The sequence below is a fragment of the Rouxiella silvae genome (genome assembly GCF_002093625.1).
Taxonomy (GTDB): domain Bacteria; phylum Pseudomonadota; class Gammaproteobacteria; order Enterobacterales; family Enterobacteriaceae; genus Rouxiella; species Rouxiella silvae.
On the sequence record NZ_MRWD01000009.1, the window covers coordinates 57,672 to 104,971 of the forward strand.

The following is a 47,300-nucleotide window of genomic DNA, read 5'->3' on the forward strand; positions in this document are numbered from 1 at the left end:
ACTTGCTGAACTGCGCGCGTTGCCACTGTGTCATTTACCGGTCAGCTTCGACAACAAACGCTATATCAATTCACGCCAATATATTTCGCCACTGGGTCTGCAAATTACCAGCGGGCTGCTTTGGCTAGAGCGTTTGACCGGGCGTGGAGCAGGTGCAGAACTTGAACTGGAATCTCTGATAAATCGGGCAGTTAAAGAAGATATCGTTGTGCCACTAAACCAGCCACTTTCTTCGCCTTGTTACCAGAGTTTGTTGAAAACTGTCTTAGAAAACGGGATCGAAATCGAATCCCTACAGGTAGTGAAAAATCAGGACAGATATCAGCTAGAAGATTGTGAGAGCGGCAAAGTTCGCAGCAACGGCTGGACCCGCGACCGCTTTGGTCGTTGGGTGCTCGGCGCCGTTACCCAGCCGGTTATGCGGGCAGGAAAACATCTGCGCATTGGGCTGCTGGGCGATTTTAATGAACATCGCGACAGCTATCCCGCCATGCTGGCTGCACTGGGAGACGCCGCTGATGCACTGGCATTGAACATCGAGATAATTTACATCACTCCAAATTTGGTCGGCAGTCAGCTTGACAGCACCCTTTTAGACCTTGACGGTCTTATCCTGCCTGGCCTTGCTGCGCATGGCTCGGAGCACGCCAATGCCAGTAATAGCTGCCAGCTTTCGGTGGCCAAATGGGCACTCGAAAACCAAACGCCGGTGCTGGGCATCAACAGCGGCATGCATATGATGGTGGCCGCGCTGGGGCAGAAAACGCTCGGCGATGACGCGATTGCAATGCCGGGACCGTCAACACTCAGTGCGTTACAGTCAAGTTTGCCACTTGAGAATGACCCCGTAAGGCTGGGCAATCACAAAGTGGTATTCCAGTCTGGCAGTAAAATGGCGCAGATGATGGGAAGAGAGGCACCGCTGCGCTATAACCAACGTTGGCGACTCAGCCCACAGTTGCTCGACAAACTTTCATCCGCCGGTTTAGAGGTAACAGGCACGGATGAAACGGGGCTTTCGGCGGAGTCTATAGAATTGAAAGATCATCCGTTCTTTGTCGGCGTGCAGGCTAATCCAGAGCTTCAATCGCGCCGCGAGCGTCCTCACCCGCTGCTAATGGCGTTTTTACAACAGGTTCGTCAAAGCAACAGGGTGCGCGACGTCAGTCACGATGCACTGACAAAGAGTGTGCGCTTAAAGCATCCGTGCTTTTTAATGGGCTGAACACGGTGTTCAGCCGGTGAAAACCTCGACGCAATCGTCGGTTAACTCCCGCGATAAGTTGAGTAGGAATAAGGGCTAAGCAGGATCGGTAAATGATAATGCGCCTGTGAGGCTGAAATAATCACGTCGATAATGGCCAGGTTGTACAGCGTTTCGCGCCCGGTCGCGGCAAAGTAGTGGCCCACATCGGCATAAAGGCGGTAATTACCCGGCGCGACGCCGTCTGGCGTCAATGCGGTTGCACGGCCATCATCGTCGGTGTGCGCCTCATTGATGCGGATCCCTTGCTGGCCATCTATTTTCTCTAACCACACACGCACCTGTGCCGCCGGTTTGCCGAGAGATGTATCCAGAATATGGGTGGTGATTTTAGTCATCAGTGAAATAACTCCTTAAAACGCAGCAGGGTAATTTGCTGTAACTGTTCGGCAGTTTCCTCTCGCTCCTGCGAGTCGCTATTTTGCAGTCGGCGATGCAGATGAGAGAGAATTTCGGCCGGCGTTCGGCCTTTGGCACGGATCAGAAACACCCGATTAAAACGTTGTTCATACAGTTGGTTGCCTTGCAGTAGAGCCTGTGCGGTTTGCAGCTCGCCAAGCCCAAGCGTGGCCTGTTCGGCACGCGACAGGGCAGCTTCTTTGCTGTCACCCTGTACGCGTTCACCAATACGCGGATGCTGAGACAGTGCGAATGTGATGGCCTCATTCTGCCAATCGGCGCTGGCCCGCGTTGCGTATTCTACTGCCTGTTCCACAGTGCTAAATGGACGCGCTGCACTCACCTCATTAACCCACTGCGCGATACTCACACACGGTGTTAATACTTCTCGCGCCTCGGCGGCTGAAAGCGAATTAAATTCCTCTAACGTCATGCCCGCCCCCTTCCTGATTATTTACTGATTATTTACTGATTGTTTACTGATTAGTTGCTGAATTTTAAACTCATCTATGACTGATTAAAGCCTAATACCGTGTCGATATATGCCTGCGTTGCAAAGGCAACGTCCTCAACGGTAACGGACTCATCAGGATGATGGCTGATGCCGTCTTTACAGCGTACAAACAGCATACCGACCGGCCAGCATTCGGCAATGGCAATCGCATCGTGCCCTGCTCCACTGGGCAAAAGCATTGACTCCCCCTGAAGGGCTTCAACACTTTGCGCCAAACGCTTCTGCAGCTGTGGGTCACAGGCGGTGGCTTTAATGCCATAAAACTGCTCGGCATCAAAGGTCAGGCCTCGGCGAGTGGCTATCTCACTGGCCTTGTCGAGCAGGTTGCCCATCAGGATTTCTAGCACCCCATCTTCAGGCCCCCTTACGTCGAGCGTCAGTTTTACCTCACCAGGGATCACATTAACCGCGCCAGGAAAGCTTTCAATACGCCCCACGGTGGCGACCAGATTGTTTCCGCGTTCGGTGGTCATCGTTTCTATAGCAACCATCCACTCGGCGGCGGCGGCAAGCCCGTCTTGTCTATGCCCCATAGGTACGGTTCCCGCGTGACCGGCATGGCCGACAAAGCGACAATTCAGCCGACGTGCGCCGTTAATCGCCGTCACCACGCCCAGCGGCAACTCGGCAGCCTGCAGGCAAGGACCCTGCTCGATGTGCAGTTCGAGGTAGGCACAGAAATCAGTGATATTACGTTGGGAAGATAAAATATCGATAGGATTCAGGCCGAGGCTCAGCATGGCATCAGCTACCGTAATGCCCTGCGCATCGGTGCGCTGTAGCCACTCTTGAGGCCAGGTACCGGTCAAACCACGACTGCCCAGCAGCGTGATGCCGAAACGGGTGCCTTCTTCATCGGCAAAGCCGATAATCTCCACCGCCATCGGCAGGCGAATACCTTGCTCGTGTAAATGGGTCACCACCTCAATGGCGGTCAGCACGCCGAGGGGGCCGTCATAACGACCGGCGTTGCGCACGCTGTCGAGATGCGAACCGAGTAACAGTGCGGGGGCCTGCGGATTGAGGCCCTCATAGCGTCCGCAAATATTGCCCACACTGTCTTGCCAGGTGGTCATACCCGCCGCCGCCATCCATTCCCCCACCAAACGGTTGGCCTGAATATGCTGTGCAGAGAGATAAACGCGGGTCAACTGCCCCGGCGTTTCACTCAGCTCGGCGAGTCTGTCGCAGCGCGCCATGACTCTACGCGCTGCCTGCTCAGCCTCTGTACTCAAGGGCACGGCTGCAATCATTATTACTGGCCTCCTGCCACGCCATCGGTCGAAAGGGAGTAGTGATCCCACGCGGCCTGCGAACCGGCACCGTATTTCGAGGCAAAACCCTGGCGATTAAGTACAGCTTCAAGCGCGACCAGCGTTTGCATCACACAGTCTTTACGCGCGTTATAACCCATGGTGCCGATGCGCCAAATTTTACCGCTCAGCGGACCAAAGGAGGTGCCAATCTCAATGCCAAAATCGTTTAACATTGTTGAACGAACCTGTTCGCCGTGCACACCCTGCGGAATGACTACGCCCAACACGTTATTCATTCGATGATTCACGTCACCAAACACTTCCAGCCCCATACCCTGAATACCGGCCAGCAGTGCGCCGCCGTGCAGTTTATGGCGTGCGATGGTGTTATCCAGCCCCTCTTCGAGAATGACGCGAGCGCATTCGCGCGCGGCAAACAGCATGCTGGTCGCCTCAGTGTGGTGATTCAAACGCTCCGGCCCCCAATAGTCCATGATCATGCCGAGATCGAAATAGTTGGAGTAGATCATCTCTTCGTCACCGTCGGCGTGATCCGCTGTGCGGATCCCTTCTTCAATGCATTTGCGACGGCGAATTTGTTCTTCAAATTTTGGGCTGATGGTCACCGGTGAACTGCCGGACGGGCCGCCGAGGCATTTTTGCAAACCGGCGGAAACCGCATCCAGTCCCCAGGCATCGGTCTCCAGTGGATTACCGGCAAAAGAGGCGGTGGCATCACTGTAGAAAAGCACGCCGTGACGACGGCAGATTTCACCCAGCTGTTCCAGCGGCTGTAGCATAGTGGTCGAGGTGTCGCCCTGAACGGTAAGCAGCCAGCGCGGTTTCACCGATTTAATCGCATCTTCAATCTGCTGCGGATCAAACACCTCGCCCCACGGCGCTTCAATAGTATGAACTTCGGCGCGGCAGCGGCGGGCAATTTCACACAGCAGATGACCAAAACGGCCAAACACCGGCACCAAGACTTTGTCGCCGGGGCGAATGCCCGAGAGCAACACGGCTTCAATACCGGCGCGCGAAGTACCATCAATTAGGAAGGTCCACTGATTTTCTGTTTTGTAGAGCGCGCGATACAGCTGCATCACTTCATTCATGTAACCGGTCATCGCCGGATCGTACTGGCCGATCAGCTGGCTCGACATTGCTCGCAGCACGCGGGGATCGGCGTTAATCGGTCCCGGCCCCATCAGCAGGCGGTTAGGCGGATTGATTTGACCTAATTGTGAGATGTCCAACATGGTTATCCTTTTTTAATCGATGGCTATGAGTTTGCGGCTTCGTTTAAGCCACGCACTGACGCGATAAACTGTTTGAACTCAGGCGTTTGCGGATTAGCAAACAGCGCACGGCTTTCACCCTGCTCCCAGACGGTGCCCTGATGCATAAACACCACCCGGTCACCCACTTCACGGGCAAAGTTCATTTCATGTGTGACCAGCACCAGCGTCATTCCTTCTGCAGCCAGCTGCTCCAACACTTTTAAGACTTCCCCAACCAGCTCAGGGTCGAGCGCCGAGGTAATTTCGTCACACAGCAATACTTTTGGATTCATTGCTAACGCGCGGGCAATCGCTACACGCTGCTGCTGGCCGCCGGAAAGATTGGCTGGATAATAATCAACCCTGTCGGCAAGGCCGACTTTGGTCAACATCTGAATCGCCAGCTCGCGGCACTCGGCGGCGTTTTTACCCAACACGCGGCGCGGCGCCAACATCACGTTTTCCAGCGCGGTCATGTGCGGGAACAGGTTAAAGTTTTGGAAAACCATGCCCACGGAACGGCTGATATCGCGCGCCTGGGAATCGCGGCTGGTAATGGTCATGCCGCCCAGTTTGATGCTGCCGTCCTGATACGCTTCAAGGCCGTTCATACAGCGCAGCAGCGTACTTTTCCCCGATCCGCTGCGACCGATGATGCAAATCACCTCTCCGCCTTCGATATCCAGATCCACGCCTTTCAGTACATGGTTCTGACCATAAAATTTTTGAACCTGATTAATTGTGATCAGCGGCATTACTTTTTATCTCCAAGCAATGTTCTTTCCAGATAATGACTGTAAAGAGAGAGTGGATAACACATCAGGAAGTAGCCACAGGCGACTAGCCCAAAGACTTTAAAGGGTTCGTAGGTCACGTTATTGAGCATTGTTCCGGCCTTGGTCAGCTCAACAAAGCCGATAATTGAGGCCAGTGCGGTGCCTTTGATGACCTGCACCAGAAAACCAACGGTAGGCGCGATAGCAATACGCAGCGCCTGCGGGGTGATCACCCGCCACAGCGTTTGGCCAAAAGTCAGGCCGAGGCAGCGGCAGGCTTCCCACTGACCTTTCGGCAGCGCGTCAATACTGCCGGACCAGATGTCCACCAGATAGGCGCTGGAATAGAAGGTCAACGCAAAGGCGGCGGCGGTCCACGGGCTGACGTTAATACCAAACAGTCCCAGGCCAAAGAACGCCAAAAACAGCTGCATCAGCAGCGGCGTGCCTTGGAAAACCTCAACGTAGACGCGCACCACATTCACCAGCCAGCGGCGACGAGTTAAACGCATCAAAACAAGTGGGATAGTGACCAGCGTGCCGCCAATAAAAGCCACCAGCGACAGCATAATCGTCCAGCGCGCGGCGAGTAACAGATTGCGCAAGATGTCCCAGTCGGTAAACGTCATCATCAGCTGTAACTCCCAAAGAAGCGGCGTCCGGCAATCAACAACAGCTGACGCATGACAATCGACAGTGCCAGATAGAACAGCGTACACACAAAATAGGTCTCAAAACTCAGGAAGGTCCGGGACTGGATCAGGCTGGCAACAAAGGTCAGCTCCTGGTATGAAACCTGTGAAACGACGGAGGATCCGAGCATCACGATGATGCACTGGCTAACCAGTGCCGGATAAATACGTTTTAAAGACGGTGGTAAAATTACTCTAAAAAAAGTCTGGCTGCGGGTCAGGCCTAGCACGCGACCAGCCTCCCACTGCCCTTTGGGCGTTGACTGAATTCCGGCGCGAATAATCTCGGTGCTGTAAGCCCCGAGATTAATCAGCATCGCCAGCAGCGCGGCTTCCCCTGCGGTCATTTTCAACCCGAGGCTGGGTAAACCAAACACGATGAAGAACAGTTGCACTACAAACGGCGTATTGCGGATCACTTCAACATACACGCCCCAAACGCGGCGCAGTGTTGCATTGTTGCCGCAGCGGATGGCCGCGCCGCAAATGCCGATGGCGATACCGCCGATAGTGGCCATGAAAGTCAGCTCAATGGTGGTCCATAAACCGCCCAACAGCTGCGGCAAATAGGGCCATAGTGCACTGAAATTAAGCTGATACGTCATGATGGTTCTCCGTTGCACACGCTGATTTTACTCATTGTTTCTTACTCACTACTTTTTGCTCGTCGCTTTTAACTCACCGCTTTAACTCAAAGGGGCTCAGGCGCCCAAATTGGCTGGCAGAGGTGCTTTCATCCATTTTTCAGACAGGCTATTCAGCGTTTTGTCTTTTAAGGCTTCGTCAATCAGACCATCGACTTTCGCCTTCAGTGCAGGCTCATCTTTACGCATGCCGATAAAGCACGGAGAGTCTTTCAGCAATACTTTTGATTCCGGCGCTTTTTGTGGATTCTGACGAGCAATGGCGGCAACGACCAGATTTCCGGTCGCAATAAACTCAACCTGACCAGACAGGTATGCCGACAGCGTGGTGTTGTTGTCTTCATAGCGTTCGATTTTTGCATCTTTCGGTGCAATGTCTGTCAGAACCAAGTCTTCAACTGCGCCGCGAGTCACGCCAATAGACTTGCCGGAAAGCTGTTTAACGTCGCTCAACGCGTCGCCTTTGGCACCGAAAACGCCGAGGAAGAACGGCGCATAAGCTTTGCTAAAGTCGATCACTTTTTCGCGCTCAGGGTTTTTGCCCAAGCTGGAAATAACCAGATCAACCTTATCGGTCTGTAAGTAAGGAACGCGGTTGGCACTGGAAACCGGCACCAGCTGCAACTTAAGTTTCATTTTATCCGCCAGGTAATGCGCCATATCAATGTCGTAACCCTGCGGCTGCATGTCGGTGCCAATCGATCCGAAAGGCGGGAAGTCCTGCGGAATAGCGACACGCAGAACGCCGCGCTGCTGGATTTCCTGCAGTTGATCGGCCAATACCAGCGGTGCCTGAACCATCAGCAACGCTGCACCTACCCACGCCAATAACCGTTTGTTCATTTTCATTTTTGATTCCCCGGACTCATAGTTTATGAAACGATAGATTCTTATGCCACACATTCTGCAACTAATGTGCCAAAAAATAAAAATGCGCCAGACTACTTAGCAATACCGCGATACTTAAGGGATTAAGGGCAATAAGCGGTGAGTGTGATGAGGCCTAATCGCCCCAGAACGGAGCAAGAGAGGCAAACCCCAATCGGTGAGATGCACCAAAAAAGCGCAAAGGCACCAACTTAGGGCTTTGATTTGTTCAGATCAACGCTGTTCTAGCTCGTCAAGATCGTTATAGAGGTCGGTAATTTGGTGAATACGTTGACGCCCAGAAGCCAGCATTTCATGCAGCAGGGCATTGCTTAGCAGATTGGCCATGCTCATCGCCGCCGAATAGGAGTCAAAGGCAGAAACACTGTCGAGCGACGCAGAAAGGTGCCAGCGGGCCAGCGGAATAAGCGACTGGGCTTGAGGTTCACAGATAAGCAGCACCGGAACGTTCATCTGCTGAAGCTGAGTCAAAATAGCGCGTGCGGTGCGTGGGCGGCGGCGAAACGCGATAAATATCACCACGTCCTGAGAAGTCAAATCGACCAGTTCTTCGGCCAACGTCTGCCCGGGTTGCGGCATAATCATCACCTGATCTCGCACTTGCAACAGCTGCTGACGCAGGTGAAGCGCAACCGGATAACTGTTGCGCAGCCCCAGCAGGCGTACCTGCCGCGCCAGACTCAGCGCGGTGATCACTGCCGTAAACTGATTGCCGTCGATCTGGTTAATCCACTGGGTCAGGTTGGCCATTTCCTGTTTGTAGTGCCGCGACAACAGCGTGTTGCCCTGCACCGCATCGCGGCTGTCGGTTAATGGCATGCCGCTCTGGCGCAGAGTGCGCACCTCATCTCGCATATCGCGATAGCTTGGATATCCCAGACGTTTGAACAGGCGGCTGACTGTGGCTTTTGACACGCCGCTGAGGCGCGCCAGCTCGGCGCTGTTATAGCTCATCAAGTCATCAATATGATCGAATATAAAATCCGCAACCCGCTGTTCCTGCGGCGTAAGCTCGGCGTAATAGCCGCGCAGGCGTTCATCGATCTGTTTCATGTGCAATTCCCTGTAACCAACGTTTCAGCCGAAGATATCATGACCTACAATTGCTGTAGCAAATAAATTTTTTCAATTTCGACCGCCGCTTATGTTCACAGTTTTAGAAAAGATTAACCCTGAGCAGCCGATCTGGAACACCTCTTGCTTATAGTTAAGAGTAGTTAAGGTAAGAAGTAGAGTAGTTAAGGTAAGAAGTTAGGCGAAGCAGTGACAGACATGGGTTATCGAAATTGAAAAAAAGCAGCCAGATGAAAAGACTCAACCGTGAAATAAGGATGACGGCATGATAAACAGCAATAGCGCACCGCTTGGTATGGCGGTTACTCCTCATCATCTCGCCAGCCAGAGCGCGTTGGCGGTTTTACGGGAGGGAGGCAATGCCATTGAAGCAATGGTTGCCGCCGCCGCCACCATCGCCGTAGTTTATCCGCACATGAACGGTTTGGGTGGTGATGGTTTCTGGCTGATTGTACCGCCGCAGGGCAATCCCGTGGCCATCGATGCCAGCGGTGCCGCAGGTTCTCTTGCCTCTCTCGATTTTTATGCCGGCGAAAGCCATATTCCTCATCGCGGGCCAAAAGCGGCGCTGACCGTGGCCGGCACCGTGGGCGGCTGGCAGGAAGCGCTGAACGTATCCGTTGAGTTAGGCGGTGAGCAAAAACCGGTTTCACGCCTGCTGCGCGATGCGGTTCGCTACGCCGCCGACGGCTTTCCAGTTACGGCTTCTCAGGAGGCAGCGACTCACAGCAAGCGACACGAGCTGGGATCTATGGCTGCCTTTTGTGAGGTTTTTCTGCCTCACGGCCAGGTACCGCAGTGCGGGCAGCGCTTTACTCAGCCACAGTTAGCCTCGACGCTGATGCAGCTTTGCGAAGAGGGTCTCGACAGTTTTTATCGTGGCAGTTTGGCCGACAGCATGGCCGCAGACATGCAAAAACTCGGCATGCCACTGACCCGCGATGACCTGGCAGCCTATCGCCCACAGCGTCGTGTTCCCCTTAAGCTCAAGCACAGCAAGGGAGAAATTTATAACCTGACGCCTCCCACGCAAGGTCTGGTTTCACTGGCAATCCTTGGTCTTACCGACCGCCTAAACCTTGAGGCGATGGATGAAGGTGCCACCATTCACAGCATCGTCGAAGCCACCAAGCTGGCATTTGGCCTGCGCGACCGTTTTATCACCGACCCGCGCATCATGACCCAGGATGCTCAGGGGCTGTTGGATCCCGCCTATCTCGATGCGCTGGCGACGCGCATTAATCCTCATCGCGCCGCAGATTGGGGTAAAGGCAAAGGCCCAGGCGATACGGTTTGGATGGGCGTGATGGACAGCAGTGGTTTGGCGGTATCGTTTATCCAAAGTATTTATCATGAATTTGGCAGCGGCGTGGTGTTACCCAACAGTGGCATCATGTGGCAAAACCGCGGCGCTTCTTTCAGCCTCGACGCCGACCATCTGCTGGCACTGGCACCGGGCAAACAGCCGTTCCATACGCTAAATCCTGCGGCTGCGCGCCTGTATGACGGGCGCACGATGGTGTATGGCGCGATGGGCGGAGACGGTCAGCCGCAAACCCAGGCGGCGGTGTTTATTCGCCACGTGGTACAGGGAAAACCGTTGCAGGAGGCCATAACGGGACCGCGCTGGCTGCTTGGCCGCACCTGGGGGCAAAGCTCCGATTCACTTAAGCTTGAGAGCCGATTCAGTCACGCCACGCTGGCAGGACTTCGCCAGCGGGGTCATGAGGTCGAGATGCTGCCTGAATTTAGCGAAGCCGTTGGGCACGCCGGAGCCATTGTGCGCCACACCAACGGTATGTTCGAGGGTGCTTCGGATCCGCGCAGCAACGGCAGTGCGGCGGGTTTCTAAGCGTGAGTGGGCGTTTGTTTCCCCCACCCTCCCCCAAGAGGCGAGGGGGATCAGATTTAAGACATTTCCCCGTAATTAATTTGGGGATTAACAGACAGGAAAAAACGATGAAAACCACACCTTCTGCGCCTCCCGCTGATTGGGCGGCGTATATCAGCCAGATGGAAGCCGTATTAGCCTTGGAGCTTGACGATGCACGTCGTCAGGAGTTACTTGTCCAGTTCACCCGTATTGCCCAGATGGCACAACCGTTGATGGACCTGCCGCTTGACCCGCGCCTCGAGATTGCCGGGGTTTATCACGCATGAAACCTTTACACGAAAGCAGTATTAGCGATATCCAGCAGGCGCTCAAAAACGGGGATGTTTCTGCCAGCGAAATTGCCCGACAAACGCTCGATAATATAGAAAAAGCCGACCCAACGCTGAATGCCTACACCCACGTTACCGGCGAACGTATGCTGTGCGAAGCGGCCAAAATCGATAAACTACGCGCCAGTGGCAGCACCCTACCTCCGCTTGCGGCGGTGCCTTACGCGGTTAAAAATCTGCTTGATGTCACCGGGCAAGTCACTCTGGCCGGTGCTAGCCTTAACAGCAGCAATCCGGTGGCAAAAGAAGATGCCTGGACCGTCGCCCGCCTGGCCGAAAAGGGGGCGCTGATCTCTGGCATGCTGAATATGGACGCGTACGCCTACGGTTTCACCACCGAAAATAGCCACTATGGCGCCACGCGAAATCCGCGGGATACCGCCCGCATTGCCGGCGGCTCTTCGGGCGGTTCCGCCGCCGCCGTTGCCGCAGGACTGGTGCACTTTACCTTGGGCAGTGACACCAACGGCTCAATTCGCGTCCCTTCTTCATTAAGCGGTATTTTAGGGCTAAAGCCGACCTTTGGCAGAATCTCGCGCCGCGGCAGCCAGCCTTTTGTCGCCAGCCTCGACCACCTTGGCCCGATGGCACGCAGCAGCAGTGACCTTGCGCAGGTATACGATGCAATGCAGGGAATCGACGTTGCGGATGCGTTTCAGGCAAAAAAACCGACCACCGAGACCTTTTCTCAACTCGTGCGCGGACAGCAAGGTCTCCGCACCGCAGTACTCGGCGGATATTTCAATGCCTGGTGTGATGACAACGCCAAGGAAGCAGTAAAACGTGTGGCTCAGGCGCTTGAGGCGCAGGAAGAAATTGAAATGCCACAGGCCGAACTGGCCCGCTCAGCGGCATTTATTCTTACCGCATCAGAAGGTGGAAACCAATATTTACCTCTTCTGCGCTCGATTCCCGAGCAGTTTGAACCGCTTTCGCGTGAGCGCCTTTTAGCCGGTGCAATGATACCCGCAGCATGGTACGTTCAAGCGCAGCGCTTTCGTCACCAGTTCCAGCAGCAAGTACTGCCGATGTTCGAACACTGGGACATTTTAATCGCGCCTTCAACCCCTTGCCCGGCAACGTTAATCGGCCAAGAGAGCATTGAAATTAATGGTGTCTCTCTGCCAACCCACGCCAGCATGGGCATGCTTACCCAACCGATTTCGTTCCTTGGATTACCGGTGGTTTCCGTGCCGCTGACCACCGCCGGTGGCCTGCCTATCGGCCTGCAGCTGATTGCTCCACCGTGGCGCGAAGACCTTTGCCTGCGCGCTGCCTGGGCATTAGAACAACAGGGGATCGTCAGTGTCAGCAGCTCCATCATTAGCTGATTGCCTGATTTACACTATTTTTTGCGGAATATAGAGATCATAATGAAAACTGAAAATGTCGATCGTCCGGCGATTTTGGCTGAGGTTAATGCGGCTTTTTATCGCTATGAACAGGCGCTGATTACTAACGACACCGTGGTTTTGGATGAGTTATTTTGGCATGACCCGCGCACCGTGCGTTTTGGGGCCGGAGAGAATTTATACGGCATTGATGCTATTCGCGAATTCCGCGCCTCACGTCCGGCGCAGGGTCTGGAACGCGATTTGCAAAACACCGTGATCACCACTTACGGCGACGACATGGCAATTGCCAGCACTGAGTTTCGCCGCGAAGGCAGTGAGAAAACCGGTCGACAGATGCAAACCTGGATTAAGATGCCCAGCGGCTGGAAGATAGTCGCCGCACACGTGAGCCTGATGGTTTAACCCCTTCCCCCACTTATAAGCTGTGTCCAACCTCGGGGATTCAGTTCACTTGTCAATGCAGGAGAGTTAACCTTTTCCCCCGCTCGCTTGAGCGGGGAATGTAGGGAGGGGGAGTCGCGATACCCAGACCAAAACAATTAGAGCTGTGCCAGCAGCAGATCTATGGCCAGCAGCATCCCCTGCGAACTAAACGTGTGTGTCTGACCCGTCTGCAAAGACAAAAGCGACGTAGCCTGTGCCGCCAGCGGTGAATCCGCCAAGGCAATGGCGACCACCCCCGCACCGCAGTTCAGAGCATGCTCGGCAATCTCAGGCAAAAGCCCGTTTTCATCACTTAACGACAGTGCTAAAACCGCATGCTGCGACGTCAAGCCTGAGGCACTGATGCGCATTAACTCAGGGTCGTTAAAGGCATAGGCAGGATAACCCGCGCGTAACAGGCTATTTTGCAATTCGCTGGCAAACAGCGTGCAGCGACTTTCGGTGCTAAAGATATAAACGCCTTTAGCGGCCGATGATATTAGCGACGCAGCCCTGATAAAAGCTTGCTCATCGAACTGCTGCAGCTGCTGGTGAACGCTGTGCTCACGCTCACCGATTTTACCAATCCAATCTGCCGAGCCTTTGCTGGCCGATTTTTCTGGCTGCTGAGCCATGTAGCGAGAGCCCACCGCGCTGGCCTGCGCCAGTTTCATGCGCAGGTCGCGGATATCGTCACAGCCCATAGATTTAGCAAAACGCGTGATAGTTGCCGGACTCACCCCCGCCTGCGAAGCCAGCTGTTCAATGGTCGCCGAAGAAGCAAAAGCCACATCATCGAGAATCGCCTGTGCGACTTTGCTTTCCTGTTGGCTGAGCTGGTTTTGCTGCGCGCGAATCTGATAAATGATGTCGCCAATGTCTTCATAGCCGATTGATTTAGCAAACCGGCGAAGTATTTCCTGACTGACCCCAGGCATTTTACCGATTGAGGCCGCAGAGGCGAAAGCAATGTCCGTTCCCCCCAAAACGGGCTTTGAAACAGGGGTATCGGTAATATGAGTCACTTTCTGTGCCCGCATGTGGGTCATAAAGTCGTTAATATCCTGACAGCCAAGCGAGGTGGCAAAATGTGCCACCGTGTCGGTGCTAACGCCTGCCCGCGATGCCAACTGTTCTAGCGTGGCAATCGATGCAAACGCCGGATTTTCCAGGATAACTTTGACGACTTTGTTTTCTTGTCGACTGAATTGCCCCTGCAAGAATTGAATTTGATAAACAATATCCACAGCTGAGTTGCCCTTTTCTTTCGTCGGCCATGCACACAGGCCATCGACTGCTCACGTTGTTCATAACTCAGCCTACCAAATCGGCATGATTTTCACACAGCATAATTCCCTATGAGCCAGACTACCAAAGTGAAAATAATTTTCAAAGACCTTTAAAGCCAGGGTAAAAACTTTGTGATCTACATCACCACGAAATAACACAAACGATTGATATTAATGGTTTTTTTGATAAATACTTTTTTCTTATAAAAATAAAACTAATCTCAGATCACATTCATGAAAAAAAATTTCACGACAAAAAAAGGCTCATCACATTGTTTTAATTGAGATTTCATCGTTATCATAATTAAAACCTATGATTTAGCCTATTTACTTCATCTCTAGGCTAGCGTTTTATATTTCCACAGCCGATGAGGTTCAATTAAAGGGAATTCATTTTATGCAAAAGATTTTTCTATGCTGTGCGGCCGGTATGTCTACCAGCATGCTGGTTCAAAAAATGAAAACAGAAGCCACCAAGCGACAATTATCTATCGATATTGAAGCCGTACCGGTGGCTGAATTCGAAAGAATTATTCTGTTGGCCGATGTCGTGATGTTAGGTCCGCAGGTTAAATATGAACATGCTCGCCTGTCTGACATTGCTGCCCGTCACGGTAAACAGGTTGAAGTTATTAATATGATGGATTACGGCACGATGAGAGGGGATAAAGTATTAGACCAGGCCTTAAGCCTTATTTCTTAGTTCTCTTCACGCGTAAATAGAAAATCTTTTCTCAAGGGCAGGACAATATTTATCTGACCTTCGAACAAGGGGACTGTGTGACTCTAGAAAATAGCGTTCTTGATAATGTTAAACTCGACGTTACTCATTTCGATTCTTTTGATCTCGAAAATAAAGTAATGGAGTTATTAGTTCAGGCAGGAAGTGCTCGGAGTGTGCTCCTTTCGGCGCTCAGAGAAGCAAGAAGTGGCAATATTACTCAGGCACACAGTCTCGTCGAGGAAGCAAAGTTATTTATTTCTGCCGCGCATAAAATTCAGACCGAATTAATTGGTATGGATGAAGGCTCCGGGAAAATTCCCGTGAGTTTAATTTTGGTCCATGCGCAAGACCATTTGATGAACGCCATGCTTATTCAGGAATTAGCCAGCGATATGATTGAACTCTATCGCCGTAACCCGCAAGGAGATTAATATGACCAAAATTACTGTTATCGGCGGTGGCAGCAGCTATACGCCAGAACTCGTTGATGGACTGATTCAGCATCACGGCGAGATTGGCATCACCGAACTGGCACTGGTAGACGTAGAGGCTGGTCGTGAAAAAGTACAGGTCATTGCCGAGCTTACCCGCCGCATGTTTATCCGCAACGGCCTTGAGCAAATCAAAGTAACGGTTCACTTTTCTCTTGAAGAAGCCATTCGTGGCTCAAGCTTCGTGCTGACACAGCTGCGAGTAGGCCAACTTGCGGCGCGTGCGGCAGACGAGCGTTTAGGTCTTAAGTTCAACATGCTGGGTCAGGAAACCACCGGCGTTGGCGGCTTCGCCAAGGCGCTGCGGACTATTCCTGTGATGCTCGAGGTCGCTAAAGCGGTTGAAGAATTGGCCCCTGACGCCTGGATAATCAACTTTACCAATCCGGCAGGCATCGTTACCGAAGCCGTCAGCCGCTACAGCAAAGCCAAAATTATTGGCCTGTGCAACGTGCCGGTCCATATGCATCATATGGTCGCCAACATGCTCCAGGCACCCTACGACGACGTCGAGCTGCGTTTTGCCGGTTTGAATCATATGGTTTGGGTTCATCAGGTTACGCTTAAGGGACAGGACGTGACCGAGTCTGTTATCGAACGGTTGTGCAACGGCGAAACGTTGACGATGAACAACATTAAAGATACCCCTTGGCCACCGGCTTTCCTGCGGGCACTGGGTGCCATTCCCTGCCCTTACCATCGTTACTTCTATCAGACTGATGCGATGCTGGCTGAAGAGTTTGAAGCCGCTGCCGAGCGTGGAACACGCGCAGAGCAGGTCATGAAGGTCGAAGCCGAACTCTTCGCCCTCTACGCCGACCCAAATCTGGCAGAGAAACCTGAGCAGCTTAATTTTCGCGGTGGCGCATTTTATTCCGAAGTGGCGGTGGAACTGATCCGTGCGATCCACAGTAATTCGGGTAAAGTGCTGGTGGTAAATACGCAAAATAAAGGGGCCATCATTGGACTGCCTTATGATGCGGTAATAGAGACTAACTGTGTAATCGACGCACAGGGCGCACATCCACTTTCATTTGGCCCTCTGCCTTCAGCCATGAATGGTTTAACGCAGCAGGTAAAAGATTTCGAACGCCTGACCATCGAAGCCGCCGTAAAAGGCTGCAAAAAAAGCGCAATACTGGCATTGGTAACCAATCCATTAATTGGCAATGCCAATATTGCCGAAGAAATCCTGGAAGAAGTACTCACTATAAATCGTCGTTACTTACCGCAGTTTAATTAATCACATTTACCTTATAAATTTCAGAGTGAAATACAAAGGGTAAAGAACAGGGGGGACTATGGCTAATATAAATATGTTGATAGAGCGTTACGTATTACCGGCAGCATTAAAAATCGCCGGGCAAAAGCATATATTATCAGTTCGTGACGGCATTATTTTAAACATGCCCTTCATGCTGATTGGATCGTTCTTTCTTATTTTTGCCTATTTACCGTTCCCCAGCTATGCCAATTTCATGGGAGAAGTATTCGGTGCGGCCTGGCGAGACAAACTGCTTTATCCGGTAAAAGCAACCTACGACATTATGGCGATTATCTCCAGCTTCGGTATTGCTTACCGTCTGGCAGAAAAATATCGTGGATTGGATCCCCTCAGCACCGGTGCTGTTTCTTTGGTGGCTTTTCTACTCACTATTCCCCAGCATACTTTATTTACGCCGGTGGTCGGTGCTGAAGCCATGATGGTGAAAGGCGTATTACCGATGAATTTCATCGGCAGTCAGGGGCTGTTTGTTGCCATTATTATTGCCCTGCTTTCAACTGAGATTTATCGCTTTGTTCACAGCCGGGATCTGGTTATTACCATGCCTGAGGGCGTTCCTCCGGCGGTAGCAAAATCGTTTCTGAGTCTGGTGCCAGGATTTTGCGTATTGGCGGTGGTGTTAGCACTGCGCCTTATCGTCGAGGCAACGCCTTTTGGCGATATTAATACCATGATCTCCACCATTATCGGCATTCCGATGCATCATATTGGCGGCACCCTGCCGGGCATGATTTTCTCGGTGATTCTAATCGGTTTGCTGTGGACGCTGGGCCTGCACGGTGATGCAATAGTGTTGGTATTCATTCAGCCAATTTGGCTGTCTAATATGTCCGAGAACCTGACGGCGTTTCAAACCAATCAGCCACTCCCTCACATCATCACGCAGCAATTTTACGATTTGTGGATAGCCCCTGGAGGAACCGGCGCGCTGTTAGGGCTAGTGATCTTTATGTTAATCCGCAGCCGTAGCGCACAGATGAAACAGCTGGGTCGCATCGCGGCACCGGGATGCTTGTTCAACATTAGTGAACCAATGGTATTTGGTATCCCGCTGGTAATGAACCCGTATTTCTTCCTGCCGTTTATCCTGACGCCGGTGGTGCTGGTGATTGTCACCTACACCGCGATGGCAACGGGGTTAGTCACGCCGCCGGTCGGTATTGCTCTGCCGTTTACTACGCCTATATTCATCAGCGGCTATTTGGCCACGGGTGGGCATATTTCGGGCACGGTTATTCAGGTGGTGAATCTGGCAATCTCGATGGTGATTTACTATCCGTTCTTCCGCGTGTGGGACAGACAGAAGTATCGCGAAGAACAACATCACATTTCAACGCAGGCAGAGCAGGCCGGTGCTGAAGCCCTGGCTAAGTAATCGTCTTTTAAAACAATACGGCAGGTCGAATCGGAAAACGGTTCGACCTGCTTTGTTAATAAAGTCAGCCCTCTCGCCCATCGCGGGCAGAGGACTCATCGGGCGCTATCGGAGATTTATTCAGCCGGGTGATGCTTCACCCAATGATCAGCAATTTCCTGTCGTTTACACACCCAAACGCGGTCGTGAGACGCTACATAGTCGAGGAAACGCTGTAGGGCGCGGAATCGACCGGGGCGGCCCAAAATACGGCAGTGCATGCCGATAGACATCATTTTGGGTGAGCTTTCACCTTCAGCATACAGCACGTCGAAGCTGTCTTTCAGGTAAGTATAAAACTGTTCACCGGTGTTAAAACCCTGTGGTGAGGCAAAGCGCATGTCATTGGTTTCAAGAGTATAAGGGATTACCAAATGCTGTTTTACTTCGCCGGAATCGAGTTTAACCGGTGTCCAGAACGGCAGATCATCACCATAATAGTCGCTGTCGTACTGAAATCCGCCCCGCTCGGCCACCAGCCTGCGAGTGTTCGGGCTGTCGCGTCCGGTGTACCAACCCAGCGGTTTTTTACCGAATAAGTCTTCAAGGATCGCCACGGCTTTGCGCATATGTTCAGCTTCCTGCTGTTCACTCATGTCTTGATAGTGGACCCAGCGCCAGCCGTGGCTTACTACATCATAGTTTGCCTGCTTGATAGCCTCGACGACCTCGGGATTACGCGCCAGCGCCATGGCTACGCCAAATATAGTTAACGGCAGGCCGCGTTTCACAAACTCCTGATGGATACGCCAGAAACCTGCGCGTGAACCGTATTCATACAGTGAATCCATCGACATGTGGCGGTCGGGGAAGCTGGCAGCGCCGATAATATCGGAAAGAAACTGCTCGGAGCCGGCATCGCCGTGAAGAACGTTATTCTCGCCACCCTCTTCATAATTAAGCACAAACTGCACGGCAATGCGGGCGTTGTCCGGCCAATTGGCGTGTGGAGGTTTACCCGCATAGCCAATCAGGTCACGAGGATAATCGCGGGTAAAACTATAATCGATATCAGACATTGTTTTCTCTGCTAGTCGCTAGTTATTGAGGTCTGCAAAACGGCCGGAGAGCGGCTTGGGCAGTGGGTAATCGAGGTCGCCAAATTTGCTGGTGGTCAGGCGCAGGGCGTGCAGTGATTCAATCAGGCGCACCGCGGCGCTCACGCCGTCAATCACCGGAATGCCCAGTTCGAGGGTCAGTTCCTGTGCTAAATCGGCCATACCGCCACAGCCGAGAACAATAGCGCCGCTGCCGTCGTTTTGCTTGGCCTTGATACACTGTTCACGCACTTTTTGTTGCGCCATACCGCTGCCGTCGTCAAGTGAAAGCACCGGCAAATCGATGGCGTGCAGCGCGGCGCAGTGGCGCTCAAATCCATACTGATGCAGTAAATGACGGGCAATCACCAAGGTGCGCGGCAGCGTGGTGACTATCGAGAATCGGGTCGCCACCAATGTGGCCATGTGCATGGCCGCTTCGGCAATACCTACTACTGGCGCACGAGCAAGCTCACGCGCCGCCAATAGTCCTGGGTCACCAAAACAGGCGATAATATGGCCGTCAACGCTGGCCTCTCGCCCGGCTTTTACCTGCTGCAAAACGCCGAGCGTGGCAATCGCCTCATCAAAATGTCCTTCAATTGACGGTGCTCCCTCCTCGGGACAAACGGCCAGAATTTCGGTTCCGGGCGAGGCCACCTTACGGGCAGTGGCGGCCATCACTTCGGTCATGCCAAGACTGGTATTAGGATTGATTAACTGTATACACAGAGATGAACCCGTCATCAGTGCGCCTCCTTGACATTGACCTGCGGCACCGTGACGCCGGAAAATATTTGCGCAAAATCGGGCGTTGGCGTTTCGCTGTTTTCAAAACGCAGACTGGCCACAATATCGTCAAAATGTTGCGCCATTTTTTCGGCCAACGCCACGGCGTCACGCTTTTTCAACAATGCCAGTAGGTCGTCGTGATCATGACAACGACACCCCTGCTGCCACGGTGCTCCCCACGCGGCTATCGCCAGCGAGGAACGTAGCGTCAGTTGAGAAACGGTTTCAGTCAGCACTTTATTACCGGAGATAGCCTGCAACTGAACGTGAAAAGCCGCAGAAAGGCGGATTGCCGCCGGACCGTCGCGATCCTCATGGGCTTTTTTCTCTTCATTCACCAGTTTCTTCATCGCTGCAAGATGAGGCGACTGAGAGTGCGCCACCACGTGGGTCATATTGGCGCACTCGAGAATTTTTCGGGTGGTAAAGACGCTGCGCGACTCTTCGGCATCTGGCGTAGTGACGTGCGCACCACGTTTGGGCAACAGTGTCACAAGTTGCACTGCGGCAAGGCGTTGAAGAACGCGACGGATACCCGTGCGGCTTACGGAAAATGCGTCGGCCAGCGCTTCTTCAGGCAATTTATTACCGGGTAACAGCGTGTGCTCGACTATCGATCGCACCAGTGCGTTGTAAATGTGGTCGTCCTTATCCTCAGTAAAATAAGCCGTATTCAGGCCGTTCCAGCTGGTCATTATCACTACTCCGTATACGGAACACATAACTTATCGTATACATGAAAATATATTTTTGTATACAAAAAATGAGATTTGGCCTAATTCCTGCACTGCACATTTGAATGATTAATTTTTTGGACTGCCGGACATCGGCTTCCCCCTATTTCAAATGTTGTTTATGACAGGAGCACGATTTATGCCAAACCAGGAAAACACCTCTGCTGCTGACCCTCAACTGAGTGCCGGAATTATCAAACCGCACTACAGCCCCAGGTTATGCAATGATGATTTGGCACCAACCCGCGATCAGAACTGGAGTTGGTACAACATCTTTTCCTTCTGGATGTCAGACGTACACAGCATGGGAGGTTACGTTGTTGCCGCCAGCTTCTTCACTCTAGGACTGGCCAGCTGGCAGGTGCTGATTTGCCTGCTGTGCGGCATTTGCATCGTACAGCTCTGCGCTAATCTGGTGGCGAAACCTAGCCAGCAGGCAGGTGTCCCTTATGCGGTTATTTGCCGTCAGGCCTTTGGCGTGTTTGGCGCAAATATCCCGGCGGTCATCCGTGGCCTGATTGCCTTTGCCTGGTACGGCATTCAAACCTACTTGGCCGCCAGCGCGCTGATGCTGGTGATGCTTAAGTTCTTCCCCGCGCTTAATCCGCTGACAGTGCCACACTGGCTGGGTCTTTCTGCATTGGGCTGGATTTGTTTTGGCGTGATGTGGGTGCTGCAGGCGATGGTGTTCTGGCACGGTATGAGCGCGATTAAACGCTTTATCGACGTGGCTGGCCCGGCGGTGTATGTGGTGATGCTGATGTTGGCTGGATGGATTGTATACAAAACCGGTCTGAGCAATATTTCGTTTACTCTGGCAAGCAAGTCACTGTCTGCGGGCCAACAAACCTGGGAGATGATTACCGCAACAGCGCTGGTGGTGTCTTACTTCTCGGGTCCGCTGCTTAACTTTGGGGATTTCTCTCGCTACGGCAAAAGCATGGGCGAAATTCGCCGCGGCAACCGTTGGGGCCTGCCGTTTAACTTCCTGCTGTTCTCGATTGTTACTGTGGTGATTGTCTCAGGCACGCAGTCGCTGTTCGGCACCATGATTACCGACCCGATTGAAACCGTAAGCCGCGTGGGTAACAGCGTTGCCGTTGCGCTTGGGCTGCTGACGATGATTATTGCCACTATCGGCATCAATATTGTCGCCAACTTCGTTTCACCCGCCTTCGACTTCTCCAACTGTTCACCGCAGAAAATCAGCTTTCGTACCGGCGGGATGATTGCGGCGGTAGGTTCTGTTTTGCTGACGCCGTGGAACCTGTTCCAGTCTCCTGAGCTCATTCACTATACGCTCGACGTATTGGGTGCGTTTATTGGGCCACTGTTCGGTATTTTACTGGTGGATTATTATCTGATTAAGCGCGGACATCTTGATGTAGATGCGCTGTTCAACGATACGCCTTCAGGCCGTTATTGGTATCGCAACGGTTTCAACCCTAAAGCCATTGGCTCCCTGTTGCCTGCCGTGGTGATTGGTCTGGTGATTAGCTTTACGCCAAGTCTGCATCAGGTAGCGAATTTTAGCTGGTTTATCGGTGCATTTTTATCGGGTGGATTCTACCGTTTTATCGCACGACACGACCGCGCGGCGGCAACGTCAATGAGCTATGTAAAAGCTGAGTTGGGTAAAGAGTAATTTCTGGAAGGATAAAAGCAGCGAAGCCCTGATTCATTACTGAATCAGGGCTTCTGAATGTGGCGGAACGGACGGGGCTCGAACCCGCGACCCCCTGCGTGACAGGCAGGTATTCTAACCAACTGAACTACCGCTCCACTTTACTTCTTTTACTGCCGCTCCATGTCACTGGAACGAGGCGAATATTACGGTTGACCAATGATTCCGTCAATGTTTTTTCTGACAAATAATTCTATTTGCTCAGTATTTCCGCAGGATGCTCAAATTGGTGTCACAAAAATCAGCATTTTATTCAGCCAGTGTTTCCGGCGGTGCCGGACGCCACAGGCAGCTGCCGCCCTTCTTCATGACCAAATCCAGACGCGTTTCGTGCGCACTCAACTCTTCGTCACTCGCCATCAACACCCTTAATCCCGAGACGGGACGCAAGATTGGCTGAATATCCAGTCCGTCGACGCCGGTATTTTGCTCACCCTCGTGGGAAAACTTCATCAGCGTCTGCCCACCGGTCATCATGAGATAAACTTCAGCGAGGATTTCGGAGTCAAGTAACGCGCCGTGCAGCGTTCGCTTACTATTGTCGATTAGATAACGATCGCTGAGCGCATCGAGGTTGTTGCGTTTGCCGGGGAACAGCTTGCGCGCCATGAACAGGCTGTCGGTAATTTTACAAAACGTTTCGGTTTTGGCGATGTTACGTCCCAGCATACCGAACTCGTAGTCCATAAAACCGATGTCAAAGTTCGCGTTGTGAATCACCAATTCGCCGCCGCGAATATAATCAAGGAAGTCATCGGCGATTTCAGCGAAAGTCGGCTTATCGGCTAAAAATTCGTCACTGATACCGTGAATGCCGAACGCCTCCGGATCCACCAGCCTGTCGGGCTTGAGGTACACGTGAAAATTTCGACCGGTCAAACGGCGGTTGATGACCTCAACGGCACCGATTTCGATGATGCGGTGTCCTTCATAGTGGACGCCCAGCTTATTCATGCCGGTGGTTTCAGTATCGAGAACAATCTGTCTAGTAGGTGTCGTTAGCATATTGCAGTGCTCATAGCGCTCGTTTATGTCAGACTTGGCTTTTACATTCTGATGGAAGAGTCTACCAGAGATGCGCAAACAGGTAGAAATTTTCACCGACGGATCTTGCCTCGGCAATCCGGGACCCGGTGGTTACGGCGCAATATTGCGCTATAAAGAACATGAAAAACCGTTTAGTGCAGGTTACCGGCTGACGACCAACAACCGCATGGAGCTGATGGCGGCCATTGTTTCACTTGAGGCGTTAACCACGCCGTGCGACGTCACGCTAAGCACCGACAGCCAGTACGTGCGCCAGGGGATCACGATGTGGATCCACAACTGGAAGAAACGCGGCTGGAAAACGGCTGATAAAAAGCCGGTGAAAAACGTCGATTTATGGAAACGCCTTGATGCAGCGATTCAGACCCACACCCTGAACTGGATGTGGGTAAAAGGCCACGCCGGTCACCCGGAAAACGAACGTTGTGACGAACTGGCGCGCAACGCTGCCGGTAATCCAACGCTCGAAGACGTAGGGTATCAGCCCGAAAAATAGCCTGCACCGCGCCGAGTTAGTCCTCGTGATCTTTACGGTAGCTTTTATTGGCCCCGACGGGTTGCGCGATAGACTGTCGGCGCGCGGGCATTTTTTTAGCGGTAGGCAGCAGCGGCAGCGTGCGCTTTCTTGCCACAATCACTGTCATGCAGCCTAACGCAGGAAGGTGGGTGCTAATCATGCGTCCACCTTGCTTATGCCACGGCAATACCTGAAAGCGCGATTTAAACATCACCTCGTAATTAAGCAGGCTTAGCCAGTCGATCAGTCGCGTCTGAGTGAACATGCGGCTGTTAAACGGCTGACGCTTGCGTAAAAAAGGGATGCATTTGCCGACCCCAAGTAAACTAAAGGGAGCAAAGCCGCTCAACACTAGCCAGCCGTCATCGATCAATACTCTATCGACTTCACGAAGAATACGATGCGGATCGGTGGCATAATTTAGGGTGTGGCACAGCAGGCAGGCATCGACCGATTTCTGCTCAAACGGCAGATAATAAGGGTCACCGCGAACGTGCACCTTGTCTCCCTCCGGTGCAACGTTAACCTGATGCGAAATAGTGCAGTCTTCGCTACTGATTTCAGTGCTCAAATTGCCAATTTTAAGTAAATGAAAGCCATACAACTTGCTCCACCAAGGTTGCAGTTGTTCTTCAAGCGCGGCACGGTAGTAATCACCACGGGGAATATCGTCCCAGGATGAAGGCACCACGAGCTTTTTGCGAATATGTGCTGACTTCATGATTTTTTTTCAACTTTCAGGCAAGTGCTTAACAGGAGTTTGTGATGAATCTTATCAGTATTCCGGCATTACAGGACAACTACATTTGGTTGCTTGACGACCAAAATGGTCATTGTGTGATTGTTGATCCGGGCGAGTCCGCGCCGGTGCTTGAGGCACTGGCCGCACACCAATTAACCCCTTCAGCCATTATGCTGACCCATCATCACCACGACCACACTGGCGGCGTTAGCGCAATTATCAAGCAATTTCCTGCTGTAAAAGTGTACGGCCCTGAAGAAACTTCAGCCAAAGGGGCTAAGATAATTCTTAAAAGTGGTGATGAGGTCGAAATTGGGGGGGTGAATTGGTCGATTTTTGCTACGCCCGGGCACACTCTTGGTCACATTTCATACTACAGCGCACCTTATCTTTTCTGTGGTGACACGATGTTTTCTGCCGGATGCGGACGTTTATTCGAAGGCACTCCACAGCAAATGTACCAATCGTTTCAACGCTTAGCGGAACTTCCTGACGACACACTTGTCTGTTGCGCGCACGAATATACAGTTTCAAATCTTAAGTTTGCACGTTCAATCCTGCCAGACGATTCCGATATTTCAGCACATGAACAAACCGTAGTGGATAAGCGCAAAAATGGGCAATCATCCCTGCCTACAACCCTCGGTTTAGAACGTAAAATCAACCTATTCTTACGCTGCCATGACGTTGATTTACAAAACAATTTAAACCTTAACGAAAGCATAACGCACGACTGGCAGGTTTTTGCGCTTTTACGCCAGCTCAAGGATAGCTTCTGAAGCTTTTAGTTGTCTTTTTTGGCAGGGCAAAGTAGTATTGCTCGTCTTTTAAGCAACTATGACACACACATGAAGGCTAAAGCGATTATCTTCGCCTCGGTGTTGCTAGTGGGTTGCCAGGCGTCCAGGCAGGACGTCAAGGTGCCAGAACAGCATGCACAGAGTTTGTCTTCGGCAAGTCAAAGTGAAGCAGGAGAGTACACAGACGATGGTCAGTCGACATCGGCACAGTGGTTAGGTACAAGTGACCCCAATGCGCAAAAGAATCTGTGGAACTTCATTGGCGACGAGCTGAAGATGAAGGTTCCGGATAATTCCCGGATCCGTGAGCAAAAAGTAAAGTATCTGAAACAGAAGAGCTATCTCCACGATGTAACATTACGGGCAGAGCCGTACATGTACTGGATCACCGAGCAGATTAAGAAACGCAATATGCCGATGGAACTGGTACTGCTACCCATAGTGGAGAGCGCTTTTGACCCCAAAGCAACCTCAGCAGCTAATGCCGCTGGGTTATGGCAGATTGTGCCAAGTACGGGTCGCAACTATGGTTTGAAACAAAACCAGTGGTATGACGGTCGCCGCGATGTTGTGGCATCGACAACTGCTGCGCTTGATATGATGCAAAGCCTGAACAAAATGTTTGGCGGCGACTGGTTATTAACCATTGCAGCTTATAACAGCGGTGAAGGTCGCGTGATGCAGGCGATTAAACAGAATAAAGCAAAAGGTCGACCGACTGACTTCTGGTCACTGGCGCTTCCTCGTGAAACGTCGATTTATGTACCCAAGATGTTGGCGCTTAGCGATATTCTTAAGCACAGTAAAAAATACGGGATTAGCTTACCGAAACCTGACGAAGACCGTGCACTAGCGCGTGTTGAAGTGGGTCAACAGATGCAGTTAACTCAGGCGGCTGAGATGGCGGGCATGTCACTGACTAAGCTTAAATCCTTTAATACCGGCTACAAACGTAATGTCACGGCCCCTAACGGCCCTCATTACATTGTGTTACCCAAGGCGCATGCCGACCAGCTCAAAGATTCCCTGGCTGATGGAGACATCAGTGCGGTTCAGGAAACAAGACTGGCCAGCAACAGCACGTCTGGTGCAGCTTCTTATAAGGTCCGCTCCGGCGATAGCCTGACAGGAATTGCAGCCAAACTGAATGTGAAGTCCGGTGACTTACAGCGTTGGAACAATTTACGCTCGGCGAGCGTGTTAAAAGTTGGGCAAACCCTGCAAGTGGCAGACAGCGGCGTTAACGGTAGCAGCAACGGCAGTATTACGTATCAGGTACGTAAAGGCGATTCGTTGTCGAGCATTGCCAAGCGCAATGGCGTGAACATCAAAGATGTGATGCGCTGGAACGCGGGCACCGACAGCCTACAGCCTGGTGAAAAGCTGACACTTTACGTTAGCGGCAAGCAGAGCCCTGATAGCTGATACAACTTCGTAGCCCTTAGAAAAGCACCCATTGGGTGCTTTTTTTTTCATCTCAAGTACCTGCTATTACCCTAAAATAAATAATCTTTTCCCGTCGTGCTCTCACGGTAAATAACCTTTTTTCGCCGTCATATATTCACGTAAAAATAATCGCCCCCTCTCACCCCCTCGACATTCTATAAATTCATTCGTCTGGCAAGAATTAACGAAATCACCGCTGCCCGCCCAAAAATACAATTAAAACTACAGCTAAAAATAGACAGAAGATAATTTTACGAAAAGCGCAACTGACAGGCTCAAAGTCCATAATCATCAAAAAATATGTGATTGCGGTCACAAAAATATGACATCCCTTTTCTTTGCTGTTATACCTTATAAGCGGTGAGAAGCAGACCAGACCTAGTGTTATGACATAAGGCGAGGGGAAAGACAGCGCGATCGGCCACTATTTTCTCACCCATTTAAAGATTGATTGGCCACCCTATTTTCCCTCTCCCACTTTTGCAAGGACGTATTTGAAACACTAATAATAAACTATAAAACAAGGTACTTATGACGCAGACAAATGAAGAAAAACGAGAAACACTCTCAGAGACGCGAGGGGGCGAAAATAGCGCTCCCGCTACGGTTGAAAATAGTGATAACAACAATTTTCTCAGCGCCGATGCGTTTCTCCTTACTGCCACAGGCATAGCCGCAATAGCCGGTTTCCTTTATGGATATGACACAGGGATTATTTCAGGCGCTCTGCTGCAAATAACCCATGATTTCTCTCTCTCGAACCATGCACAAGAGTTAGTGACCAGCGCTATTTTAGTGGGTGCAGTCATCGGTGCACTTTGCTGCGGTAAACTTTCGAGCGTAATGGGTCGCCGCTATACGGTGATGACGGTTGCGGCCATCTTCGCCGTCGGCGTTATCGGCTCTGGCCTTTCAGCCTCTGCTTTTTGGTTGGGCATGGCGCGTATTGTTTTAGGCTTCGCCGTCGGGGGAGCGTCGCAAATTGTGCCAGTATATATTGCCGAGCTGGCCCCGCCTGAAAAACGTGGGCGACTGGTGACCTTTTTCAATATTTCAATCGGTATTGGCATTCTGACCGCTGGCTTGGTAGGCGCATTTATGCAGGATATCTGGTCATGGCGTGTGATGTTTTCAGTTGCCGCCATTCCAGCATTGATACTGCTGGTAGGGATGTTCCCCATGCCGGAAAGCCCGCGCTGGTTGGTGGGTCAGAAGCGAACCAAAGAGGCGCGTATCGCGCTGAATATGGTACGAGAAACTGACCGTGAAGTCCGCCATGAGCTTAGAAATATTCAAAAAGTGCACGATAAAGTCGAGCGTAAAAGCGTGGCTGGCTGGAAGGATTTGAAGCAACCTTGGATGCGCCCTGCCCTGATTGCCGGTTTAGGCGTCGCCGCCTTCACACAGCTTTCCGGCATCGAAATGATGATCTATTACACGCCGACCTTTCTGACTGATGCCGGTTTTAGCCGCGCAGCGGCGCTGCACTCGGCGCTAGGCGTAGCGGTTATTTACCTGGTGATGACCGTTATCGGTAAACTGGTGGTTGACCACGTGGGTCGCCGAACGCTAACCCTGTGGATGATGCCCGGAGCAGTTATCAGCCTGTTCCTGCTCGGTCTCATGTTCATGCTTGATTCTAAAGGGCAGCAGTACGGTTGGTTGATTGTCACCTGCCTGTTTGCATTTATGGTGTTCAACTCGGGCGGTATTCAGGTGATTGGCTGGTTGCTGGGTTCTGAAGTCTATCCGATGGGGATCAGGGAAAAAGCCACCAGTTTGCACGCCGCAACGCTGTGGGGCTCTAACCTGCTGCTAACCGCCACGGCGCTTTCGCTGGTGGGTATCTTGGGGATTGGTGGTGCAATGTGGTTCTACGCCCTGCTTAATCTGTTGGGATTCCTGTTTATTTTCTTCCTGGTGCCGGAAACCAAAGGCCGCTCACTTGAAGAGATTGAAACGTCATTAAAAGAGGGGCGTTTTTATCCTCGCCAGCAGAATAAAACGCAGAAAGGAATGAAGCAGGTTGATGAGATAGCGTAATCAACGTAGTAACATTCTTCAGCAGTAAAATTTGGGAAACAAAAATGCCTCGGGGCGTGAAGCCATCAATCGGGGCATTTTTTATAAATCGATACCTTCCGGTGGCTGTTGCGCCAAGAACTCCACCAGCAGTGGATTATGATCTGAAGCCCGAGTATCCAATACTTGCGCGTTAGTGACACTCAGCCCGCGATAGAAGATAAAGTCCAACGGCCGACCAAACGCCCGGCGACGCAAGTCTAAAGGGAAACGCACTTCCTGTAGTGAGATGTTACCGGCAAAGCCGTACAGCGCGTTAATTCGCTGGCGACTCCAGGCGTTAAAATCTCCCGCCATCACTACCGGCCCTTTATGATTAGCGATTTGCTCCCCTATCGGGTCAAGCTGCTTGCTGTAAACATCAACGCCGATGCTGAAGTTCACCGCATGAATGTTCACCACCATCAGCAAACGACCATCAAGCAACGGATACACCGTCACTAGAGCCGATTTTGCCAGCCGCAGCAGCGGTTCACGCTCACGCAGCGGACAGCAATAAACCGGATGCGCCGCCGCTAGCGTCATAACGCCAGAAGGATGCTGCGGAAGAGAAACGGCCGGAACCTGATCGGCGGCCATGTAATGTGAGGTAGCAAAACGGATCAGCTCGGGTGTAGTTTGCGCTTCCTGCAACAAAACCAGCTGCGCATCCTTGCCAAAGCCCTGCAGTACAGAGAGCCAATCAGCACGCTGCTGCTTGAAAATGTTCCAAACCATGATGCGTAAAATGTTCGAATTAGGCAGTGCAGCCCCCGGCGGCAGGCTCGGCCCAAGATGTGCTAACACACCCGGGAATATTTGCTCGACCGGTTGACCTGCAACATACCTCATTGCATACGTTTTTTTCGGCACACTGTTAACCCATTTGATCCAGCACTTTTCACTGCGAAGGAGTGCTGGTGATGTCCATCGAGAGTCTGCTGTGCGGAAAAATTTCCCTTCAGCGGTATTTCTCAGTATACGCCCCCGAACAGGAACCCCCAATTTGTTTACATTGGTATACATCCTGAGCAGAATAGTTGCGACTTCTCTCATCTTATTGATAAAAAAAGCCCGCTGCCTCGTTTCAAAGTTTAGCCCTTTAAGACAAACTCAGAAATTATCAGACTGAGTTCATAAAAACTCATTGATGGCAGTCGTCATCACCCTGTGTTTAAATGACAAAAATAACCAAAGTATCAAATCATTTATGCTGGAGAGGCAATAATGAAAGCGAGCTCTGAAGAGCTGATGGTGTTTGTTACCGTGGTAGAAAGCGGCAGTTTCAGCCGTGCGGCCGAGCAACTGGGACAGGACAATTCAGTGGTCAGTCGCACCATAAAACGCCTTGAGCAGAAACTGGATATCCAGTTGCTAAACCGTACTACGCGGCAAATTAGCCTGACGCACGAAGGTGAGCGCTACTTTACGCGGGTGCAAAAAATCCTGCAGGACATGGCGGCGGCAGAAAACGACCTGTTGGAGCATCGCAATGAACCACAGGGGCTGCTGCGTATTGACGCCGCGACGCCGGTTATTTTGCACGTACTTTCTCCGCTGGTTGCCGAATTTACCCGTCGCTATCCCAAAATGACCCTTTCGCTTTATTCCTCAGAGAGCAATATTAATCTGATAGATCAGAAGGTTGATGTCGCAGTCCGCGTGGGTGAGCTGGAAGACTCCAGTCTGCGCGCGCGCAAACTTATGCTGAGTTACCGTCACGTTCTGGCCTCTCCCGCCTATCTTCAGCAATGGGGCGTGCCTAAGAGCGTTGATGACTTAGCCAATCACCGCTGTTTGGGATTCAACGAAGTGCTGGCGTTAAATAAATGGCCGCTGCTGTGTGCCGACGGGCAGCAACTGACTATTACTCCCTTCGTTAGCGCGGGCAGCGGTGAAACCCTGCGGCAGCTGTGCCTGTCGGGAAATGGCATTGCCTGCCTGTCAGATTTTATGATCAATAAAGATATCGAGAGAGGGGATTTAGTGGCGCTCTTAGTGCCTGACGTGATGCGCATTGCCATGCCTTTACACGCGGTCTATTACAGCGATCAGGCGGTAAGCACCCGTATTCGCTGCTTTATTGATTTTCTGAGTGAAAAACTGGGGCAAGATGATCCCGAGGCGTAAATAAGCGCACAGCAACCGTCAAAAAAAAGCCCAAACCTGCGCTTGGGCTTTGAGGATATAGACACAGCAAACTCAGAAAAAAATCACAAAATAGTCACAAAATAATCAGTCCCAGTCTGGGGCCAAACCTTCAGGGCTGACCAAACGGCCATCTCGCTCAAGCCCGGCGATCTGCGACATCTCATCGGCAGTCAGCGTCAACTGCTGCGCCAACAGATTACTTTCGAGGTTGGTACGTTTAGTGGACGACGGAATCACCGCATAGCCCAATTGCAGCGCCCAGGCTAGAACAACCTGTGCCGGCGTCGCGTTATGATTTTGCGCAATCTTAATGATCGTCGCATCTTTTAACGCGTCACCGTAGGCCAGCGTCATATAAGAAGTAATAGCAATATTATTCTGGTGGGCAAAATCTACTACCTTACGATTTTGCAGGAACGGCGACAGTTCAATCTGGTTAGTGGCGATTTCTGCTGCACCTACCGCATCGATAGCTTCTTGCATCAGCGCGACAGTAAAGTTCGAGATGCCAATTTGACGGGTCAATCCCAGCTCTTTCGCCTTTACCAAGGCATGCATAGTTTCCGCTACGCTCACCGCTGCGTTTGGCGATGGCCAATGGATCAGAGTTAAGTCGACATAGTCAGTTTTCAACTTATCGAGGCTCGTTTTTAAGCTCTCGATCAGCGCATCGGTGCTTAAATTTTCAATCCAGATTTTAGTCGTAATGAAAATTTCGCTGCGCGCTACGCCGCTCTCTACAATCGCTTCACCGACTGCGGATTCATTGTCATAGATTTGCGCGGTATCGATGGCGCGATAACCGAGCTCAAGCGCGGTAGTTACGGAGTCTTTAACAATCTGGTCTTTTAAACGAAAAGTCCCTAAACCGAATACAGGTATACTCATAGTAATACTCTCTTTAATAAAGGTTATTTATGTTCTGACCCGCTTTGGAGGTCGAGGTATGCTGAGAGTATGAACTGGGGTTTAATGGATTAAAACAACCGCAATGTCATAATACTTTTGACTAAAATGCAATAATCAGCACGGCGATACCTGCGGTTTAAACTGCTGCCAACCAGGTTCAGGTACCTTTTCTAGCTGACTTTTATCAAAGCTCAGACGCCAATGTTGCAGCTTGCTCACCGACGTGGGAAGAGCCACAGAAAGAATCAGGCCCTCGGTTGAGCTCACAAAAAGGTGGGAGACTTTGCATTCGGCCGAGAAGGTGTGCTGCGCGGGATCGATCTGGATGCTTTGCATTGCCCAAATGCCCTCTCCGCGCTGTTTCAACAGCGCTTCTCTCAGGCACCAGAGTTGCCAAAAGGCCGTTTGCGGCGAAGGCTGAGCCTTAATCCATTGATTCTCTGTGGGCGAGAAAAATTCCGCGGCCAACGCCGTTAACCCGCGCCGCTGACGGTTGATTTCAATATCACAGCCTACCGGCCCCAAAGCTGAAACCACCACCAGCAGCCTATCGCCGCTGTGACTGAGATTGAAAAAAGGCAGAGAAGGGTCGGCAAATGCCGGTTTACCCGCCGCATCCACAACAATTTTCGGCAGTATGGGCTGCTTAAAGAGCAGAAACATCAGTTCGGCCAGCAGTGACCGGCCCGCCAAAAATGTTGCTGACCGCCGCGCACTCATTGCGGCTGCCTCTTGTAATAAAGCAGGAGACAGACGCCGCGTTGAAACAGGCTCAATGAGATCACAAACGGCCAGCGCGGCTACCATCTTAAGGCCAACGGCGAAAAATCAGCGAGGTGTTGATACCGCCGAAGGCAAAGTTATTTGACTGGATAAACTCTGTCTCGATGTGACGCGGTGTGCCAATCAGGTAATCAAGATTGCCACAAAGCGGGTCTGGCTCTGTCAGATTAATCGTGGGGAAAAATCGCCCTTCGTTCATCATTTCTAGCGACATCCACGCTTCTAAAGCGCCACAGGCTCCCAGCGTATGGCCGAAATAACTTTTAAGCGACGAGATCGGCGTCTTATCACCGAACACGGCGGCGGTGGCATGACTTTCGGCAATATCGCCGCGATCGGTCGCCGTGCCGTGCGCATTGATATAACCAATATCGGCAGGTTCAAGCCCGGCCTGTTTAATCGACTTGGCAATGCAGATTTGCATGGTTTCCTGCTGCGGCTGGGTAATATGCGCGGCATCGCAGTTGGTCGCAAATCCGATAATTTCGCCATAAATCTTAGCCCCGCGTGCCTGTGCGTGGTCGAGAGATTCAAGAATAAGCGCGCCCGCGCCTTCGCCAATCACCAGTCCATCGCGGTGTTTATCAAACGGCCGCGGAGAAAGCTGCGGGGTATCATTTTGCTGGCTAGTGGCAAACAACGTATCAAACACGGCTGCTTCTGACGGACAAAGCTCTTCCGCACCGCCCGCCACCATCACCGTTTGATAGCCGTGTCGTATCGCTTCAAAGGCATAACCAATAGCTTGGCTGCCTGAGGTGCAGGCACTGGAGGTGGGGATCACGCGTCCTTTTAAACCAAAGAACAGACCCGCATTCACCGCCGTGGTGTGCGGCATCATTTGCACGTAAGTGGTACCGGTAATATTGTTGGTGTGCTGTTCGGTTAGCATGGTGGCAAATTCACTGACCGGTTTGGTGCTGCCAGTGGATGAACCGAAGGCAATACCGGTTTCGCCATTGGTCAACACCGGATCACCAATCAGTCCCGCCTGCTCCAGCGCCAGTTCGGTCGCACGGGTCGAAAGTAAAGAAACTCGGCCCATCGAACGAATTCGTTTACGGGTGTAGTGTTCAGGCAGCACAAAGTCGTCGATGGGTGCGCCCAGATGAGTATTAAGCCCCTGATAAATCACCCACTCGTCCATGTGTCTGACTGCATTACGACCCTGTAACAACCGCTCCGACACCTCGTTCCAGCCGTTGCCAAAGGCGGTAACGCCCTTCATGCCGGTGATAACCACGCGCTGAAGACTCATACCATTCCCCCGTTAATCGAAATGACCTGACGGGTAACATAGCCCGCGATATCCGACATTAAATAGCGGGCCAAACCGGCGACCTCCTCGGCGGATCCCAACCGTTTTAACGGGATCATGCTCATGGCGGCATCAACGGCCTGCGGCTGCATATCGAGCATGCCGGTGTCGATAAGCCCCGGCGCAATACAGTTAACGGTAATTTTCCGCTTAGCGAGCTCCAGCGACAGGGCTTTGCAGGCACCGATAATCCCAGCCTTGGCGGCACTGTAATTGACCTGCCCACGGTTGCCGGTAATACCTGAAACCGAGGACAGCGCGATAATGCGACCGCCCTGACGCAGGCCAATCATTGGCATAACGCAGGGGTGAAGCACGTTATAAAAACCGTCGAGATTAGTGTGAATAACACCGTCCCAATCGCTTTCACTCAGTGCCGGAAAGGCACCGTCGCGGGTTATTCCCGCGTTATTCACCACGCCATAATAGGCACCGTGTTCGGCAATATCGGCCTCAATCGCCTCACGACATTGCAGGCGATTGCTGATATCAAAGCTAAGGGTTCTGGCACTGCCGCCCGCCTGTTTTATCTGCATAACGGTATGCTCCGCGCCCTGCCGGTCGCTGTTGTAGTGCACCACCAGCGTAAATCCATCTTTCGCCAACTGAACGGCGATAGCCTGACCAATACCTTTACTGGCGCCGGTCACTAATACTGAACGCGTCATGTCGCTGTACCTTGCATTAATTTTTTTAATTCTTCTGGTTCAGGCTGATAGGTGTTTAACCTCGCCTCGGCAACGCTTACCCCGCCAGTGCCATCGTCGGTGTTTAAGGTTATAACGCACTCGAAACTGGCCAACTTTTCATCCTGTAATAACATGCTGACGTCAATGGTCAAAATGCCGTTTGCCGGAAACGCCGGCACACTGCATTTGAGTCCACGTCCGCCTAGCAGCATGCCGAGCCGAGGCTCACTGCCGCGTTGCTGGCTGTGCCATCCACTCCAGACACCCACTGTTTGCGCCATTAATTCGATGGAATACCACGCCGGTAGGTTTCCCTGCGCATCAATAAATGGAGCCAATACGCCGTCGGAATTAACGGTGACCTGACAGCAGGCCGACTGCTCACCGACATTCAGCACCTTTTCAATTAACACCATCGGTGCGGCATGGGGGAGATAATGTTCTGCGCATAAATAATTCATGGTGCTTTCCCCAATAAAATGCTGGCGTTATTGCCGCCAAAGGCAAATGAGTTGGACAAAATGGCCGACTTTTGCAGACGCTGTGGCTGCGTCACCAGTCCAAACTCTCCCAGACTGGCATCGGGCGTACACTGTGAAAAATCTTGCTCAGGCAGCGCCATGTCGCGGGTAAGCAGCAGCCAACACAGGGCAGCCTCGGTCGCTCCGGCAGCACCCAGCGTGTGGCCGGTCAAATGTTTAGTGGAGCTGCAGGGAACGCGGTCGCCAAACAGGCGTTGAACAACCTGGGCTTCTACCCGATCGTTTTGCTCGGTCGCCGTGCCGTGAAGGTTGATGTAACCCAAGTCTTCGGGAGCCATACCTGCCTGCTCAAGCGCCATGCGCATGGCCCGCTCTGCGCCCTCGCCCTGTGGATGCGGTGCTGACATATGCCACGCATCGGAAGACTCGCCCACGCCCAGCAAAGCCACTTCCGAAGGTTCTCGCGTCAGCAGAATAAGTGCGGCGGCTTCACCAATGTTGATGCCGTTTCGCTCAGTGGCAAACGGTTTGCAGCGCGTATCAGAGAGCGCTTCAAGGCTGGAAAATCCGTTAATGGGCATACGGCACAGGCTGTCTGCGCCGCCCACCAGCGCAACGTCAGCAAGGCCGGCTTCAATGAGACGTTGACCGCTGATAATGGCCCGGGCGCTGGATGAGCAGGCCGTTGAGAGCGTATAAGCTACGCCGTCAAGATTCAGTAGTTTGGCAAGAAACTGCGAGGGGTCGCCCAACTCCTGCTGTTGATAGTTGTATTCCTCGGGGAAAACGCCTTCTGAGAGGCTGTATTTAACTGCCTCTTCGCCTTCCGCAATCCCTGAGGTGCTGGTGCCCATCACCACCGCCACTCGGTCTTTACCGTATTGTTGAATGGCGCGGTCAATCTCGGGGCGAATTTGCTGCAGCGCGGCCATCAGTAATTGATTGTTGCGGCTGCGGTGGCGGGCAAGCGAATCGGGAACCTCGGGCAATTCATTCAGAACTTTTCCGAGCCAAATCGGTTGCTTGCTGGTCAGCCATTGATCCTGTAGCGAGAGACCGGGAGAGCATCCTGCGGATAAATTATCAGCAATTTCATTAACCTGGTTGCCCAACGCATTGACCATGCCCACCGCTGAAAAATAGATCATTCACCGCCCCCCATATTTTGAATCGCAATATGATAGTGGAATGCGTGCTGGGTTATTGCAACAGGCTGGCGTTTACCGTTTTCACTCACGTAATCAATCTGCGTAACGACTTGGCCTGACTCATCAAACAGCGTGCGCGTGGTATCTTGATCGACCAGCTTCCAACCGGCGGGCAGCAGGGGTTGCCAGCGATTAATTGGCCAATAGCTGAGCATGATGTCGGCCAAAACTTGATTGGCAGGCGGCAGATGAGCGATTTTTATTGCCTGCTCAGTGTGAATGCCGCTGCCGTCATACAGCACTTTAAACAGGCGGATCCCCAGCGGTGACAGGCCCGCCAGTTGCAAAGTTTGTCCGTTGGCGTTGAGCAACACCCACAGTGATTGCTGTTTCCCGTCCACAGTCCCGGTCAACAACTGTTGCTGATCGAGCTTTTCATTTAGCCGCGGAGCAGGCAGCGACACCCGAACGCCGGGTTTAAGCCACGCCTGCGCCTGCGTGCTGGAGTCTGGGCGCGATGCGCATCCCGCCAGCAATATAGTCAACATTATCAACAGCCATTTGGCTTTTATCATTTTTTGATCCCTCTTTTTTTGCCCGCAAGCGTGAGCGGCGACAGGACAAAAGCGGTCAATATTCCGCTACTCAGCACAATGCCAAAACTGCTAATCGCCTGAGTCGAACTGAACACCAGCATGCCAAACGTCAGCTGCGTGGTGACCACCGCCATGAAAATGGCAAACATTGAGGTGGTCGGCGTTCCCCGTGGATTAGTGAAAAACAGGGTGTAATTGATACCAATCCCCAAGACCAAAATTAGCGCCAGCAGTGAAAACAGATTCAGGCTATGGCCGCTAAGCCCAAGTGCGGCAACGCCCATCGCCAGCGACAACAAGGTTGGAATGCAGCAAATCGCGCCGTGAGGCCAGCGAAAGCGCCACAGATAAATCGCTGAAATAACCCCAGCAGCAAGCGCAAGCAGCCAGGAAAGCATCACTCGATACTGTTCGAACAGGCTGCTGAATTCAGTTTTACGATCAATCCAGCCGATGCCAATCATTGACTGCGCCATCTTTTGTATAGCCGCACTGTCAGTGACACCACTGACCGGAACCAGAGCCGCGCTACGTCCGTCGGGCAACGAGAGCCAAAGCAGCCGCCAGCCCTGACTTATTACGCTTTTTTGCCACATCTGCGGCGTCACCCACTGTGCTGACACGTCGGCCACATTAACGTTGAGGCCAGCCTGCTGCAAACGGCTCGCCACCTGCGGCGCGCGCTGCGCCAATAGCGCCAAATCGTCCTTCTGCCGCTGTAAAGAAGGTAAGCCAAGCAGTCGGTAGCCGCCAAGAATGCCGTCTTTTTTCGCCTGTATCAGGCGAGGCTCAAGCGCTTCAAGCCGCTGCAGCGTCAATTCGGGGTTTTCGCCATACACCACCAGCCATTTTTGCTCGCTCGACTGGCCGGTCAGTGCCGCTATTTTTTGTTCCTGCTTCAATAAACCGGCCGGAAGTGCCTGTAGTTGACCAATATCGTCGTTTATCTGCAGACGAGAGATACCCACCGTCGCCAACAGCAGCACAGCCAACGGCAGGCCAATCCGCAGACCTTGCTTGTTACGCCAGGCGTGAAGCCAACGCAAAATCAGCGTAAGACCGGGCGTAGGTCCGACCGGCAGGCGTTTTGCCAGATAGGGATACCAGCACATCACGGTAATGCAGGCCGCACTCAGCCCGGCAGCGGCAAACACTGCCAGCTGCTGCATGCCGGGGAATGGCGCAATCAGCAGCATAAGATAGGCGGTAACTGTGGTTAACATAGCCATTGAGAGAGCGGGAAATAGTTTTTTCAGACTCTCAAGCGGCGTTGAGTGCTGCCCGTGAACGCGACGTTCGGTAAGAAAATAGAGCGTATAATCCGCAGAAATCCCAACAATGCTGGTGCTGAGCACCAGTGTCATCACGTGGATTTCGCCAAATACCCACAGCGTCATCACCGTGCCCGCGAGTGCGCCTATCGAAATCGACAGCAGACTGAGCAGCATCGGCACCACCGAGCGGAACATCAGCAAAATCAGTGCGAAAACGCCAATTACCGAGGCTATCCCTAGGGTTGAAATATCGTGTTCGGCCTGCTGGCTAGCGTAGTTGCTGTAAAAAACCGTGCCGCGCTCTAGCACCTCAGCTCCTGGCCAACGGCTCTGAAACTGTGTTTTTAACGCGTCGAGCCGCGCCACTATTTGCTTGCTGCTGGTGATGTCGTAGGAAGAGGCCCGCAGCTCGGCGTGGACCAGATACCAACTCTGCCCCTGCGCGTCTTTTGCCATCAGCCAGCCATCATCGAGCGTCATTGCTGCGCCGTTTTGCTGTTGAGCCATCTGTGAGGCGCGCACCAGGAGCAGCGGATCGTTCGCCAACTCTTTACCACTGACGCCGGCGAAGGCCGAATAAACCTGTCCGAGGATCCACTGCGACTGTGCCGCCGCGCCGTTGGTCAACCGCGCCCGCGTCGCCGCGTCGAGCATCGCGTTACGGTGACTGAAGAAAAACTGCCCCCACTGTTGCTGATGCTCAGCGTCCATCGGGCCTTCAACCTGCTGCAGCGACGATAATTGACGAAGATTTGTAAGCCAATCTTCGAGCGCCTTTTTACTTTGCTCGCCCGCGGGCGGCTTTACCAACCACATTAATTGGCGGTCGAGCCTCTGGCTAAAAGCGCTTGAAAGCGTATCAGGTACGCCGCTCAGCTGTTGTTTAGGCAACAGCGCCAATACGCTGCTATTAACTTGGCTGCGCGGCAGCAACCAAAAAAGCGCGGCTGTCAGTATCAAACAAATCATCAACCAACCGAATGCCAGTTGGCGATGGCGCTCAGGAAGAAAAATGCGGCTTCTCTGCATCGGTTAAGGTCTTAGGCTCTGTACGTTGGTTAAAAAAGCGAATTTTCGTGCTGTCGCCCTGCATATCATTGATATCAATATTATTAAGGAAGGTTTGACCGTCCAAGGTAATAGTCTTAAACAGGCGATTTAGCGGCGACGTTTTCGGCGTTAATTCCAGCGTCCAATTACCCTGCCCTCGATCGTGGAAATCCAGCGCAAAGTTTTGCTCCAGTGCGCGGTGGTCGGCGTGAAACAACGCCGTTAGCAGCGAGTTAAATTGAAACATCTGCGGGTTGTTTTGCGCAGTGACGACCTGCGGCTCCTGCCCGGCCATAGTCTGCACCATTTTGCTCTCGGTGAGCAGCAGGCTCAAGGGGAAAGGCTTCTGCTGCTGCCACCACAGTCCGTCGCTGCGGGAAATAATCAGGTTACCGCTGGAGTTGAGCTTCTGGTCCATGCCGCTGACGCTGCGCTGCTGGCTAAAGTCGGCGCGTAAAACCGGCTGTTGGCTGAATCGCATTTGCAGGTCGTCGAGGGTCACAGCCTGCGCTGTCTGGCTGACCAGACCCACAAGTAGCAGTAGAAAACGCATCATTAACTGACTCCCATTTTTTCGAACAGTATTGCCGGTGAGGCAAAGCACATCTCTTTGCTTTCAATACTTACCGCGACCTGAAGCGTGAAGCCCCGGGTAGTGCGCTTGCCGGTAAGAGCATCAAAAATCTGGTAGCCAATACGCAGGCGATTTTCAAACTCCTGCACTTCGGCCTGTACGACAATTTTTTGTTCGAAGGTGACCGGTCCAATGTATTTCACGCGGGTGTCTACAATCGGCCAGACATACCCAGATGCCTCCATTTCGCGATAGCCGTAGCCAAACTGTTTTAACAGCGCCTCGCGAGCGACCTCAAGATAACGAAAGTAGTTGCCGTGCCACACTACGCCCATCGAATCGACGTCGTGAAAAGGCACAGTTATCTCGATGCGGGTCGAAAAACGAGGATCGGATAAACGCGGATCTTTTTTCTCAGCCATATCACTCGGGCTCTCTGTCAGTTGGCGCATCTTCGGGATGCTTCCAGAAATCATAAAAATTAAACCAGTCATGCGGCGCCAGCAGGCTGTAATGCTCTAGGCGTTGTGCATAACTGTCGACGATATCTTGCAAACTTTGTTGCCGGGTAGCCCGAGGAAGGAGCAGCGGATCGGCAAAAGGTTCGAAATAGACATTCAGCTTATGCTGTTGCACGATGCCAAACATCAGGAAAACGGGAACTCGCAGTGCGGCGGCCAAAATAAAAGGTCCCTGCGGGAAGGCGGCTGGCGCGCCTAGAAATTCGCTGTAAATCAGGCGCTGTGAACCCCGTCGATGATAGCCGCTGGCAGAGGTGCGATCGCCAACGATCGCCACCCACTCGCCGCGATCGAGCCTTTCCTTCAGCATAATGGCAACTTCAGGCCCCATATTGGTGACCTGAATAAGATTAACGTTGGCCTGAGGATTGACCTCTTTCATCACCTGATTGAATCTTTCGGCGTGCTGGGTAAACACCAGAGCGTTCACTTTCACGCTGTTATTCAACTCACCCAGTGCGCGACACGACTCGATGTCACCGAGATGGGAGCCAATAATCAACGTGCCCTTGCCGCTGGCAATTTGTGCCTCGCAGAGCACACTATCGACCAGCACGGCATCTCTTCCCAGCAGGGTATCTCCCTGCCAGGTGGCAAGCTTACTCAGCATGGCATCGCCGAAACGCATAAAATGACGAAAACTGTTCAATCGATAAGGCAGCTCGATACGCTTGGCCTCGGCGACCTGAGCGAGCCGAATGAGGTAGTCTTGAGAGGCGCGTCGCTGCCGCCGTCCAGTCAACCAAAAATAGCCTATCACCGGATAGAGCAACAGTTGAAAGGCACGACGCCCGAGCATGCGATAGACGCGCAGCATCAGTCGAATGCCCCACAGCCCCCTGCGTTCACTGGTTTTTGACCAATGGGGATCGGGGCTGGCATTTTTTTTCATACGCAGAAGTGTGGGAATGCGTGGCAACATGCCTAAAAAAAGCCGCGTGTGCATCCACGAAATGCGTAAATTGTCTTTGATCGCGTCAAAGTGCGAAAGCCCGTCTACGGGATAAATTACGCGGGTATCGATAAAACGGCTGCGCGTCCCCTGCCAGTAAAGCCGCACCATGATTTCCGTGTCAAAATCCATCCGCTCGCCAATCGCGCTTTGCTGCATCACAGCCAACGACGCCTTCAGTGGATAGACGCGAAAACCGCACATGCTGTCTTTTAATGAAAACGAAAGGGTTTCTATCCAGACCCAGAAATGCGTGACATAACGGCCATACAGACGCGACTTGGGCACAGAACTGTCGTATACCGGCTTACCAGAAATCAAGCTTTCAGGAAAGGCCTGTGCCTCATTTAGCAAGGTGGGCACGTCTGCCAACTGATGTTGTCCATCGGCATCAACCTGCAGTGCGTGGCTATAACCCTGCTGCTGGGCATATTTCATCGCTGCCATCACTGCGGCACCTTTGCCACGATTCTCGGGCAAGCGCTTCAGGGAAACCCAAGAATGCTGCTGCGCCAGACGCTTAAGCTGGTCTTGTGTTTTATTATCGCTACCATCGTCCACCACGATACAGGGTAGAGCAAACGGCGCGAGTCGCGACAGCACGCTGGCCATCATCGCTCCGTGATTAAAACAGGGAATGACGATACATGGGCGAAAAACCTGATTCAGCATAGGTTTATCTTTCCATTGCTGGCCTGACGATCGCCGACTTGGTAACTGAAGGTGAGTTTATTTTTTTCTGCTAACCAGTGAAGAGTCAACGTAACTCGTTGATCTGGTAGAAGCGGTTGCTGGAACTTAAGCACATCAAACCCACCAAATTCACCGGCAAGCGCCAGCTCTTGTCGAGCATATTCCATAACCCAGTGAAGCTGGGTAACGCCGGGTAAAATAGGTTGGCACGGAAAATGCCCCTGAAACCAGAAAAGGTCCGCTTGCAGCATGAGTTCGAGCGTAACGCCGTTGTCCATACGGTGTTTATTTAACACCTTTGGCTGCATCATAAAAAGAGCTCCTTTAGTTCAGCGTACGCCCGCTTACCCTGTTGGTTAAGCGGAATTTCGGGCAGAAATCGCCAAAATCTCGGTAATGCCACGGCCGCTAACCACGGACGTAAAGACTGTCGCAGTGCCAACGTGACTGCGCTGTGAGACTGCTGTTGCAACTGCTGCCGCGCACTGGCACTTAATACCACAGCGGCGGCGATGTAAGGGCGACCGTTTTTTTCGATAGTGATCACGCACGCGTCGTCAATGGTGGGTAATTGGCACAGGCGGTGTTCAATTTCGCTTAAAGACAGCCGCTGTTCGGCAATTTTAACGATGCGGTCTTTGCGTCCAATCAAGTGAAACTCACGGCCGTTGACGGCAAGTTCAATATTATCACTGAGCTCAATGCCTCCTGGCTGCAAGATTAATTCTGAAAAGACGCGTACCCGATTTTCTGGCTCAACACAAAGTTTAACGCCGTCGAACAACGTCCAGGGCGTCCCTTCATGCTGCTGCTGACGACTGGCGATAATACTGGTTTCAGTGGTGCCGTAAATATCCGTGGGATATACGCCACAAAGTTGCTGCACTCTTGCAGCCTCTTTCGCCGCAAGCGGTCCACCGGCCGAAAATATCTGCACGCTGCTGATTTTGTTGAGGCGGTCGTCCAAACGCTGCAGAAAAGTCGGGCTGCTGACCAGCGCCAAGGAAAACTGATTGGCCATAAATACTAGCTGCTCGTGAACCTCAAGACTGCTTGAATAGAACGGCAACCCTAATCCTAATGGCAGCATAAAGCGAAAAGTCAGACCATACATGTGCTGCGATGAAACGGTAGCGACAAAGCGTGCGCCGTGCAGCTGTTTGCCCCAGCGCTGCACCAGCCACTGGCTTTCAGTCTGTAAACTGGCCACGCTTTTAATGATTTTTTGCGGCGTTCCGGTTGAACCCGAAGTGAACAACACGAGGGAAGCATCCTGAGGGAATGAGGGCAATTCGCTGTTATCGGCCTGTTCCACAGCCAAAATAGCCGTTGGGAGTATCAACGCAGGACATTGCAGTTTCAAAGCACAATCGGTCAGAAGAGCATCAAACTCTGGCTGTTGCTCTTCAAGCTGTGCCTGCCGTTGATGCCCCGGCAGCACGGGCAATTTGTTGCAGTAAAGCACCGCCAGCAGGGCAACAGCAAAATAATAACTGTCGTTGAAGCACAGCGCCCAGCGATGGGAGGCTTGCTGCTGCAATTGGGCAATCAGCGCAGTGACGTCGCGCCGAAAATCACTGTGGCGCCACTCTTGGGTACGGCTCCAGGCTATTAGGCGATCTTCACCTTCAACGGGGGTCAGCCATTCTTCCATCGGTAATGCTAACCGCGCTGGAGTCTTTTTCTGACTATCCATTCAATACCCATTAATAAGCCCATCAGCAGATAACTGATCCCGCCGTTGTATAAAGTCCAAAGTGCAATATCACCTTTCAGGCAGGTGTAAAGCGCAATGGCGCCGTTAACGATGAAGAAAGCACACCAGACCTGCGTGACACGACGCGTGTATTGCACGGCCTGCGGCGGCAGTTCTGGCTGAGAGAGTCTGGCGAGTCGCTCAACGATAGGGGGAGGAAAAATCAGTGAATAGCCAAACAGCAGCAGCAGTAGGCCATTCACCGCCACGGGATAATAAAGCAGCATTTGCGTTTCATGCAGCAGCCAGCTTGCAGAGGCAAATATCACGCCGGCAATCGCAGCGGTTCGTCCAAGTGCCGTAAGCTGGCTGATTTTCCCACGAAACGTCAGCAGTCTGAGAACAAACACCCCCACTAAAACGGGTGCCAAAATGCCTATTCCCCAACTTTTGAGGCCCAGCCATACGGCAAGAGGGTAAATGATGATAGTCACGACCATCAATGCGTGCAAAACGGCAGTTAGGCGTGAAGCGCGAGATTGACGACGTTCGACCATCCTCTGGCTACTGCTGTTCTGAATTGAGCAATTCGTCGATCGCGTCAACGACGTCCTGAACCGTTTTCACAGATTTGAACATTTCGGGCTTTATCTTTCTACCGGTTGTTTTCTGCAGATGCACAACCAAATCAACCGCGTCGATACTGTCTAGATCAAGGTCTTCATACAGTCGCGACTCTGGTGTGATATCGCTTGCATCAAGCTCAAATAACTTGACCAAAAGGTCGGTAATTTGCTGATAAATCTCAAGCTTTTGCATAAAATCTTCTCAAAAAGCATTGTTATTGTTAGAGGACTATTTTTTTTGTTCAGTAATAAACTTGGCGAGGGTTTCTACCGAATAAAAATGCTGACGCATTTCTTCACTTTCTGCAGAAAGTACGACGCCATATTTATTTTTTAAAGCCAGACCCAACTCCAGCGCGTCGATAGAGTCCAAACCTAAACCTTCACCAAAAAGCGCGGCACCTGTGTCTATTTCATCTGGCGTCATCCCTTCAAGGTTAAGGGTATCGATGATCAAAACTTTAATTTCGTTACTTAATGGATCCATTACTTATTTCTCGTTATTTTTCAATATTAGCTCAGAACGCAGGTGATGAGTCAGACGTCTCGCGGCCATTGCAGGCGAGGCATCGTTTGCTTCAATAAAATCCTGGGTCACAATTTTGCTTTTAACTTTAATAATAAACAAAGGCTTATTCGCTGGAATATTATACCATCGGCCCTGCTTTGTTAGCATGGGTGGATGGCAAGAGATATAAACCACGCGAATATCACAGCCGGTTCTCAGCGCGATGTTGGCAGCACCACGCTGTAAAGTAATCTCTTTTCCCAAAACAGATCGAGTCCCTTCTGGAAAAATAAGAAGAGTCCCGCCGCCTTTTAGCCTTTCTTCACAGGCTCGGAGCAGGGTTTCAGATTCTGTGTTAACCAGATAGCCCGCGGACTTGATGACTCCGCGGACAAAAGGGTTTTTCAGCAGCGCCTGTTTCACAATGCAGTCACAGCGCGGCATACAGGAGGCGAGCAACACATAATCGAGCAGACTGGGATGGTTAGCGACAACCAGACAACCTTTATCCTGCTTAAAAAGCTCAGCCCCTTCTATTCGGTAATCAAGTACGCCCACCCGGCGTAATAAATTCAGGAACAGGCGGAAACTATTTTTTATACTGTTTAGCGTAATAGAATGAAGACGTTCAGGATTACGTATAAGCAGTCGCAATAGGTTAAACCAGATAAGCGAAAGTACCAGCCCTCCTAATCCGAAAAATACAAAAAATATTCCGGTCGCAAACCATCGCCATAGGCGGTTTAACAGGTTGGCACGTTGCATTTTATCATTTCCAGTTTTTTAATCTGTTCGCTGCCACTGCCATTGCCCGGTCGCGCTTCCGATACTGAATGCTGCGTTTTCCAGTAAAAAATTTCGTAAAAAAATCAGGCTTTGTGGCATTAAATTAATATGCTTTTCAGTACTTCGCTGACACGTAAGCTGATTTCCCAGTGCCAAGATAAGTGCGACGCAGTAGGGTGAATAATCTTCACTGCAGGCATCGTCATAAGGTGCAGGAACAATACCGTCGAAATCGATCAGCAACACGTTTTCAACGCCTTCGACCGACAGCATGGCGCGTGCTTCAATCAGGCCCTGCTGAAAGCTGTCTTTTCCCGCGGTTAAAGAGGTCACGGGCAGCGCATTTTTCGCGGCTATGGTCATCCATCCCGCTGCGGTATTGTGTACGGACATTGAAAAATCGGTCGGCGAAACTTGTTCTTCTTGTGCTAGGGCCTGAAGAATTTTGTAGGTTCTCTCAAGCTCACCGTGTCGACTGATAAAAACGGCTCGGTCAACTTGATGCTTTTCGAGTAGCACGAGCGCAGCCTCAACCGCGAGGCGGCTAACGGGGCTCATTCTTCGCGCCAACATCATCGGTATGCGTTGGCTTTTTTCAATCTCGCCCTTGAAACCACTTCCGGCAGGCTGTGACGCCCACTGACACCAGGCCTCTGAAGTACTCACGCCCGGCGCTATTGCATGCCAATCAAGTACAGCTAATGAGTAGTTCATTTTTTTCGAGCTCTCGGAAATTTATTCTGGTGACATCAGACTCTATTAGATTTCGGACTAGGTTGCATCTGCAATTACGAATTATCCTAGTCGAGGAGCAATTGAATATGATCTTAACAGGATCCAAATCAAAAAATATTGACGCGCGATTAATTAAAAAATAATTAATTAGAGGAATAAAACTACGTCGGTATTATTCTTTCAATGCGTAACCCAACAAAGTATTGTGCTTTAATAAGATTAATAAAGAGAGATTCACCAAATAAAAGTGTCTACTTAACGTTTTATTGGTTATTTTTAATATTCTCGCCGGGCCTTAACGCATTTGGAAGACAACTACACCACCGAGTAACGTTATTACCTAAGAACGACAACCGCTGAGCAGTAAACCAAGCTCAGGATATCAAAACTCAGTTAAACGTAGTCGATCAGCGGTAAATTCGATCTGTTTTATGCGTATTTTCCCCTGTGGATACGCTTAACAATGCTAAATACCCAACGCTTAAATGCAAAAAACCCTGAATCTTTCGATTCAGGGTTTTGCAATAATTGGCGGAACGGACGGGGCTCGAACCCGCGACCCCCTGCGTGACAGGCAGGTATTCTAACCAACTGAACTACCGCTCCACCGGTTCTTTCACTCACTTCAGACAATCGGTCTGAGGTCAGTTTGTCTTCGTTGTTATTCCTTGTCAGGGGAATGGAAGACTAATTTGATGCCTGGCAGTTTATGTACGACTTCGTCATACACCCTTCGGGCCGTTGCAAGCAACGTGCTAAAAGCGAAGCTTTTAGTCCTGCTCTCTTACTCGAGCAGGCAACTGCCTTACTGCTACACAGTACACTTTCTAAATTGATGCCTGGCAGTTCCCTACTCTCGCATGGGGAGACCCCACACTACCATCGGCGCTACGGCGTTTCACTTCTGAGTTCGGCATGGGGTCAGGTGGGACCACCGCGCTACTGCCGCCAGGCAAAT

At 51.8% G+C, this 47,300-nt stretch carries 49 protein-coding genes, 2 tRNA genes and 1 rRNA gene (1 of these 52 only partly in view); 15 read left to right on the top strand and 37 right to left on the bottom strand.

Annotated features, from left to right (window positions below):
- Positions 1 to 1,225 carry the 3' portion of a glutamine amidotransferase-related protein gene (locus BS639_RS05420; protein WP_084982437.1) on the top strand. Its footprint begins 65 nt before the window's first position, so only the last 1,225 of its 1,290 coding nucleotides appear in the window; its start codon lies off the left edge, out of view; the stop codon is at positions 1,223 to 1,225.
- Between the two features lie 41 nt (positions 1,226 to 1,266).
- Here BS639_RS05420 and uraH read toward each other — a convergent pair whose 3' ends face one another.
- The 9 genes from uraH to BS639_RS05465 form a co-directional block, all read right to left on the bottom strand.
- On the bottom strand, positions 1,267 to 1,602 hold the full coding sequence (uraH, locus tag BS639_RS05425) for a hydroxyisourate hydrolase (RefSeq protein WP_055781192.1): 336 nt from the start codon (positions 1,600 to 1,602) through the stop codon (positions 1,267 to 1,269).
- On the bottom strand, positions 1,602 to 2,096 hold the full coding sequence (gene uraD / locus BS639_RS05430) for a 2-oxo-4-hydroxy-4-carboxy-5-ureidoimidazoline decarboxylase (RefSeq protein ID WP_084982438.1): 495 nt from the start codon (positions 2,094 to 2,096) through the stop codon (positions 1,602 to 1,604). The genes uraH and uraD overlap by 1 nt, the downstream gene beginning before the upstream one ends.
- A gap of 74 nt (positions 2,097 to 2,170) precedes the next feature.
- The gene (gene hpxK / locus BS639_RS05435; protein ID WP_055781183.1) at positions 2,171 to 3,430 is read right to left on the bottom strand and encodes an allantoate amidohydrolase; all 1,260 of its coding nucleotides are present in this window, start codon (positions 3,428 to 3,430) and stop codon (positions 2,171 to 2,173) included.
- A gap of 2 nt (positions 3,431 to 3,432) precedes the next feature.
- Complete coding sequence (locus BS639_RS05440; RefSeq protein WP_084982439.1) at positions 3,433 to 4,692, bottom strand: pyridoxal-phosphate-dependent aminotransferase family protein; 1,260 nt, start codon at positions 4,690 to 4,692, stop codon at positions 3,433 to 3,435.
- 23 nt (positions 4,693 to 4,715) lie between these two features.
- Complete coding sequence (locus BS639_RS05445) at positions 4,716 to 5,468, bottom strand: amino acid ABC transporter ATP-binding protein (protein WP_055781176.1); 753 nt, start codon at positions 5,466 to 5,468, stop codon at positions 4,716 to 4,718.
- Positions 5,468 to 6,118, bottom strand: a complete 651-nt coding sequence (locus BS639_RS05450) for an amino acid ABC transporter permease (protein WP_173882068.1) — start codon at positions 6,116 to 6,118, stop codon at positions 5,468 to 5,470. Before BS639_RS05450 ends, BS639_RS05445 begins: the two co-directional genes overlap by 1 nt.
- 2 nt (positions 6,119 to 6,120) lie before the next feature.
- Positions 6,121 to 6,786 carry an amino acid ABC transporter permease gene (locus tag BS639_RS05455; RefSeq protein WP_055781169.1) on the bottom strand — a complete coding sequence of 222 codons (666 nt, stop codon included), beginning with the start codon at positions 6,784 to 6,786 and terminating at the stop codon, positions 6,121 to 6,123.
- Positions 6,787 to 6,882: 96 nt separating this feature from the next.
- Positions 6,883 to 7,674 (bottom strand): transporter substrate-binding domain-containing protein, encoded by a 792-nt coding sequence (locus tag BS639_RS05460; RefSeq protein ID WP_084982440.1) that lies wholly within the window; start codon positions 7,672 to 7,674, stop codon positions 6,883 to 6,885.
- A 252-nt stretch (positions 7,675 to 7,926) separates the two neighbouring features.
- The gene (locus tag BS639_RS05465) at positions 7,927 to 8,766 is read right to left on the bottom strand and encodes a MurR/RpiR family transcriptional regulator (protein ID WP_084982442.1); all 840 of its coding nucleotides are present in this window, start codon (positions 8,764 to 8,766) and stop codon (positions 7,927 to 7,929) included.
- A gap of 286 nt (positions 8,767 to 9,052) precedes the next feature.
- On the opposite strand from BS639_RS05465, the gene BS639_RS05470 reads away from it, so the two are divergent.
- From BS639_RS05470 to hpxZ, 4 genes are all read left to right on the top strand, one after another.
- Positions 9,053 to 10,639, top strand: coding sequence for a gamma-glutamyltransferase family protein (locus BS639_RS05470; RefSeq protein ID WP_084982443.1), 1,587 nt, complete (start codon positions 9,053 to 9,055; stop codon positions 10,637 to 10,639).
- 107 nt (positions 10,640 to 10,746) lie between these two features.
- Positions 10,747 to 10,947 carry an oxalurate catabolism protein HpxX gene (gene hpxX / locus BS639_RS05475; RefSeq protein ID WP_055781153.1) on the top strand — a complete coding sequence of 67 codons (201 nt, stop codon included), beginning with the start codon at positions 10,747 to 10,749 and terminating at the stop codon, positions 10,945 to 10,947.
- On the top strand, positions 10,944 to 12,341 hold the full coding sequence (locus BS639_RS05480) for an AtzE family amidohydrolase (RefSeq protein ID WP_084982444.1): 1,398 nt from the start codon (positions 10,944 to 10,946) through the stop codon (positions 12,339 to 12,341). Before hpxX ends, BS639_RS05480 begins: the two co-directional genes overlap by 4 nt.
- 42 nt (positions 12,342 to 12,383) lie before the next feature.
- Positions 12,384 to 12,767 carry an oxalurate catabolism protein HpxZ gene (hpxZ, locus tag BS639_RS05485; protein WP_055781144.1) on the top strand — a complete coding sequence of 128 codons (384 nt, stop codon included), beginning with the start codon at positions 12,384 to 12,386 and terminating at the stop codon, positions 12,765 to 12,767.
- Between the two features lie 137 nt (positions 12,768 to 12,904).
- Here hpxZ and BS639_RS05490 read toward each other — a convergent pair whose 3' ends face one another.
- A complete protein-coding gene (locus tag BS639_RS05490) occupies positions 12,905 to 14,035 on the bottom strand; it encodes a MurR/RpiR family transcriptional regulator (RefSeq protein ID WP_084982445.1) in 1,131 nt (376 codons plus the stop codon).
- A 439-nt stretch (positions 14,036 to 14,474) separates the two neighbouring features.
- Between BS639_RS05490 and BS639_RS05495 the strand changes: the two genes are divergently transcribed.
- The 4 genes from BS639_RS05495 (at position 14,475) to celB (ending at position 17,952) form a co-directional block, all read left to right on the top strand.
- A complete protein-coding gene (locus tag BS639_RS05495) occupies positions 14,475 to 14,780 on the top strand; it encodes a PTS sugar transporter subunit IIB (protein ID WP_055781137.1) in 306 nt (101 codons plus the stop codon).
- A 158-nt stretch (positions 14,781 to 14,938) separates the two neighbouring features.
- Positions 14,939 to 15,232 carry a PTS lactose/cellobiose transporter subunit IIA gene (locus BS639_RS05500; RefSeq protein ID WP_055782070.1) on the top strand — a complete coding sequence of 98 codons (294 nt, stop codon included), beginning with the start codon at positions 14,939 to 14,941 and terminating at the stop codon, positions 15,230 to 15,232.
- Positions 15,228 to 16,535 (top strand): 6-phospho-beta-glucosidase, encoded by a 1,308-nt coding sequence (locus BS639_RS05505; protein ID WP_173882069.1) that lies wholly within the window; start codon positions 15,228 to 15,230, stop codon positions 16,533 to 16,535. Before BS639_RS05500 ends, BS639_RS05505 begins: the two co-directional genes overlap by 5 nt.
- A gap of 73 nt (positions 16,536 to 16,608) precedes the next feature.
- Positions 16,609 to 17,952: a PTS cellobiose transporter subunit IIC gene (gene celB / locus BS639_RS05510; RefSeq protein ID WP_407690300.1), complete on the top strand. Its 1,344-nt coding sequence runs from the start codon at positions 16,609 to 16,611 to the stop codon at positions 17,950 to 17,952.
- Positions 17,953 to 18,068: 116 nt separating this feature from the next.
- Here celB and puuE read toward each other — a convergent pair whose 3' ends face one another.
- The 3 genes from puuE to BS639_RS05525 are packed head-to-tail and all read right to left on the bottom strand — an operon-like array spanning position 18,069 to position 20,515.
- Positions 18,069 to 19,010 (bottom strand): allantoinase PuuE, encoded by a 942-nt coding sequence (gene puuE / locus BS639_RS05515; protein WP_084982447.1) that lies wholly within the window; start codon positions 19,008 to 19,010, stop codon positions 18,069 to 18,071.
- Positions 19,011 to 19,028: 18 nt separating this feature from the next.
- A complete protein-coding gene (locus BS639_RS05520; RefSeq protein ID WP_055781121.1) occupies positions 19,029 to 19,775 on the bottom strand; it encodes an aspartate/glutamate racemase family protein in 747 nt (248 codons plus the stop codon).
- Positions 19,775 to 20,515: a GntR family transcriptional regulator gene (locus BS639_RS05525; protein WP_055781118.1), complete on the bottom strand. Its 741-nt coding sequence runs from the start codon at positions 20,513 to 20,515 to the stop codon at positions 19,775 to 19,777. Before BS639_RS05525 ends, BS639_RS05520 begins: the two co-directional genes overlap by 1 nt.
- 178 nt (positions 20,516 to 20,693) lie before the next feature.
- On the opposite strand from BS639_RS05525, the gene BS639_RS05530 reads away from it, so the two are divergent.
- A complete protein-coding gene (locus tag BS639_RS05530; protein WP_055781115.1) occupies positions 20,694 to 22,199 on the top strand; it encodes an NCS1 family nucleobase:cation symporter-1 in 1,506 nt (501 codons plus the stop codon).
- Between the two features lie 60 nt (positions 22,200 to 22,259).
- Here BS639_RS05530 and BS639_RS05535 read toward each other — a convergent pair.
- Positions 22,260 to 22,336 (bottom strand) — tRNA-Asp (locus BS639_RS05535).
- A 151-nt stretch (positions 22,337 to 22,487) separates the two neighbouring features.
- Positions 22,488 to 23,243: a DNA polymerase III subunit epsilon gene (dnaQ, locus tag BS639_RS05540; protein WP_055781112.1), complete on the bottom strand. Its 756-nt coding sequence runs from the start codon at positions 23,241 to 23,243 to the stop codon at positions 22,488 to 22,490.
- 70 nt (positions 23,244 to 23,313) lie between these two features.
- Here dnaQ and rnhA point away from each other — a divergent pair, with 70 nt between their 5' ends.
- Positions 23,314 to 23,781 (top strand): ribonuclease HI, encoded by a 468-nt coding sequence (gene rnhA, locus BS639_RS05545; protein WP_055781109.1) that lies wholly within the window; start codon positions 23,314 to 23,316, stop codon positions 23,779 to 23,781.
- A 16-nt stretch (positions 23,782 to 23,797) separates the two neighbouring features.
- Here the strand turns inward: rnhA and BS639_RS05550 are convergent, their stop codons facing one another.
- Positions 23,798 to 24,523 (bottom strand): methyltransferase domain-containing protein, encoded by a 726-nt coding sequence (locus BS639_RS05550; protein ID WP_084982448.1) that lies wholly within the window; start codon positions 24,521 to 24,523, stop codon positions 23,798 to 23,800.
- A 44-nt stretch (positions 24,524 to 24,567) separates the two neighbouring features.
- Between BS639_RS05550 and gloB the strand changes: the two genes are divergently transcribed.
- The 3 genes from gloB (at position 24,568) to BS639_RS05565 (ending at position 28,833) form a co-directional block, all read left to right on the top strand.
- Positions 24,568 to 25,323 (top strand): hydroxyacylglutathione hydrolase, encoded by a 756-nt coding sequence (gene gloB / locus BS639_RS05555; protein WP_084982449.1) that lies wholly within the window; start codon positions 24,568 to 24,570, stop codon positions 25,321 to 25,323.
- Positions 25,324 to 25,392: 69 nt separating this feature from the next.
- The gene (gene mltD / locus BS639_RS05560; RefSeq protein WP_055781101.1) at positions 25,393 to 26,769 is read left to right on the top strand and encodes a murein transglycosylase D; all 1,377 of its coding nucleotides are present in this window, start codon (positions 25,393 to 25,395) and stop codon (positions 26,767 to 26,769) included.
- Positions 26,770 to 27,321: 552 nt separating this feature from the next.
- Positions 27,322 to 28,833 (top strand): sugar porter family MFS transporter, encoded by a 1,512-nt coding sequence (locus BS639_RS05565; RefSeq protein ID WP_084982450.1) that lies wholly within the window; start codon positions 27,322 to 27,324, stop codon positions 28,831 to 28,833.
- Between the two features lie 81 nt (positions 28,834 to 28,914).
- Here BS639_RS05565 and BS639_RS05570 read toward each other — a convergent pair whose 3' ends face one another.
- A complete protein-coding gene (locus BS639_RS05570; protein ID WP_055781095.1) occupies positions 28,915 to 29,724 on the bottom strand; it encodes an endonuclease/exonuclease/phosphatase family protein in 810 nt (269 codons plus the stop codon).
- Positions 29,725 to 30,078: 354 nt separating this feature from the next.
- Here BS639_RS05570 and yafC point away from each other — a divergent pair, with 354 nt between their 5' ends.
- On the top strand, positions 30,079 to 30,981 hold the full coding sequence (gene yafC / locus BS639_RS05575; RefSeq protein WP_055781092.1) for a DNA-binding transcriptional regulator YafC: 903 nt from the start codon (positions 30,079 to 30,081) through the stop codon (positions 30,979 to 30,981).
- Between the two features lie 105 nt (positions 30,982 to 31,086).
- Here yafC and dkgB read toward each other — a convergent pair whose 3' ends face one another.
- The 20 genes from dkgB to rrf all read right to left on the bottom strand — a co-directional run bounded on the left by dkgB (position 31,087) and on the right by rrf (position 47,295).
- On the bottom strand, positions 31,087 to 31,890 hold the full coding sequence (dkgB, locus tag BS639_RS05580; RefSeq protein WP_084982451.1) for a 2,5-didehydrogluconate reductase DkgB: 804 nt from the start codon (positions 31,888 to 31,890) through the stop codon (positions 31,087 to 31,089).
- A 135-nt stretch (positions 31,891 to 32,025) separates the two neighbouring features.
- Positions 32,026 to 32,631 carry a 4'-phosphopantetheinyl transferase family protein gene (locus BS639_RS05585; RefSeq protein ID WP_158086919.1) on the bottom strand — a complete coding sequence of 202 codons (606 nt, stop codon included), beginning with the start codon at positions 32,629 to 32,631 and terminating at the stop codon, positions 32,026 to 32,028.
- Positions 32,632 to 32,719: 88 nt separating this feature from the next.
- On the bottom strand, positions 32,720 to 33,952 hold the full coding sequence (locus BS639_RS05590) for a beta-ketoacyl-ACP synthase (protein ID WP_084982453.1): 1,233 nt from the start codon (positions 33,950 to 33,952) through the stop codon (positions 32,720 to 32,722).
- Positions 33,949 to 34,680, bottom strand: a complete 732-nt coding sequence (locus BS639_RS05595; RefSeq protein WP_084982454.1) for a 3-ketoacyl-ACP reductase FabG2 — start codon at positions 34,678 to 34,680, stop codon at positions 33,949 to 33,951. The genes BS639_RS05590 and BS639_RS05595 overlap by 4 nt, the downstream gene beginning before the upstream one ends.
- Positions 34,677 to 35,162: an ApeP family dehydratase gene (locus BS639_RS05600; RefSeq protein ID WP_084982455.1), complete on the bottom strand. Its 486-nt coding sequence runs from the start codon at positions 35,160 to 35,162 to the stop codon at positions 34,677 to 34,679. Before BS639_RS05600 ends, BS639_RS05595 begins: the two co-directional genes overlap by 4 nt.
- Positions 35,159 to 36,331 (bottom strand): beta-ketoacyl-[acyl-carrier-protein] synthase family protein, encoded by a 1,173-nt coding sequence (locus BS639_RS05605; protein WP_084982456.1) that lies wholly within the window; start codon positions 36,329 to 36,331, stop codon positions 35,159 to 35,161. The genes BS639_RS05600 and BS639_RS05605 overlap by 4 nt, the downstream gene beginning before the upstream one ends.
- Complete coding sequence (locus BS639_RS05610; protein WP_084982457.1) at positions 36,328 to 36,906, bottom strand: DUF3261 domain-containing protein; 579 nt, start codon at positions 36,904 to 36,906, stop codon at positions 36,328 to 36,330. Before BS639_RS05610 ends, BS639_RS05605 begins: the two co-directional genes overlap by 4 nt.
- Entirely contained in the window at positions 36,903 to 39,230 is a 2,328-nt protein-coding gene (locus BS639_RS05615) for an MMPL family transporter (RefSeq protein WP_084982458.1), read from the bottom strand. The genes BS639_RS05610 and BS639_RS05615 overlap by 4 nt, the downstream gene beginning before the upstream one ends.
- On the bottom strand, positions 39,202 to 39,807 hold the full coding sequence (locus BS639_RS05620; RefSeq protein ID WP_084982459.1) for a LolA family protein: 606 nt from the start codon (positions 39,805 to 39,807) through the stop codon (positions 39,202 to 39,204). Before BS639_RS05620 ends, BS639_RS05615 begins: the two co-directional genes overlap by 29 nt.
- Positions 39,807 to 40,247 carry an acyl-CoA thioesterase gene (locus BS639_RS05625; protein WP_084982460.1) on the bottom strand — a complete coding sequence of 147 codons (441 nt, stop codon included), beginning with the start codon at positions 40,245 to 40,247 and terminating at the stop codon, positions 39,807 to 39,809. The genes BS639_RS05620 and BS639_RS05625 overlap by 1 nt, the downstream gene beginning before the upstream one ends.
- A 1-nt stretch (position 40,248) precedes the next feature.
- Positions 40,249 to 41,970: a glycosyltransferase family 2 protein gene (locus BS639_RS05630; RefSeq protein ID WP_084982461.1), complete on the bottom strand. Its 1,722-nt coding sequence runs from the start codon at positions 41,968 to 41,970 to the stop codon at positions 40,249 to 40,251.
- Positions 41,964 to 42,302 carry an ApeI family dehydratase gene (locus BS639_RS05635; RefSeq protein WP_084982462.1) on the bottom strand — a complete coding sequence of 113 codons (339 nt, stop codon included), beginning with the start codon at positions 42,300 to 42,302 and terminating at the stop codon, positions 41,964 to 41,966. Before BS639_RS05635 ends, BS639_RS05630 begins: the two co-directional genes overlap by 7 nt.
- Positions 42,299 to 43,687, bottom strand: coding sequence for an AMP-binding protein (locus BS639_RS05640; RefSeq protein WP_084982463.1), 1,389 nt, complete (start codon positions 43,685 to 43,687; stop codon positions 42,299 to 42,301). Before BS639_RS05640 ends, BS639_RS05635 begins: the two co-directional genes overlap by 4 nt.
- Positions 43,654 to 44,244: a COG4648 family protein gene (locus BS639_RS05645; protein WP_084982464.1), complete on the bottom strand. Its 591-nt coding sequence runs from the start codon at positions 44,242 to 44,244 to the stop codon at positions 43,654 to 43,656. Before BS639_RS05645 ends, BS639_RS05640 begins: the two co-directional genes overlap by 34 nt.
- A 7-nt stretch (positions 44,245 to 44,251) precedes the next feature.
- Entirely contained in the window at positions 44,252 to 44,506 is a 255-nt protein-coding gene (locus tag BS639_RS05650) for an acyl carrier protein (RefSeq protein WP_055781040.1), read from the bottom strand.
- Positions 44,507 to 44,542: 36 nt separating this feature from the next.
- Positions 44,543 to 44,800 (bottom strand): phosphopantetheine-binding protein, encoded by a 258-nt coding sequence (locus tag BS639_RS05655; RefSeq protein ID WP_084982465.1) that lies wholly within the window; start codon positions 44,798 to 44,800, stop codon positions 44,543 to 44,545.
- Between the two features lie 3 nt (positions 44,801 to 44,803).
- On the bottom strand, positions 44,804 to 45,586 hold the full coding sequence (locus BS639_RS05660) for a 1-acyl-sn-glycerol-3-phosphate acyltransferase (RefSeq protein ID WP_084982466.1): 783 nt from the start codon (positions 45,584 to 45,586) through the stop codon (positions 44,804 to 44,806).
- A gap of 18 nt (positions 45,587 to 45,604) precedes the next feature.
- Positions 45,605 to 46,321 carry a beta-ketoacyl synthase chain length factor gene (locus BS639_RS05665; protein ID WP_084982467.1) on the bottom strand — a complete coding sequence of 239 codons (717 nt, stop codon included), beginning with the start codon at positions 46,319 to 46,321 and terminating at the stop codon, positions 45,605 to 45,607.
- Positions 46,322 to 46,871: 550 nt separating this feature from the next.
- Positions 46,872 to 46,948, bottom strand: a tRNA-Asp gene (locus tag BS639_RS05670).
- A 231-nt stretch (positions 46,949 to 47,179) separates the two neighbouring features.
- Positions 47,180 to 47,295, bottom strand: a 5S ribosomal RNA gene (gene rrf, locus BS639_RS05675).
- Positions 47,296 to 47,300: the final 5 nt, after the last annotated feature.

Coding starts and splice junctions, on each gene's coding strand:
- uraH (WP_055781192.1), bottom strand. CDS start 1,602: ATGACTAAAATCACCACCCATATTCTGGATACATCTCTCGGCAAACCG.
- uraD (WP_084982438.1), bottom strand. CDS start 2,096: ATGACGTTAGAGGAATTTAATTCGCTTTCAGCCGCCGAGGCGCGAGAA.
- hpxK (WP_055781183.1), bottom strand. CDS start 3,430: ATGATTGCAGCCGTGCCCTTGAGTACAGAGGCTGAGCAGGCAGCGCGT.
- BS639_RS05440 (WP_084982439.1), bottom strand. CDS start 4,692: ATGTTGGACATCTCACAATTAGGTCAAATCAATCCGCCTAACCGCCTG.
- BS639_RS05445 (WP_055781176.1), bottom strand. CDS start 5,468: ATGCCGCTGATCACAATTAATCAGGTTCAAAAATTTTATGGTCAGAAC.
- BS639_RS05450 (WP_173882068.1), bottom strand. CDS start 6,118: ATGACGTTTACCGACTGGGACATCTTGCGCAATCTGTTACTCGCCGCG.
- BS639_RS05455 (WP_055781169.1), bottom strand. CDS start 6,786: ATGACGTATCAGCTTAATTTCAGTGCACTATGGCCCTATTTGCCGCAG.
- BS639_RS05460 (WP_084982440.1), bottom strand. CDS start 7,674: ATGAAAATGAACAAACGGTTATTGGCGTGGGTAGGTGCAGCGTTGCTG.
- BS639_RS05465 (WP_084982442.1), bottom strand. CDS start 8,766: ATGAAACAGATCGATGAACGCCTGCGCGGCTATTACGCCGAGCTTACG.
- BS639_RS05470 (WP_084982443.1), top strand. CDS start 9,053: ATGATAAACAGCAATAGCGCACCGCTTGGTATGGCGGTTACTCCTCAT.
- hpxX (WP_055781153.1), top strand. CDS start 10,747: ATGAAAACCACACCTTCTGCGCCTCCCGCTGATTGGGCGGCGTATATC.
- BS639_RS05480 (WP_084982444.1), top strand. CDS start 10,944: ATGAAACCTTTACACGAAAGCAGTATTAGCGATATCCAGCAGGCGCTC.
- hpxZ (WP_055781144.1), top strand. CDS start 12,384: ATGAAAACTGAAAATGTCGATCGTCCGGCGATTTTGGCTGAGGTTAAT.
- BS639_RS05495 (WP_055781137.1), top strand. CDS start 14,475: ATGCAAAAGATTTTTCTATGCTGTGCGGCCGGTATGTCTACCAGCATG.
- BS639_RS05500 (WP_055782070.1), top strand. CDS start 14,939: ATGGAGTTATTAGTTCAGGCAGGAAGTGCTCGGAGTGTGCTCCTTTCG.
- celB (WP_407690300.1), top strand. CDS start 16,609: ATGTTGATAGAGCGTTACGTATTACCGGCAGCATTAAAAATCGCCGGG.
- puuE (WP_084982447.1), bottom strand. CDS start 19,010: ATGTCTGATATCGATTATAGTTTTACCCGCGATTATCCTCGTGACCTG.
- BS639_RS05520 (WP_055781121.1), bottom strand. CDS start 19,775: ATGACGGGTTCATCTCTGTGTATACAGTTAATCAATCCTAATACCAGT.
- BS639_RS05525 (WP_055781118.1), bottom strand. CDS start 20,515: ATGACCAGCTGGAACGGCCTGAATACGGCTTATTTTACTGAGGATAAG.
- BS639_RS05530 (WP_055781115.1), top strand. CDS start 20,694: ATGCCAAACCAGGAAAACACCTCTGCTGCTGACCCTCAACTGAGTGCC.
- dnaQ (WP_055781112.1), bottom strand. CDS start 23,243: ATGCTAACGACACCTACTAGACAGATTGTTCTCGATACTGAAACCACC.
- rnhA (WP_055781109.1), top strand. CDS start 23,314: ATGCGCAAACAGGTAGAAATTTTCACCGACGGATCTTGCCTCGGCAAT.
- BS639_RS05550 (WP_084982448.1), bottom strand. CDS start 24,523: ATGAAGTCAGCACATATTCGCAAAAAGCTCGTGGTGCCTTCATCCTGG.
- gloB (WP_084982449.1), top strand. CDS start 24,568: ATGAATCTTATCAGTATTCCGGCATTACAGGACAACTACATTTGGTTG.
- mltD (WP_055781101.1), top strand. CDS start 25,393: ATGAAGGCTAAAGCGATTATCTTCGCCTCGGTGTTGCTAGTGGGTTGC.
- BS639_RS05565 (WP_084982450.1), top strand. CDS start 27,322: ATGACGCAGACAAATGAAGAAAAACGAGAAACACTCTCAGAGACGCGA.
- yafC (WP_055781092.1), top strand. CDS start 30,079: ATGAAAGCGAGCTCTGAAGAGCTGATGGTGTTTGTTACCGTGGTAGAA.
- dkgB (WP_084982451.1), bottom strand. CDS start 31,890: ATGAGTATACCTGTATTCGGTTTAGGGACTTTTCGTTTAAAAGACCAG.
- BS639_RS05585 (WP_158086919.1), bottom strand. CDS start 32,631: ATGAGTGCGCGGCGGTCAGCAACATTTTTGGCGGGCCGGTCACTGCTG.
- BS639_RS05590 (WP_084982453.1), bottom strand. CDS start 33,952: ATGAGTCTTCAGCGCGTGGTTATCACCGGCATGAAGGGCGTTACCGCC.
- BS639_RS05595 (WP_084982454.1), bottom strand. CDS start 34,680: ATGACGCGTTCAGTATTAGTGACCGGCGCCAGTAAAGGTATTGGTCAG.
- BS639_RS05600 (WP_084982455.1), bottom strand. CDS start 35,162: ATGAATTATTTATGCGCAGAACATTATCTCCCCCATGCCGCACCGATG.
- BS639_RS05605 (WP_084982456.1), bottom strand. CDS start 36,331: ATGATCTATTTTTCAGCGGTGGGCATGGTCAATGCGTTGGGCAACCAG.
- BS639_RS05610 (WP_084982457.1), bottom strand. CDS start 36,906: ATGATAAAAGCCAAATGGCTGTTGATAATGTTGACTATATTGCTGGCG.
- BS639_RS05615 (WP_084982458.1), bottom strand. CDS start 39,230: ATGCAGAGAAGCCGCATTTTTCTTCCTGAGCGCCATCGCCAACTGGCA.
- BS639_RS05620 (WP_084982459.1), bottom strand. CDS start 39,807: ATGATGCGTTTTCTACTGCTACTTGTGGGTCTGGTCAGCCAGACAGCG.
- BS639_RS05625 (WP_084982460.1), bottom strand. CDS start 40,247: ATGGCTGAGAAAAAAGATCCGCGTTTATCCGATCCTCGTTTTTCGACC.
- BS639_RS05630 (WP_084982461.1), bottom strand. CDS start 41,970: ATGCTGAATCAGGTTTTTCGCCCATGTATCGTCATTCCCTGTTTTAAT.
- BS639_RS05635 (WP_084982462.1), bottom strand. CDS start 42,302: ATGATGCAGCCAAAGGTGTTAAATAAACACCGTATGGACAACGGCGTT.
- BS639_RS05640 (WP_084982463.1), bottom strand. CDS start 43,687: ATGGATAGTCAGAAAAAGACTCCAGCGCGGTTAGCATTACCGATGGAA.
- BS639_RS05645 (WP_084982464.1), bottom strand. CDS start 44,244: ATGGTCGAACGTCGTCAATCTCGCGCTTCACGCCTAACTGCCGTTTTG.
- BS639_RS05650 (WP_055781040.1), bottom strand. CDS start 44,506: ATGCAAAAGCTTGAGATTTATCAGCAAATTACCGACCTTTTGGTCAAG.
- BS639_RS05655 (WP_084982465.1), bottom strand. CDS start 44,800: ATGGATCCATTAAGTAACGAAATTAAAGTTTTGATCATCGATACCCTT.
- BS639_RS05660 (WP_084982466.1), bottom strand. CDS start 45,586: ATGCAACGTGCCAACCTGTTAAACCGCCTATGGCGATGGTTTGCGACC.
- BS639_RS05665 (WP_084982467.1), bottom strand. CDS start 46,321: ATGAACTACTCATTAGCTGTACTTGATTGGCATGCAATAGCGCCGGGC.